At 74.3% G+C, this 57,671-nt stretch carries 39 protein-coding genes and 1 pseudogene (1 of these 40 running past the window's edge); 32 read left to right on the top strand and 8 right to left on the bottom strand.

Features of this window, described 5'->3' with window-relative positions; all coding sequences use genetic code 11:
* The 7 genes from ACIRFH_RS31740 to ACIRFH_RS31710 form a co-directional block, all read left to right on the top strand.
* Positions 1–98, top strand: the end of a protein-coding gene (locus ACIRFH_RS31740; RefSeq protein WP_403528431.1) for a BTAD domain-containing putative transcriptional regulator. The gene continues 733 nt to the left of window position 1, outside the view; the window shows 98 of its 831 coding nt (coding positions 734–831); its start codon lies beyond the left edge, outside the window; it ends in the stop codon at positions 96–98.
* Between the two features lie 40 nt (positions 99–138).
* Complete coding sequence (locus tag ACIRFH_RS31735; RefSeq protein ID WP_403528428.1) at positions 139–783, top strand: ScbR family autoregulator-binding transcription factor; 645 nt, start codon at positions 139–141, stop codon at positions 781–783.
* A gap of 217 nt (positions 784–1,000) precedes the next feature.
* Complete coding sequence (locus ACIRFH_RS31730) at positions 1,001–1,780, top strand: phosphopantetheine-binding protein (RefSeq protein ID WP_403528425.1); 780 nt, start codon at positions 1,001–1,003, stop codon at positions 1,778–1,780.
* A gap of 19 nt (positions 1,781–1,799) precedes the next feature.
* Entirely contained in the window at positions 1,800–3,683 is a 1,884-nt protein-coding gene (locus ACIRFH_RS31725) for a polyketide synthase (RefSeq protein ID WP_403528422.1), read from the top strand.
* Positions 3,680–4,510, top strand: a complete 831-nt coding sequence (locus ACIRFH_RS31720; RefSeq protein ID WP_403528419.1) for a 4'-phosphopantetheinyl transferase family protein — start codon at positions 3,680–3,682, stop codon at positions 4,508–4,510. Before ACIRFH_RS31725 ends, ACIRFH_RS31720 begins: the two co-directional genes overlap by 4 nt.
* Positions 4,511–4,643: 133 nt before the next feature.
* Positions 4,644–5,207 (top strand): flavin reductase family protein, encoded by a 564-nt coding sequence (locus ACIRFH_RS31715; RefSeq protein ID WP_403528416.1) that lies wholly within the window; start codon positions 4,644–4,646, stop codon positions 5,205–5,207.
* A 10-nt stretch (positions 5,208–5,217) separates the two neighbouring features.
* On the top strand, positions 5,218–7,566 hold the full coding sequence (locus ACIRFH_RS31710) for an AAA family ATPase (RefSeq protein WP_403528413.1): 2,349 nt from the start codon (positions 5,218–5,220) through the stop codon (positions 7,564–7,566).
* Positions 7,567–7,669: 103 nt separating this feature from the next.
* Here the strand turns inward: ACIRFH_RS31710 and ACIRFH_RS31705 are convergent, their stop codons facing one another.
* The gene (locus ACIRFH_RS31705; RefSeq protein WP_403528409.1) at positions 7,670–9,421 is read right to left on the bottom strand and encodes a 3-hydroxyacyl-CoA dehydrogenase family protein; all 1,752 of its coding nucleotides are present in this window, start codon (positions 9,419–9,421) and stop codon (positions 7,670–7,672) included.
* Positions 9,418–10,767, bottom strand: coding sequence for a crotonyl-CoA carboxylase/reductase (gene ccrA / locus ACIRFH_RS31700; protein WP_403528406.1), 1,350 nt, complete (start codon positions 10,765–10,767; stop codon positions 9,418–9,420). The genes ACIRFH_RS31705 and ccrA overlap by 4 nt, the downstream gene beginning before the upstream one ends.
* Positions 10,768–10,965: 198 nt before the next feature.
* Between ccrA and ACIRFH_RS31695 the strand changes: the two genes are divergently transcribed.
* The 3 genes and pseudogenes from ACIRFH_RS31695 to ACIRFH_RS31685 all read left to right on the top strand — a co-directional run.
* Positions 10,966–11,736: a thioesterase II family protein gene (locus ACIRFH_RS31695; RefSeq protein WP_403528403.1), complete on the top strand. Its 771-nt coding sequence runs from the start codon at positions 10,966–10,968 to the stop codon at positions 11,734–11,736.
* Entirely contained in the window at positions 11,733–12,764 is a 1,032-nt protein-coding gene (locus ACIRFH_RS31690) for a 3-oxoacyl-ACP synthase III family protein (RefSeq protein ID WP_403528400.1), read from the top strand. The genes ACIRFH_RS31695 and ACIRFH_RS31690 overlap by 4 nt, the downstream gene beginning before the upstream one ends.
* A 457-nt stretch (positions 12,765–13,221) precedes the next feature.
* A pseudogene (locus ACIRFH_RS31685) lies at positions 13,222–13,847 on the top strand (IS630 family transposase); the annotation flags it as partial.
* An 11-nt stretch (positions 13,848–13,858) separates the two neighbouring features.
* Here ACIRFH_RS31685 and ACIRFH_RS31680 read toward each other — a convergent pair.
* Entirely contained in the window at positions 13,859–14,911 is a 1,053-nt protein-coding gene (locus tag ACIRFH_RS31680; RefSeq protein WP_403528397.1) for a BTAD domain-containing putative transcriptional regulator, read from the bottom strand.
* On the bottom strand, positions 14,908–15,636 hold the full coding sequence (locus tag ACIRFH_RS31675; RefSeq protein WP_403528394.1) for a thioesterase II family protein: 729 nt from the start codon (positions 15,634–15,636) through the stop codon (positions 14,908–14,910). Before ACIRFH_RS31675 ends, ACIRFH_RS31680 begins: the two co-directional genes overlap by 4 nt.
* A 368-nt stretch (positions 15,637–16,004) precedes the next feature.
* Here ACIRFH_RS31675 and ACIRFH_RS31670 point away from each other — a divergent pair, with 368 nt between their 5' ends.
* The 7 genes from ACIRFH_RS31670 to ACIRFH_RS31640 all read left to right on the top strand — a co-directional run bounded on the left by ACIRFH_RS31670 (position 16,005) and on the right by ACIRFH_RS31640 (position 23,156).
* Positions 16,005–16,826, top strand: a complete 822-nt coding sequence (locus ACIRFH_RS31670) for a BTAD domain-containing putative transcriptional regulator (RefSeq protein ID WP_403528391.1) — start codon at positions 16,005–16,007, stop codon at positions 16,824–16,826.
* A 108-nt stretch (positions 16,827–16,934) separates the two neighbouring features.
* On the top strand, positions 16,935–17,744 hold the full coding sequence (locus tag ACIRFH_RS31665; protein ID WP_403528388.1) for a thioesterase II family protein: 810 nt from the start codon (positions 16,935–16,937) through the stop codon (positions 17,742–17,744).
* 131 nt (positions 17,745–17,875) lie between these two features.
* Positions 17,876–19,141: a beta-ketoacyl-[acyl-carrier-protein] synthase family protein gene (locus ACIRFH_RS31660; protein ID WP_403528385.1), complete on the top strand. Its 1,266-nt coding sequence runs from the start codon at positions 17,876–17,878 to the stop codon at positions 19,139–19,141.
* 215 nt (positions 19,142–19,356) lie between these two features.
* Positions 19,357–20,565, top strand: a complete 1,209-nt coding sequence (locus ACIRFH_RS31655; protein ID WP_403528440.1) for a beta-ketoacyl synthase N-terminal-like domain-containing protein — start codon at positions 19,357–19,359, stop codon at positions 20,563–20,565.
* A 125-nt stretch (positions 20,566–20,690) separates the two neighbouring features.
* Positions 20,691–20,954: an acyl carrier protein gene (locus ACIRFH_RS31650; protein WP_403528382.1), complete on the top strand. Its 264-nt coding sequence runs from the start codon at positions 20,691–20,693 to the stop codon at positions 20,952–20,954.
* 40 nt (positions 20,955–20,994) lie between these two features.
* Positions 20,995–22,245 carry an FAD-dependent monooxygenase gene (locus ACIRFH_RS31645; protein WP_403528379.1) on the top strand — a complete coding sequence of 417 codons (1,251 nt, stop codon included), beginning with the start codon at positions 20,995–20,997 and terminating at the stop codon, positions 22,243–22,245.
* Positions 22,242–23,156: an MBL fold metallo-hydrolase gene (locus ACIRFH_RS31640; protein ID WP_403528376.1), complete on the top strand. Its 915-nt coding sequence runs from the start codon at positions 22,242–22,244 to the stop codon at positions 23,154–23,156. Before ACIRFH_RS31645 ends, ACIRFH_RS31640 begins: the two co-directional genes overlap by 4 nt.
* A 44-nt stretch (positions 23,157–23,200) precedes the next feature.
* Here the strand turns inward: ACIRFH_RS31640 and ACIRFH_RS31635 are convergent, their stop codons facing one another.
* The 4 genes from ACIRFH_RS31635 to ACIRFH_RS31620 all read right to left on the bottom strand — a co-directional run bounded on the left by ACIRFH_RS31635 (position 23,201) and on the right by ACIRFH_RS31620 (position 28,831).
* A complete protein-coding gene (locus ACIRFH_RS31635; RefSeq protein WP_403528373.1) occupies positions 23,201–24,157 on the bottom strand; it encodes an aromatase/cyclase in 957 nt (318 codons plus the stop codon).
* 239 nt (positions 24,158–24,396) lie between these two features.
* A complete protein-coding gene (gene fabG / locus ACIRFH_RS31630) occupies positions 24,397–25,179 on the bottom strand; it encodes a 3-oxoacyl-ACP reductase FabG (RefSeq protein WP_403528370.1) in 783 nt (260 codons plus the stop codon).
* Between the two features lie 2 nt (positions 25,180–25,181).
* On the bottom strand, positions 25,182–26,921 hold the full coding sequence (locus ACIRFH_RS31625) for an FAD-dependent oxidoreductase (RefSeq protein ID WP_403528437.1): 1,740 nt from the start codon (positions 26,919–26,921) through the stop codon (positions 25,182–25,184).
* Complete coding sequence (locus ACIRFH_RS31620) at positions 26,921–28,831, bottom strand: AMP-binding protein (RefSeq protein ID WP_403528367.1); 1,911 nt, start codon at positions 28,829–28,831, stop codon at positions 26,921–26,923. Before ACIRFH_RS31620 ends, ACIRFH_RS31625 begins: the two co-directional genes overlap by 1 nt.
* A gap of 156 nt (positions 28,832–28,987) precedes the next feature.
* Here ACIRFH_RS31620 and ACIRFH_RS31615 point away from each other — a divergent pair, with 156 nt between their 5' ends.
* The 15 genes from ACIRFH_RS31615 to ACIRFH_RS31545 all read left to right on the top strand — a co-directional run.
* On the top strand, positions 28,988–29,449 hold the full coding sequence (locus ACIRFH_RS31615; protein WP_403528364.1) for a nuclear transport factor 2 family protein: 462 nt from the start codon (positions 28,988–28,990) through the stop codon (positions 29,447–29,449).
* A 14-nt stretch (positions 29,450–29,463) separates the two neighbouring features.
* Positions 29,464–29,949, top strand: a complete 486-nt coding sequence (locus ACIRFH_RS31610; protein ID WP_403528361.1) for a nuclear transport factor 2 family protein — start codon at positions 29,464–29,466, stop codon at positions 29,947–29,949.
* A gap of 173 nt (positions 29,950–30,122) precedes the next feature.
* On the top strand, positions 30,123–32,594 hold the full coding sequence (locus ACIRFH_RS31605) for an FkbM family methyltransferase (RefSeq protein WP_403528358.1): 2,472 nt from the start codon (positions 30,123–30,125) through the stop codon (positions 32,592–32,594).
* A gap of 25 nt (positions 32,595–32,619) precedes the next feature.
* On the top strand, positions 32,620–33,471 hold the full coding sequence (locus ACIRFH_RS31600; RefSeq protein ID WP_403528355.1) for a 3-hydroxyacyl-CoA dehydrogenase family protein: 852 nt from the start codon (positions 32,620–32,622) through the stop codon (positions 33,469–33,471).
* 54 nt (positions 33,472–33,525) lie between these two features.
* Positions 33,526–33,798, top strand: a complete 273-nt coding sequence (locus ACIRFH_RS31595; protein ID WP_403528352.1) for a phosphopantetheine-binding protein — start codon at positions 33,526–33,528, stop codon at positions 33,796–33,798.
* Positions 33,799–33,821: 23 nt separating this feature from the next.
* Entirely contained in the window at positions 33,822–34,973 is a 1,152-nt protein-coding gene (locus ACIRFH_RS31590) for an acyl-CoA dehydrogenase family protein (RefSeq protein ID WP_403528349.1), read from the top strand.
* Positions 34,970–36,016: an HAD-IIIC family phosphatase gene (locus ACIRFH_RS31585; RefSeq protein WP_403528346.1), complete on the top strand. Its 1,047-nt coding sequence runs from the start codon at positions 34,970–34,972 to the stop codon at positions 36,014–36,016. Before ACIRFH_RS31590 ends, ACIRFH_RS31585 begins: the two co-directional genes overlap by 4 nt.
* 58 nt (positions 36,017–36,074) lie before the next feature.
* Positions 36,075–47,723 (top strand): amino acid adenylation domain-containing protein, encoded by an 11,649-nt coding sequence (locus ACIRFH_RS31580; RefSeq protein ID WP_403528344.1) that lies wholly within the window; start codon positions 36,075–36,077, stop codon positions 47,721–47,723.
* The gene (locus tag ACIRFH_RS31575; protein WP_403528341.1) at positions 47,716–48,591 is read left to right on the top strand and encodes an alpha/beta fold hydrolase; all 876 of its coding nucleotides are present in this window, start codon (positions 47,716–47,718) and stop codon (positions 48,589–48,591) included. The genes ACIRFH_RS31580 and ACIRFH_RS31575 overlap by 8 nt, the downstream gene beginning before the upstream one ends.
* Positions 48,588–49,889: a cytochrome P450 gene (locus tag ACIRFH_RS31570; protein WP_403528338.1), complete on the top strand. Its 1,302-nt coding sequence runs from the start codon at positions 48,588–48,590 to the stop codon at positions 49,887–49,889. The genes ACIRFH_RS31575 and ACIRFH_RS31570 overlap by 4 nt, the downstream gene beginning before the upstream one ends.
* A 2-nt stretch (positions 49,890–49,891) precedes the next feature.
* Positions 49,892–50,410 carry a DUF3291 domain-containing protein gene (locus ACIRFH_RS31565; protein WP_403528335.1) on the top strand — a complete coding sequence of 173 codons (519 nt, stop codon included), beginning with the start codon at positions 49,892–49,894 and terminating at the stop codon, positions 50,408–50,410.
* Positions 50,411–50,566: 156 nt separating this feature from the next.
* Positions 50,567–51,082: a DinB family protein gene (locus ACIRFH_RS31560; RefSeq protein ID WP_403528332.1), complete on the top strand. Its 516-nt coding sequence runs from the start codon at positions 50,567–50,569 to the stop codon at positions 51,080–51,082.
* 94 nt (positions 51,083–51,176) lie between these two features.
* Positions 51,177–52,355, top strand: a complete 1,179-nt coding sequence (locus tag ACIRFH_RS31555; RefSeq protein ID WP_403528329.1) for a macrolide family glycosyltransferase — start codon at positions 51,177–51,179, stop codon at positions 52,353–52,355.
* 240 nt (positions 52,356–52,595) lie between these two features.
* Entirely contained in the window at positions 52,596–54,299 is a 1,704-nt protein-coding gene (locus ACIRFH_RS31550; protein ID WP_403528326.1) for a glycoside hydrolase family 1 protein, read from the top strand.
* Positions 54,300–54,495: 196 nt separating this feature from the next.
* The coding region (locus tag ACIRFH_RS31545) for a beta-ketoacyl synthase N-terminal-like domain-containing protein (protein ID WP_403528323.1) at positions 54,496–57,671 on the top strand (3,176 nt) is incomplete at its 3' end.

The raw sequence follows: 57,671 nt of genomic DNA, 5'->3' as shown, positions 1-57,671 counted from the left end.
GGCTGCGCCGGATGCAGCGGTCGATCCTCATGTCGGGGCCGGAGCCCGTGCTCGGCCAGCCGGCGGCCGGGGGAGAACGGCTCAGCCGGGTGGGCTGAGGGACCACGCACGTGAGCCTGTGGGTGAGGAGGAGCCGAGATGCAGGCCAGGTCGGAGAGGACACGGCGCAGGCTGGTCCGCGCGGGGGCGGAGACGTTCGACCGCAACGGCTACGCCGGCGCCACACTCGGGCAGATCGCCCGGACGGCGGGCCTGACCAAGGGGGCGCTCTACTTCCACTTCGCCTCCAAGGACGGGCTGGCCGACGCCGTACAGGAACAAGGGCAGTCCGTGCTGCGCGACTTCGTCGTGCGGCAGGGGGAGGCGGGGGTGCCGCCGGTGCAGGGGCTGATCGACCTGTCGCACTGGCTGGCGTGGACGCTGTACGAGGATCCGGTGATCCGGGCGAGTTTCCGTATCACCGAGGAGTGCGCCGGTCGGCAGCATCCGGTGGCCGACTTCCACCAGGCCTGGATCACGGAGGTGGTGCGGCTCGTGGACCAGGCCCGGGCGGCCGGTGAGCTGCGTGAGCAGCTGGACGCCGACGGGCCGAAAGCCCTGCTGTCCGCGGCCGTGTGCGGACTCGAGGTGCTCGCCGAGTCCGGCATGCGGTACCCGGAACTGAGGCGCCGGGTCGGGGCCTCGTGGGAGTTCCTGCTGCACTCCCTGGTGCCGGCCGGGCATGCCGGGCGCTACGACGTCCACGCCGCCGGGCTGCTCGCGCGGCCGGCCGAGGCCGCCTGAGCCCGGCGCCCTGTCCGCTCTCGTCCTCTGTCCACCTCTCGTCCCGTCCCGTGGGTCGGCCCTCACTCGCTCGAACGGAGTAGGAGGCGGCAGGTGATCCCTCGCACGGGCCAGTCGCGGTGCGCGGCTTCATCCCGGTCGGCGATGGTCCCGGACCGTACGCACCTTCGATACTTCCGTCGTCGGCCTGCCGGGACGGATCACTTGGAGTCAACCCATGCCGCATGACAGTCAGACAGTTCCGGCCACGGCGTCCGCCTCGCCCGACGACCTGCTCACCGAACTCGTGGTCATGCTCGCCGCGGTCCTGCGCCTGAAGCCCGAGAAGATCGACCCGAGCCATACGTTCCGGTCGCTGGGGCTCGACTCGCTGCTGACCGTCGAGTTCGTCGCCACCGTCAACGCCCGTTACGGCACGGCCGTCAAGGCCGACGCGTTGCTGGACCAGCCGACGCCGCTGGCGTTCGCCCGGCATGTCGCCCGGGAGCGGGGAACGCCGGGGGCCGCCCCGGCAACGGCGCCGGTCCGGTGCGGGCCTGCCGCCGCCTCCTCCACGCCGCGCGTCGACAGGCCCGCACCGGTCGCTCCGGCCGTGCGGCTGCCGCAGCCCGCGTCCGGGGCCGCCGCGCCCGGCGGGGGAGCGGTGCTGGACGTGCTGCGGGAGGAGCTCGCCCGGATCCTGTGCTGCGACCCCTGGGACATCAACACCCGTACCGCCTTCAACCTGCTGGGCGTGGACTCGATCCTGGGCGCGGAGTTCGTCGCGACCATCAACCGCATCTACGGGCTGCACGAACGCGCCGTCACGCTGTACGACCACCCCGACCTCACGGCGATGGCCGCGTACATCGCCTCCGCCGCGCCCGCCCCGGCGCCTGCGGCCGCGGCAGCGGTGTCCGCGGGCGACGGCATGGACCTCGACGCGCTGCTCGACGCGGTGCACGACGGGCGGCTGTCCATCGACGACGCGGTGGCGCTGCTGCCGCGCCGCGACTGAACAGGCCGGGTGCTGTGCGATGAACGAACGCGAGATACTCACGCGCTTCAAGGCCGGGACGCTCGACCGTCAGCAGGCGGCACGACTGCTGACCGGGGCGGTCGACGTGGCCGTGCCGGCGGCCGTGGCGGAACCGGAGACACCGCGGGTCCCACCCGTGGCGGACCGGCCGGCCGGGGCCGCCGGGGCCGTTGCGTCCGGTCGGACCGGGGCCGGGGACGCCGTCGTGAGGACGGCTCCGGCGACCGGTGGGGACCCGAAGGCGGCGGTCGACGATCGGTACGCCGTCGTCGGTATCGCCGGGCGCTATCCGTCGGCGAGCGATGTGGACGCCTACTGGGAGAATCTGCGGGAGGGCCGTGACACGTCCGCGCCCGCGCCCGTCGCCCGGCCCGGCGACAACCCGCTGGCTGAGGGGCAACGCGGGTACTTCGTGGACGGGGCGGCCGACTTCGACCCCGAGTTCTTCGGTGTCACCGCGGCCCGGGGCACGGCGACGGATCCTCAGGAGCGGCTGTTCCTGGAGGTGGTCTGGGAGGCCCTGGAGGACGCGGGCTGCACCGGGTCCCGGCTGGACGCGCTGACGACCGCCGAAGGCGCGCCGCGTGCGGTCGGGGTGTTCGCCGGGGTCGGCTCCTTCGACTACGCGCTGCTTGCGGCGGCCGCCTGGGCGAACGACGCGCGCGAGATGCCGGCGGGCGGCCACGGAGGGCCGTCCGGGACGGCGGCCGGGCTGCTCGGGCTGACCGGGCCCGCGCAGGCCGTCGACACCGCCGAGTGTTCCGCCCTGACCGCCGTCCATCTCGCGGTCGGGGCACTGCGCCGGGGCGAGTGCGCGGCGGCCGTCGCCGGCGGCGTCGAACTGCTGCTGCATCCCTCGCGCGCCCGGGACGGGGCGGGGGAGGGTGTGGGAGCCGTCGTGCTCAAGCCGTTGGCCCGGGCGCTCGCCGACGGCGACCGGATCCATGCCGTACTGCGGGACACCTTCAGCGGGTTCGGCCCGCGGCGACCGGGTCCGGTCGCGGCCGGCCGGGGCGGGACGGGCCAGGGGTGCGAGGTCGAGGAGACCAGGGAGAGCACCGCGGCGCGGACCGGGCACGCCGGGGCGGCCACCGGGATCGCGGCGCTGACCGCCGCCGTACTGCAGGTGCGGCACGGCGTGCTCGTCCCCCGGGACGGCGCGGGGGCGGGCGCACCCTGGCCGCGGGCGACGGACGCGCGCGGGCGCGAGCTGCCTCGCACCGCCGGCGTCGAGGTGTCGGCGGACGGCGGGCATGTGGCCGGTGTCGTGGTGGAGGAACACCTGGCCGCCCCGGGCGGGCCGCCGCGCCGGCGGGCGACGGGGGAGGACGGCGCACGGCGTCCGGAACTGGTGCTGCTGTCGGCGCCGACGCCCGCGCATCTGGCCGCCACCGCCGGACGACTGGCGGACTGGCTGGACGGGCGGGACGGGCACGATGAGGACGGCGCCGGCCGGCTGGCCGGGGTGGCCCGTGCCCTGCGCGGAGGGCGGGCCGCCCTGCCCTGCCGGATCGCGGTGCTCGTCCGCGACGTACCGCATCTCGTCGCCGTGCTGAGGCGAGTCACGGACGGCGGGGACGCGGACGCCGGTGGTGTGCTGCGGTGGGCCGACCTGCGGGGAGGGGCGGCGGATCCGCTGGGGCTGAACGAGGTGCCGGAGACCCGTGACTACCTTGCCGCACTGTGGCGGGAAGGGCGTCTGGAACAGCTGAGCAGACTGTGGCTGCAGGGGGTCGACGTCGACTGGGGCGCACTGGAGACCGCGGTGCCGGGGGAGGCGACGCAGGTGGTTCCGCCGCCGTCGGTGCTCCTGCGCAGGCCCCTGTGGCTGGGGGCCGGCCGCGAGGCCGGTGCGGCCCGGCGGTCGGAGTCCGCCACATGACCGAGCAGGCCCCGGCGGCCGGCCGCCTGAACACCCGCGAGCACCCCGAGCCGGTGAAGCTGTGGTTCTGTCCCAACGACGAACTCGCCCCCGGCATCGCGGCGATCCTGACCAGACACTGGCTGGACGAGCACGAGCAGGAGATCGCCGGAAGGTTTCTCTTCGAGCGCGACCGGCGTCAGTACCTCGTCGCGCACGCGCTCGTGCGACGGGTGCTCGCGCTGGAGAGCGGGATCCCGGAGGCGGAAGCCGTGATCTGGCGGTCCTCGCGCGGGCGGCCCTTCCTGCAGAAACCGGCCGAGGGACTGCCGCGCGGCGGCCGGGAACTGGACTTCAACCTCTCGCACGCCCACGGCCACAATCTGCTCGGCGTGGTGCGCCGGCACCGCATCGGCGTGGACGTGGAACGGCTGGACCGGGGGGACCAGGGCTTCGGCGCCGTCGTGGAGACGTTCACCGAGTCCGAGCAGGCCTGGGTGGCGCAGGCGGCGCCCGGCCGGCCCCGCGACCGGCGGGTGCTGCGGCTGTGGACACTGAAGGAGGCGTACTCCAAGGCGCGCGGGCTCGGGCTCGGGCTGCCCTTCGACGCGTTCTCCTTCACCCTGGCCGAGGACCGGGGCGTGCTCGCCTTCCAGCCGCCGGAGCAGGACAGCGGACGGGGCTGGCGCTTCGTGGAACTCGAGCCGGTGCCCGATGTGCTGGCCGCGGTGGCCGTACTGGCCGACGACGACGCCTCGCCCGAGCTGCACCTGCACCACGGCTTCCCGTGGGAGCGGGCGGCGCACCGGCTGCTGACGCTGCCCGAGCCGGTTGCGCTGTCGGGCTGAGGGGGCGTGATGCAGGGGGGCGGCCCAGGGGGGAGGTCCGGGGCGCGGCGCGCATTCTGGGGTTCTCGGTGCGCCGTGGGCGGGCCGAGGATGGGGCGGACCGCCCGTGTGCCGGCCCCGAAGGAGTGCTTTCGTGTCCCTGACCTCCGTGTCCGCCCCCCGCGCGGCCGCCGCCCAGCAGGTCGTCGACGCCTGTCAGTTCAGGGACGCGATGGCGCGGCTCGCCGCCCCGGTCACCGTCGTCACCACCGTCGGCACCGACGGCCGCCGCCGCGGATTCACCGCCAGCTCGGTCACCTCCGTCTCCGCCGAACCGCCGCTGCTGCTGGTCGGCGTCACCCGGGGGACGAGCTGCCATCAGCCGCTGCTGGCGGCGGGGGAGTTCGTCGTCAACGTGCTCGGCGGTCACCACGGCGAACTGGCCCGGCGGTTCGCGGCCCCCGGCGTCGACCGGTTCGCGGGCGGCGAGTTCGAGGAGTGGCCCGGCAGCGGGCTGCCGTATCTGCCGGACGCGGCGGTGGCGCTGCGCTGCACCACGGCCGGTGTCGTGACCGCCGGGGACCACGACCTGCTGCTCGGCACCCCGGCCGAGACACGGGGGCGCGGTTCGAGCGGGGCTCTGGTCTGGTACCAGCGGGCCTTCCACGCTCCTGTGCAGACTTTCCAGGACGGAAAGGCGGCCGTGCACGCAGCCTGACGACGGGGGGATGCTGGTGGACCTGACACGGCGGGACGGTGAACTCCGGCTGCTGGACGAACTGCTGGCGGAGGTCCGGCGGACCCGGGGCGCCGTCGCGCTGGTGACGGGCAGCCCCGGCACCGGCAAGAGCGCCCTCCTGCGGGCCTTCGCCGCACGGGCCGCCACGGCCGGTGCGGCGGTGCTGTACGCGTGTGCCTCCCCGGCGGAGGCGGAGCTGCCGCTCGGCGTGGTGAGCCAGCTCCTCAGCGGCGCCGGGAACCACGGCATCCCCACGGCCGCGCACCGGGCGGGGCAGGGCGCGGGCGTGCGGCCGGGCGACGCGCAGCCGCAGGTGCTGTACGACGCTCTGCGCGCCCTGCGGCCGGGCCGGCCGGCGGTTGTCGTCGTGGACGACGTGCACCACACGGACGAGGCGTCCGCGCGGAGCCTGCTCTATCTGTGCGGCCGGCTGGCCGCCACCGACGTGCTGCTGGTGCTGGGCGGGCAGCCGCGCCCGTCGTTGTCCCTGCCGCTCGCGGAACTGCTGGAGCACGCGCGCTGTGTGCGCGTGCCGCTGCAGCCGCTGCCCGAGGACGGCGTCGCCGAGTTCCTCGGTGCGCCCGCCCAGGGCGCGATGGACGCGGCGACCGCCGAACGGCTCGCCCCCCACTGGCACCGCTTCACCGGCGGCAACCCGCGCCTGCTGCGCGGCCTGCTCGACGACCACCGCGACTGCGAGCCGGTACGGCCCGCCCGGCCGGTCGCCGGAACCGCCTTCCGGGCCGCCGTCCGCGGATGCCTGCGCGGCGCGGGGACGGCGGTGACGCGGACGGCCCGCGCCCTGGCCGTGCTCGCCGAGGACGCCACGCTGACCCGGCTCGCCCGGTTCCTCGCCGTGCCCGAACGGACCGTGTCCTCGCGCATGGAGCGCCTCGACGCCATGGGGCTGCTGGACGGCGGACGGCTGCGCCACCGGGGTGTGCGCGCCGCCGTCCTCGAAGCGCTGACCGCCGAGGAGAGCGCAGGGCTGCACTCGCGCGCGGCCCGTGTGCTCTACGACGACGGCGCCGAACCGCCCGTGGTCGCCGTGCACCTGGTCGCCGCCGGGGCGGGCGAGGCCGGTGAACCCGTGGACGGCCGGGCCACCGGGAGACCCGCCTGGGCGGCCCCCCTGCTCGAGGAGGCGGCGCGGCACGCGCTGCGGGCGGGCGGAGCGCACCGGGCCGCGCAGTTCCTGCGTGCCACGCACCGTGCCCGCGGCGGCGGACCGCTCGCGGGCGACATGCTGGCCGCGCTCGCCCGTGCCGAGTGGGAGAACGATCCGGCGTCCGTGATCCGCCATCTGCCCGCGCTGGAACGCGAGCTGGAGGGCGAAGGGAGCGACCCGCCAGGTGACCCGCTGACCGGCCCGAAGCGCAAGGCGGAGGCGGCCGGGCTGCTGCTGTGGCACGGCCGGCACGAACAGGCCGCACGGGCCGTGGCCGGGCTCGGGGAGAGCACGGCCGTGCGGGAGGTGCGGGCCGCGCTCGGCTATGTGCGGCCGATGCCGGACGGATCTCCCGCGGTGCCCGATGTGGACACCGTCGAGCTGGTGCTGGACTCGATCGTGCACGGGCACGCGCCGCCACCCGCGGTCGCGGCCGTTCTGGTGGCGCTGCTGCACACCGGTGAGACGGAACGGGCCGCGCAGTGGTGCGCGCTGACGGCCGGGGCGGAACGGATGCGCGGCACGCCCGCCCGGCGGGCCGTGGCGTTCGCCGCGGCGGCCGTCGTCCATACGCGCACGGGGCTCCACGAGAGGGGCGGCGCGTACGCCGGCCGGGCGCTGGCGCTGCTGTCGCCGAGCGCCTGGGGACTCGCCCTGGGAATGCCGCTGTCGGCCGGGGTGCGGTCGGCGACCGAGCGGGGCGCGCACGAGGAGGCGGCGCGGCTGCTGCGGGTGCCGGTGCCGGAGGCGATGTTCCGCACCCGGGCCGGGGCGCACTATCTGCTGGCACGCGGCCGGCATCACCTGGCGGTGGGCCGGGCGCGGGCCGCGCTCGCCGACTTCCACGCCTGCCGCGACCTGCTGGCGGACTGGGGCGCACCGCCCGGGGACGCGCTCGACTGGCGGCGGCCCGCGGCGCAGGCACTGCGCGGCCTGGGCGGGGTGCCGGACGCGGATCCGACCGCGGTGCTCACCCGCGCGGAGCGGCGTGTCGCCGTGCTGGCCGCGGACGGCTGCACCAACCGGGCCATCGCGGCGCGGCTGTACGTCACGCCGAGCACGGTCGAGCAGCACCTCACCAACGTGTACCGGAAGCTGCGGGTGAAATCGCGGGGCGACCTGGCGGAGCTGGTGGGGCCGCGGGCGCGGGCCGCGGTGGGCGTGTCCTGACGGTCACGGCGTGATGATCACCGCCCTTCCGCGGTGGGACGGTTCTTCGTGCACCGCGCCCGGCCGTGGGGGGAAGGAGGGGGATGACGGCCGGGCGCGGGCGTCAGCGGGCGGGGAGGGAGGCTGTGCGCAGGCCCCAACGGTTCTTGCGGCCCAGCAGGCCGGCGGTCACGAGCTCGGCGAGGGCGGGCGAGGGCAGATGGTCCGGGGTGGGGAAACGCTCGTACAGGCGGTTCTGGATGGCGAGGGAGACGTCCAGGCCGATGGTGTCCAGCAGGGCGAAGGGCCCCATGGGGTAGCCGAATCCGTGCTGCACGGCGGTGTCGGTGTGCTCGACGACGCGGTCGTCGGCGCCGGGACGGTCCAGCAGGGCGAGGGCCGCGCCGAGGTAGGGGAAGAGCAGGCTGTTGACGATGAAGCCGGTGCGGTCGGGGCATTCCACGGCGGTTTTGCGAAGCCCGCGGCAGAAGGCGCGGGCCGTGGCGAGGACGGCGGGGGCCGTGTCCGGGGCGTGGGCGATCTCCACCAGCCGCATCACGGGAGCCGGGTTGAAGAAGTGCAGGCCCACGACGTCGGCGGGGCGGCCCGAGGCCTCGGCGCAGGCGGCGACGGACAGGCTGGAGGTGGTGGTCGCCAGCACGGTGCCGGGGGCGCACACCTCGCCCAGCGCGGTGAACATCTCCCGCTTGACGTCGGGGTCCTCGGCGACGGCCTCGATCACGAGGTCGCAGTCGGCGAGCGCGGCGAGCCGCGCGGTGCCCTGCAGCGCGGCCAGTGCCTCGGTGCGGACGGCCGGTGTCACCTTGCCGCGGCGCACGGCGCGGGTGAGGGAGCCGGCGACGGCCTCCAGGGCGTCCCGCGCCTTGTCGGTGCTGCGGGCGACGAGAACGGTGGGGTGACCGGCGACGGCGGTGACCTCGGCGATGCCGCGGGCCATGGCGCCGGAGCCGAGCACGCCGACGCGGTGCACGGGGCGGGCGGTGATCTCGTCCGGGGCGCCGGTGGGCTCCGGCAGGAGCGTCCCGGTCTCGTCCCAGGAGTGGAAGCCGCGGCCGGTCTTGCGGCCCAGGCGGCCCTCGCCGATCATCCGGTCGAGCACCGGGGCCGGTGCGAAGGAACTGTCGCCGGTGCGCTGCCACAGGTCGGTCAGGGCGGCGTGGGCGGTGTCCAGACCGATGCGGTCGAGGGTCTCGAGGGGGCCCGCGGGCAGTCCGCAGCCCAGGCGCATCGCGGTGTCGATGGCGTGGCCGGGGACGTAGCCCTCGTCGAGCAGGGCGGCCGCGCGGTTGAACAGCCCGAGGACCAGGGCGGTGGCGTCGGCGGCGGGCCGGGTGCCGACCTCCACGGCGGTGAGTCCGGCGGCGTCGAGGAGCCGGTCCAGGGCGGTGGCGGTCTCGGCGGAGGTCAGGGCCGTGCGGACGGGCTCGGCGGGGGAGCCGGCCGTCGGCGGGGTGAACAGGCGCAGACCGGCGAGGTCGGCGGGGCGCCCGGAGGCGATGGCGAGCCGGGTGAGGGGAACCGCGGCCGTGGTGGTGATCACAGGGGTGCCGGGCGGGCAGACACCGGTGATGCGGCGCAGGACCCCGGTCTTGACGGCCCGGTCCTCGGGCACGGCCTCGACGACCAGGGCCGCCCCGTGCAGCAGGGCGTGGTCATCGGTCAGGACCGGCTCGGGGGCGTCGGTGGCGCCGGCCGCCTTGAGGCGCCGGCCGACGCGGGCGAGGACCTCGGGGTCGGTGTCGACGCCGACGACGCGGTGACCGGCCGCGTGCAGCAGAACCAGCAGGGCCTCGCCGACGGAGCCGAGGCCGACGATGCCGAACGCGGGGGCGGGGAGTGGGCTCTGCGCGGTCATGGGGTCTGGTCCTGCCCTTCGCGGAAGCGGTTGATGGCCTTCAGGTGGCGGGCGCGCAGTTCGGGGTCGGTGACGCCGAGTCCCTCCTCGGGGGCGAGGCACAGCACGCCGACCTTGCCCTGGTGGAGGTTGCGGTGCACGTCGTAGGCGGCCTGGCCGGTCTCCTCCAGGGAGTAGACCTTCGACAGCGTGGGGTGGATCCGGCCCTTGACGATCAGCCGGTTGGCCTCCCAGGCCTCGCGGTAGTTGGCGAAGTGCGAGCCGATGATGCGCTTCAGCGACATCCACAGGTAGCGGTTGTCGTACTCGTGCCGGTAGCCGGAGGTGGAGGCGCAGGTGACGATGGTGCCGCCCTTGCGGGCGACGTAGACGGACGCGCCGAAGGTCTCGCGGCCCGGGTGTTCGAAGACGATGTCGACGTCCTCGCCGCCGGTCAGCTCGCGGATGCGCTTGCCGAAGCGCTTCCACTCCTTCGGGTCCTGGGTGTTCTCGTCCTTCCAGAAGCGGTAGCCCTCGGCGTCGCGGTCGATGACCGCCTCGGCGCCCATCGAGCGGCAGATGTCCGCCTTCTGGCCGCTGGAGACCACGCAGATGGGGTTGGCGCCGCCGGCGAGGGCCAGCTGGGTGGCGTAGGAGCCGAGGCCGCCGCTCGCTCCCCAGATCAGGACGTTGTCGCCCTGCTTCATCTGGGCGCCGTTGCGGGAGACCAGCTGGCGGTAGGCGGTGGAGTTGACCAGGCCCGGCGCGGCGGCCTCCTCCCAGGTCAGGTGGGCCGGCTTGGGCATCAGCTGGTTGGCCTTGACCAACGCGAACTCGGCGAGGCCGCCGAAGTTGGTCTCGAAGCCCCAGATGCGCTGCTCGGGGTCGAGCATGGTGTCGCCGTGGCCGTCGGCGGACTCCAGTTCCACCGACAGGCAGTGGGCGACCACCCGGTCACCGGGCTTCCACCGGTTCACGCCGGGGCCGGTGCGCAGGACGACACCGGACAGGTCCGAGCCGATGACGTGGTACGGCTGGTCGTGGCGGGCGGTGTCCTCGGACAGGCGGGCGTAGCGCTCCAGGAAGCCGAAGGTCGCCAGCGGTTCGAAGATGGCGGACCACACGGTGTTGTAGTTCACCGAGGAGGCCATCACCGCGATCAGCGCCTCGCCCGCGGCCGGTTCGGGGACCGGCACCTGCTGGACGTGCAGGGACTTGCGGGGGTCCTTGTCGCGCGAGTCCATGCCCTCGAACATGGCGACGTCCTCACGACGTACCACGGCGCCCCGGTAGGACTCGGGCAGGCGCAGCGCGGCGACGTCGCCCGGCGACGCCTCACCGACCACAGCACTGATGATCTCGTCCACGTGTTCCCGGTCCTCTCGGCTGCAACGGCACGTCGGACACCAGCGTGGACGCGCGGCGCCGGGCGGGGTACCCCGGGCCACCCCCTGTGTTCGCCCTGACCCAGGGGGCGCGGGTTCAGGGGGAGGACAGGGGAAGCGGAGGGTGCCGGCGCCGCACATCCTGGGGTGACGCACGCCCGGAACCGGCTAGGAGAACTCATGACCGCACATCGCGGCGACAGCCCGTGGTTCAGGAACTTCCGCCCCGCTCCCGAGGCGCCCGTACGTCTGGTGTGCCTGCCGCACGCGGGCGGCTCGGCGAGTTTCTACTTCCCCGTCGCCTGCGCCCTGTCCCCTCGTGTCGAGGTGCTGGCAGTGCAGTACCCGGGCCGCCAGGACCGGCGTCAGGAGCCGGCGGCCACCGATCTGGAGGTCCTCGCGGAGCGGATCGTGGAGGCCCTCGGGCCGTGGACGGACAAGCCGTACGCCCTCTTCGGGCACAGCATGGGCGCCATCGTCGGGTTCGAGGCGGCGCGCCGGCTCGAGGCGGCCGGCCGCGGGCCGGCGCGGTTGTTCGTCTCCGGGCGCCGGGCACCGTCGCTGGACGGCGCCGGGGACTGGCAGCCCCGCACCGACGAGGAGGTCGTCGCGGAGATACGGCGGCTCAACGGCACCGGCGACGCGCTGCTCGAGGACGAGGAGACGCTGCGCATGATCCTTCCCGCGCTGCGCGCCGACTACGGTGCCGTGCGCCGCTACCGCTACCGGCCGGGGCCCGCGCTCGACTGCCCGGTCACCGCGTTCACCGGCGACCGCGACCCGAAGGCGGAGGCCGGCGAGGTGCAGGCGTGGCACACGCACACCACGTCCGGCTTCGAGCTGAACGTGCTGCCCGGCGGGCACTTCTTCCTCGTCGACCAGCAGGAGCCGGTGCTGCGCACGATCGAGGAGCAACTGGAGCGGGCGATGTCGCCGGCGGTCGCGTCGTGACCGTGTACGCGCCGGCCGTGCCCGGGGTCGGGATCCTGGGCACCGGTTCGTATCTGCCCGAGCGGGTCGTCACCAACGACACGGTCGGGGAACGCGCCGGGGTGAGCGCGGAGTGGATCGAGCGCAAGACCGGCATCGTGGAGCGGCGGTACGCCGCCGACCACGAGGCGGCGTCCGATCTGGCCGCGGAGGCGGCGGCGCCGGCGCTGGCCGATGCCGGGGTGCGGGCCGAGGACCTCGCGTGGATCGTCGTGGCGACGTCCACGCCGGACCATCCCCAGCCGGCGACCGCCGCGTTCGTGCAGCACCGGCTGGGCGCGTACGGGGCCGCGGCCTTCGACGTCAACGCCGTGTGCGCGGGCTTCGTGGCCGCGCTGCACACCGCCGCCCGGCTGCTGGCGGGCGGCGGGGGCGGCGGGCGGCACTGCGCGCTGGTCGTCGGCACCGAGGTGTACTCGCGGATCATCGACCCGGCCGACCGCAGGACCGCGCCGCTGTTCGGCGACGGGGCCGGCGCGGTGGTGATCGGGCCGGTGGGTGAGGGACGGGGCCTGATCGGGACGGCGATGCGCACCGACGGGCATCTGAACGGGCTGATCGGGGTGCACGCGGGCGGCAGCAGACAGCCGGCGACGGAGAAGACCGTGGCGCGCGGCGACCACTGGTTCCGCATGCGGGGCCGGGACGTACGGGAGTTCGTCGAGCGGGAGCTGCCGCTCGCGGTCGCGGGGACGCTGGAGCGGTTCTCGGTGGCACCCGGGGAGGTCGACCACTTCGTGCCGCACCAGGCCAACGGGGAGATGCTGCGCTCGGTCGCCGGGCGGCTCGGGCTGACCTCGGCGCGGATGCACCTGCCGGTGGACCGGCACGGCAACACCGGCGCCGCCTCCGTCCCGCTCGCCCTGGACCGCGCCCGCCGGGGGCCCGGCTCGCCGGGCGGGGAGTTGCGCGACGGGGAACTGGTGCTGCTCGCCGGGTTCGGCGGGGGGATGACGCTGGGCACGACGTTGTTGCGCTGGGGGCGCTGAGCCGTCCGTCGCGGCCGCGTGCCCCTCGTCGGGGTGCGGCATCCGCTGTTCAAGTCGCTGGCGTCAGGGCTCACGGCCTCGGAGGAGGCGTGACCGCCAGCCTCACAGCCACTCATCGATCGCGGCGATCAGCACGGCGGCCTCGTGTCGGACGGCGAGCTTGTCGTACCGTGTCGCCACGGCCCGGTGCCGCTTGAGGCGGTTGATTCCGCACTCGACCGCGTGGCGCTCGCGGTAATCGGCAGGGTCGGAATGCGGCGGCCGACCACCGCGGGGGCCGAGCTTCTGGCGGTTGCGCGCCTGGTCGGCCTGGTCCGATACGGGGTACGCGGACTTTCTCCAGCACCGATGAGAACTGCGGCGAGTCCCCGCGCTGCCCTGCTGCGATCACGATCGACACGGGCTTCCGGCCCTGCTCGACGGCCAGCCGCAGCTTGGTGGTGAACCCGCCGCGCGAGTGTCCCAGTCCACGGTCTCGCGGATCTGGCGGGCGTTCGCCCGGGCACCGCACCGCTCGCAGACGTCTCTGATCTCCACGGGCCCGCTGTTCATCGACAAGGTCCGTGACGTCGTCGGCCTCTGCCCGGATCCGCCGGAGAAGGCCCTGGTGCCGTGTGAGGACGAGAAGTCGCAGATCCAGGCCCTGGACCGGTCCCAGCCCGTGGTGCCGATGATGCCCGGGCTTCCCGAGCGCCGCAGTCACGACTACGTCCGGGCCGGCACCACCACCCTGTTCGCGGCCCCGGAGGTCGCCACCGGCAGAGTGACCAGCTCTCTGCACCGCGGGCGCCGGGCCGTGGAGTTCAAGAAGTTCCCGGCCAAGCCGGACAAGGAAGTGCCCGCCGAGCTCGAGGTGCATCTCATCTTGGACAACTACGTCACCCACAAGACGCCCACCGTCAAGAAGTGGCTGCCGGCGCATCCGTGTTTCCACCTGCGCTCCACGCCGACGAGTTCGTCCAGGCCCTCGAACGCGACATCCGGGCCTGGCTCGCCGACGGGAACGAGCACCCGAGGCCCTTCGTCTGGACGAAGACCGCCGACGGGATCCTCGGCAAAGTCGCCGCCTGCTGCCGGCGAATCTCAGCCCCCGGTCACCGGGCCGTCTCCGGCAGGTGGGCGACCAGGGTGTCGAAGCGTCGGACCAGGGCCTCCTGGCAGCGGTTGAGCTCGTCGATGCGCTGCTGGAGGCGGGCGATCTCGCCGCCCAGTTCGAGGGCGTCGGTGAGGGTCGCGGCGTGGTGGCCGCCGGGGGCCGGGCGGGCCGGGGCGGACAGGTCGGGGGCGTGGTTGAGGATCGCCTCCATACGGGCGCGCAGGGCGGGGCCCGGTTCGATGTTCAGTGCCTCCACCAGGCGGCGGCGGGCGCGTTCGTAGACACCGAGGGCCTCCGCCTGGCGCCCGCTGCGGTAGAGGGCGACCATCAGCAGGTCGTAGAAGCGTTCGCGCAGCGGGTGGTCGGCGGTGAGCTTCTCCAGTTCGCCGGTGATCTCCCCGTGGCGGGCGCAGCGCAGGCTCGCCTCGTACAGGGACTCCAGGACGGTGAGCCGGTTCTCCTCCAGCCGGTCCGCCTCGCTGGTGCAGATCGGGCCGTAGCGGCTGTCGGCGAGGGCGGGGCCGCGCCACAGGGACAGGGCGTGGCGCAGCAGCCGGGCGGCGTGCGAGGGGTCGGCGGCGACCGCGGCACGGCCCTGGGAGGACAGGCGGTTGAAGCGCTGGACGTCGGTGGTGGCGTCGCCGAGGCTCAGCAGGTAGCCGGTGGGCAGGGTGCTGATCCACTCGTGGCCGGGCAGGGGCCGGCCGGGCTCGGACAGCAGGCGGCGCAGCCGGGCGACGTGGGCCTGGAGGGCGTTGGCGGCGTTCGCGGGCGGCCGGTCGCCCCACAGTTCCTCGGTGAGCTGGTCGACGGAGAGCAGCCGGTCGGCGTGCAGGACGAGCGCGGACAGCAAGGCGCGCTGCTTGGAGCCCGGGGGAACGACGGCGGTGCCCGTGGCGGCGTCGTGGAACTCCACGGGACCCAGCAGCCGGAACTCGGTCCCGCCGCTGGTCCCTTCACCACCGGGGGCGGGAGCGGTGCCGGTGGTGGGCGCCGGGCGGTCGGCCGTCCCGGTCGCCGAGGCCGTCGGGGTGGTGCCCGGGTCGGTCATCGGGGCACCGCGGGATCGGACAGGGCGAGTGCGGCGCGGATGTCGGCCGCGATGTGCGCGGTCAGCTGGGCGGGGTCGGGCTGGAAGTAGAAGTGACCCCCGTCGAAGAGGCGCAGGCCGAGGTGGCGGGTGCTGTGCCCGGCCCATCCGGTCAGACGGTCCGGGGGCGCGACCGGGTCGTGGGTGCCGCCGTACACGGACAGCGGTACGGGCATCGGCACGGGGTCGGGCAGCGGACGCCAGGTCTCCACCAGGCGGAGGTCGTCGCGGATGGCGGGGGAGAACAGCTCCCACAGCTCGGGGTTGTCCAGGACCTCGGCGGGAGTGCCGCCCATGAGGGCGAGTTCGCGGCGGAGTCCTTCGTCGGAGAGCAGGTGGCGGCGGGTGCCGTCGCCCCCGGGACGGGGGACGCTGCGGGCCGACAGGCCGAGCCACACCGGAGGGCGGCCCTCGGCGAGCAGGGCGCGGGTCAGCTCATAGGCGATCAGGCCGCCCATGCTGTGCCCGAACAGGGCGACGGGGCCCGTGAGTTCGGCGTCCAGCTCGGTGCGGAACCAGGAGACCAGGCGCAGGGCGTCGCCGATGGCGGGACGGTCGCTCTCCAGGCCGCGGCCGGGGGCGTCGAGGAGACGCACGTCCCAGTCGGCGGGGAAGCGGCCCGGCCAGTCGCGGTACGCCAGGTGGGAACCACCGGCGTGGTGGAACACGAACAGGCGCAGTTCCATTCGGGGCTCCCTGCTGCCGCCGGCGGCGGCGTCGGCGGTCCGGTCGGGTCGTCATGGGCGGGTCGTGCGGTGCGCGTATGCGGAAGCTCGGGATCCGGCCGCGGTGCGGAGGGCGGGGCCGGGGCCCGGCCACAGGGACGATAACCGGCGCCGCGGGGCGGCGGCGGGGGCGCGAGTGCCGTTCCAGCGGTCGTACAAGCGTTCTTGAGCAGGGCGGACGCAGGTGGGAAGGCCGTGTGTGGAGAGTCGCTCGAACGCGCCTGGAGATCCCGGGGGGTGCGGCGGGAACGGGGCTAGCGTGCTGGACGGCCGACGGCTTTGCGCCAACGAGGGGCCTCGACCACTCGACCGGCACGGGGAGGAAAACCATGGAGATACAGGTTCTGGGTCCGTTGAGCGCCGACGTCAACGGGATCTCGATCGTTCCGACCGCGGGCAAGCCGAGGCAGATCCTCGCTCTGCTCGCCTTCTATCCGGGCCGGGTCATGCCGGTGCCCACGCTCATGGAGGAGATCTGGGGCACCGAGATGCCGCAGAGCGCCATGACGACCATGCAGACGTACATCCTCCAGCTGCGCCGCCGCCTCGGCACCGCGATGGGGCCCGGCGCCCCCGGCACGGCCAAGGAGGTGCTGGCCACCCGGCACGGCGGCTACCTGCTGCAGATCCCGCAGGAAAGCGTCGACGTGCACCGCTACGAGCAGCTGGTGACGGCCGGCCAGGCCGCCTTCGAGAGCGGCGACGACGAGCGGGCCGCGGACCTGTTCCGCGACGCGCTCGCCATGTGGCAGGGGTCCGCGCTGGTGGACGTACGGGTCGGGCCGATCCTGGAGATCGAGGTGATGCGGCTCGAGGAGAGCCGGCTGGTCACCATCGAGCGCCGGATCGACGCCGACCTGCGGCTCGGCCGGCACGCCGAGCTCCTCGCGGAGCTGACCGACCTGGTCGCCCGTCACCCCCAGCACGAGGGGCTGCACTCGCAGGCCATGGTGGCGCTGTACCGCTCCGGCCGGCAGGCCACCGCGCTGGACGTCTACCGCCGGCTGCGCGGCCGGCTGATCGAGGAGCTGGGCGTGGAGCCGTCCCCGCAACTGCAGCGGCTGCACCAGGCGATGCTCACCGTCGACCCGGCGCTCGACCAGGTCTGCGGGCCGCGCCGCTCCTCCACCTTCGACCTCTACGCCGTCTGAGCCCGAGCGCCGCTCGAGGCGCCCGCCCGACGCTGGGGCGGGCGCGCGGGACGCGCACGGCCGCAGCAGCGATGGGGGCCGCGGGAGCCGTACGAGAAGGGATCAGCCATGCCCGACGCACAGCCGGTGCCGTTGCACTGCTTCGCGCACGCCGGGGCCGGAGTCTCGGCGTTCCACGGCTGGCCGGCCCGGCTGGGCCCCGGGGTGAGGCCCGTGCCGCACCTGCTGCCCGGACGCGAACGCCGGCGCCGCGACCCCCGCGTGACCACGCGCGAGGCACTGCTGGCCGACCTGTCCGACGGCTTCCGCGCGCCGAGCGGACCGTACGTGCTCTACGGGCACAGCCTCGGTGCCATGATCGCCTACACCCTCGCCCGCGCCCTGCACGAGGCCGGGCTGCCGACGCCCGCGCTGCTCGCGGTGGGCGCGTGTCCGCCGCCGGACGCCGCCTCGGAGATCTCCGACGCCTGCCGGGAATCCCCCGGCCGGCTGCTGGACCTGCTCGACTCCATGGGCGCGGTGCCCGAGGGCGCGCGCCCCGGCGGTCTGTGGCACCGCGCGGTGCTGCCGGTGCTGCGCGACGACCTGACGCTCGCCGACAACCTGCGGCGCGCCGCCCGCACGCCCGTGGCGGGCGGCCCGTTCACCGTGCCGCTGCTGGCCGTCGCGGGCGACGGCGACCCGCTGGCGCCGCCCGGCGCGATGGCGGGCTGGGACCGCTGGACCGCGGGGCCGGTGGTGCGGCGCACCGTCGCCGGTGACCACTTCTTCGTACGGGGGCACGCGCTGCCCCGGCTGCTCGGACGGGCCTGCCGGGTCGTCGGCCGGACCGCCGGTGCGGACGGCGTCGGCCCGGTGGCCGCGGACGCCGTACCGGCCGTGACCGCGGCGCCGCTCGCCGCCGCCGCGCACGGCTAGGCGGTGTCCCGCGCGGCGCCGGGCCGCGGTGGCGCCGTTGCCCCCGTCACGCCCGGGAACGGACCCGGCGGTGACCGAACCAGGCCGCGGTGGCGGCCGACCACAGGAGGAGCAGCCATGAGGGACAGCCGATGAGACGAGTAGCCGTCACCGGGATCGGGGTGGTCGCGCCCGGCGGAGTGGGCACCGGGGCGTTCTGGTCGCTGCTGACCGAGGGCCGTACCGCCACTCGCCGGATCACGCTCTTCGACGCCTCGACGTTCCGTTCGCAGATCGCCGCCGAGGCCGACTTCGACCCGGCCCGGCACGGGTTCGCGCCCGAGGAGGCGCGGCGGCTGGACCGGGCCGCGCAGTTCGGGCTGACCGCGGCGCGGGAGGCGGTGCGCGACAGCGGCCTGGACATCGGCGCGGTCGCGCACCGCACCGGCGTCACCCTGGGCAGCGCGGTCGGTTGCAGCAGCGGCCTGGACGAGACGTACGCGCACGTCAGCGAGTACGGCGCGGACTGGCAACTGGACCACACCCGGGCCGAGGCGCGGCTCGGCGACTACCTCGTGCCGAGCTCGATGGCCGCCGAGGTGGCCCGGGACTGCGGTGCGCAGGGCCCGGTGGCCGTCGTCTCCACCGGCTGCACCTCCGGCCTGGACGCGCTCGGCCACGCCGTCGAACTCATCCGGGAGGGCAGTGCCGACGTGATGGTCGCCGGCGCGTCCGAGGCGCCGATCACCCCGATCACGCTCGCCTCGTTCGACGCGATCCGCGCCACCAGTGCCCGCAACGACGAGCCGGAAACGGCCTCGCGCCCCTTCGACCGCACCCGCAACGGGTTCGTGCTCGGCGAGGGGAGCGCAGTCCTCGTCCTGGAGGAGTACGGACACGCGCTGCGGCGCGGCGCGCACGTCTACGCCGAGATCGCCGGGTTCGCCAGCCGCTCCAACGCCTACCACATGACCGGGCTGCGGCTGGACGGCGAGGAGATGGCGGAGGCGATCCGGATCGCGCTGCTGGAGGCGCGGCTGAACCCCGAGGCGGTCGACTACGTCAACGCGCACGGCTCGGGCACCAAGCAGAACGACAAGCACGAGACGGCCGCGTTCAAGCGGAGCCTGGGCGAGCACGCGCACCGGGTCCCGGTCAGCTCCATCAAGTCGATGATCGGGCACTCGCTGGGGGCGATCGGCTCGCTGGAGATCGCCGCCTGCGCGCTGGCCATCGAACACGACGTCGTACCGCCCACGGCCAACCTGCACGACCCGGACCCGGCCTGCGACCTCGACTACACGCCGCTGGTCGCGCGCGAACAGCGCACCGACACCGTGCTCAGCGTCGGCAGCGGCTTCGGCGGCTTCCAGAGCGCGATGGTGCTCACCGCGCCGCGGGCGGAGGCGGCGGCATGAGGGCCGTCGCGCCGCGCACGGCCGGCGGGGAGACGGCCGGGGCGCACGGCCTTCGGGCCGCGGGACCGGCCGGGACACGGGACACGGACCCGCTCGCGCCCGGTGGTGCGCGGGGCCGGGCCGGTGCGGTGACGGACGGCCGCAGCGAGGGGGAGGAGTTCGACGTGATCGGTACGCGGACGGTGCCGCAGCAGGGGCTGATCGGCATCCGGCACATGGAGGCCGCCGTCACCGGCATCGGTGTCGTGGCGCCGGGCGGGGTGGGCACCGAGGCGTGGTGGGCGGCGATGCTCGACGGCCGCAGCGCCATCGGGCCGGTCACCCGCTTCGACGCCTCCGGCTTCCCGGTGCGGCTGGCCGGCGAGGTGCCCGGGTTCGCCGACGAGGAGCACGTGCCCGGGCGGCTGCTGCCGCAGACCGACCGGGTGACGCGGCTCGCGCTCGCCGCCGCCGGGGAGGCGCTCGGCGCGTCCGGGCTGGACCCCGCCCGCCTGCCCGACTACGCCGTCGGCGTGGTCACCGCCAACGCGGCCGGCGGGTTCGAGTTCGGCCAGCGGGAACTCCAGGCCCTGTGGAGCCGGGGCAGCCGGCACGTGGGCGCCTACCAGTCGTTCGCGTGGTTCTACGCCGCCAACTCCGGCCAGATCTCCATCCGGCACGGGCTGCGCGGCCCGAGCGGAGTCGTCGTCTCCGAGCAGGCCGGCGGTCTCGACGCCGTCGCCCAGGCCCGGCGCCAGCTGCGCAGAGGCGTGCACGCGGTGGTCACCGGCGGCGCCGACTCCACGCTGTGCCCGTGGGGCTGGACCGCGCATCTGGCCGCCGGGGGCATGAGCACCGAGGAGGACCCGGAGCGGGCCTACCTGCCCTTCGACGCCGACGCCCGCGGCCACGTGGTCGGCGAGGGCGGCGCGCTGCTGGTGCTGGAGGACGGCGACGCCGCCCGCGCCCGGGGGGCCGCGGTGCTGGGCACCGTCGCCGGATGCGCCGCCACCTTCGACCCCGCGCCCGGCACCGGCGCCCCCCGGCTGCGGGCGGCGGCCGAACTCGCCCTGGCCGACGCCCGGACCACCCCCGCCGACGTGGACGTCGTGTTCGCCGACGCGGCCGGCGAACGGGCCGCCGACCGGGCCGAGGCCGAGGCACTGGCCGCGCTGTTCGGGCCGTACGGCGTGCCGGTCACCGCACCCAAGTCGATGACCGGGCGGCTGCTGTCGGGCGGCTCGGCCGTGGACCTCGCGGCAGCGCTGCTCGCCCTGCGCGACCAGGTGATCCCGCCGACCCTCGGCACGGTCCGCGCCGCCGACGACTGCCCGCTGGACCTGGTCACCGGCGCGGCCCGCCCCGCCCGGCTGCGCACCGCGCTGGTCCTGGCCCGCGGCCGCGGCGGCTTCAACGCGGCGACGGTCGTACGGGCCGCGCGCTGACGGCAGTACGAGCACGGCGGCGCGCCGGCGGCCGCGGGAGCCGCGCACCGACGCGACCGGTCCCGCACCGCCGGGGCCGTCCGCCCACCACCCACCCCGCCAACCCGTAGGAGAAGAGGCACACCGTGGACCGGCTGGAACTTGACCGACTCACCGAACTGCTGCGCGAGTGCGCGGGGGAGGGCGAGGGCGTCGACGTGGACGGCGACGTCCTGGACACCCCCTTCCTCGACCTGGGCTACGACTCGCTGGCGCTGCTCCAGGTCACCGGCGTCATCGAGCGGGACCACGACCTGATGCTCGACGAGGAGGCACTGGACGAGGCGGAGACGCCGCGGCAGTACCTGGACCTCGTCAACGGGGCGCTGGCCGCGCGCACCGCGGCCTGACGGGCGGACCACGGCCATGGCCTCGCTGAACGTGCTCCCGATGAAACGCGCCGACGTGCGCGCCGACGTCTGTGTGGTCGGAGCGGGCCCCGCCGGGCTCGCGCTCACCCTGATGCTGCTGCGCTCCGGAGTCGATGTCGCCCTGGTGGAGCGGTCCACCGGACTGCGCCGCGACTTCCACGGGGAGATCCTCCAGCCCGGCGGCCAGCGCGTCCTCGACGAGCTGGGCGTCCTGGACGCCGCCCGGGCCCGTGGCGCCCGGGAACTCGACGGGTTCCAGGTGCTCCAGGACGAGCGGCTGCTCCTCGACATCGACTACCGGCGCCTGCCGCCCCCCTACGACTGCCTGCTCGCGCTGCCCCAGCGGCACCTGCTGGAGGAACTCCTCGACGCCTGCCGCGCCCTGCCCGGTCTCACCCTGCTGGAGGGGCACCGCGCGAAGGCCCTGGTGCACAAGGACGGGCGGGTCACCGGGGTGGTGGCGCAACGGCACGGCGGGACCGCCGTCACGGTGCGGGCCCAGGTCGTGGTCGGCGCCGACGGCCGCTACTCGCAGGTCCGGACGGCGGCCGGCATCGACGCCGGCCGCCGGGAGGCGTTCGATCAGGACGTCGCCTGGTTCACACTGCCCGCGCCCGGCCGCGCGATCGGTGCGGTACGGGTGCACCGCACCGAGGGCGGGGCCGTGCTCGTGCACGACACCCACCCCGACCTGCTGCGCGTCGGCTGGACCCTGCCGCACCGCACGTGGAACCGGGTCGCGGCGCGCGGCATCGGCGAGGTCCGCGGTGAACTCGCCGCCGCACTGCCCCGGTACGCCGACCTGATCCACGAGCACCTCGTCTCGCCGAAGGACCTCCGTCTGCTCGACGTGTTCGCCGCGCAGGCCGGTGAGTGGGTGCGCCACGGACTGATGCTGGTCGGGGACAGCGCCCACACCCATGGGCCGATCGGCGCCCAGGGCATCAACCTCGCGCTCCAGGACGCGGCGGCGGCGCACCCCGTGCTGCTGGACGCCGTGCGCGCGGGTGACGCGAGCCGGGAACGGCTGCTGCCGTACGAGCGGCGGCGCCGGCCGGTGGCGGCGGCCGCGCACCGGATGCAGCGGGTGCAGGCCAAGGCGCTGCTCGGGCGCGGCGGCCCGGTCGCCACGCGGGCACGGGCGCTGGCGGCCTCGTGGGTGACCCGCTCCCCGGCCGGCGCCCGCATCACAGGCCGCATCGCCTACGGCGGTGACGCGGTCCGGGTGCGCGACGACCTGTTCGCCGTGCCGCTCGGAGACAGGGCGTGACCGCCTCGGCCGGTGCGCCCGGCCGGCTGACCGAGATCGCCGACGGTGTCCGTGTCTTCGTGCAGCCCGACGGCGGGTGGTGCCTGAACAACGCCGGGCTCGTCGGTGACGGTGACGACGCCCTGCTGATCGACACCGCGGCGACCCGGGCGCGGGCGGAGCGGCTGCGCGAGGAGGCGCTGCGTGTCGTGCCGCGGCCGCCGCGGCTGCTGGTCAGCACCCACTTCCACGGCGACCACACCTTCGGCAACTGTGTCTTCCCCGAGGCGGTGGTCGTCGCCCACGAGCGGGCCCGCGAGGACGTCACCGCGGCCGGGCTGCACCTGACCGGGCTGTGGCCCGACGTGTGCTGGGGCGACCTCGACGTGGTCGCGCCGCAGCTGACGTACCGCGACCGGCTGACCGTGCACGCCGGCGCGGTGCGCGCCGAGCTGCTGCACCCGGGGCCCGCGCACACCACCGGCGACACCGTGGTGTGGCTGCCCGAGCAGCGGGTGCTGTTCGCGGGCGACCTGGTGATGAGCGGGGTCACGCCGTTCTGTCCGATGGGTTCGCTCGCCGGGTCCGTCGAGGCGCTGCGCATGCTGCGCGAACTGCGGCCGCGCACGGTCGTGCCCGGTCACGGGCCGGTCGGCGGCCCCGGACTCCTCGACGAGAACGAGGGCTACCTCCTGCGCCTCCAGCAGATCGCCGCCGCCGGCCTGGCCGCCGGGCTGGACCCGCTCGAGACGGCCCGCGAGTACGGACCCGGTCCGTACGGCGGCCTCCTGGACGCGGAACGGCTGGTGCCGAACCTGCACCGCGCCTACCAGGAGGCCCTCGGCGGGGAGCGGGGGGCGCCGCTCGACATCCCGGCGCTGTTCGCGGAGATGGCGCGGTACCACGGGAGGCTGCCGGTCTGCCGGGCGTGACAGCGCCACCGCGCCCGGCACGGGGCCGGACGCCGGCCACGGGCTCAGCCCGCGTGCAGTGCCGACTCCGCGTGGCGGCGGGCGAGTTCCAGGGTGGCCGTGGAGTTGCGGCCGAGGGCCTCGCGGACGTAGCGGCGGGCCTGGGCGAGGTCGGCGCCGGGGCCCAGGACACGTTCGACGGCGTCCTCGCGCAGGACCACGCTGTGCTGCGCCACCGCCGTCACGCCGGTCTCGTCCGACACCACCGACCACTCACCGGTGTGCGCCTCCATCAGCGCCGGGGTGACGGTCTGCTTGTAGACGATGCGGCCCGCGTGCGGGAAGCACACGCGCACCGACTCGGTGGTGTGCGACGCCCCGTCCGCGGTCAGCGTGTCCATCCTCATCACCTGCACGCCGGGCGTGTCCTCCGTCAGGTCCAGCCGCGACACGTGCGGGATCAGCCGGGGCCAGTCGCCGACGCGGTACAGGAATTCGTAGACCGCCTCCTCGGACGCGTCGATGTGCACCGTGTCCTCGAAGGAGAGGACCAGTTCGTCGAAGCGCATCCAGCGCTCCGCGAGACCTTTCAGGCTGGCCAGCTCCGCACGGGAGTTGGTGTCGACGGCCTGCTCCACCCAGGCCACGTCCTCGGCCCGGTCGCCGTACACCGTGAAGTCGTGCAGCAGCGTCAGCCGGGTGGTGCCGCCCGGCAGCTCCTCGATCTGCCAGATGCCCAGCATCGACTCCACCGGGGCCTGCGGATGGGACTGGCGGAACTCGATCCGCCGGGTCTGCGGGTCCTGCAGGCGCTGGGAGATCCACGAGCGGACCTCGCCGCCGGCCGTGGCCCACATCCGCAGCCGTTCGTTCGTGCCGTCGAACTCCAGCCGCTCCACGTGCACGTTCGGCGGGAAGAACAGCGGCCAGCGCACCGCGTCCGAGATCAGTCCGTACACCACGCCGGCCGGGGCGGCCACCTCGGTCGAGTGCGACGTACGGCGCACGCGCTCACCCGTCACCACAAACACCTCTGCTTCCCTGTGCCCGGTCCGCGGCGGACCGGGGTCGTGTCAAGAAGTTCCGGACCTAGTGCCGCGGCAGGCGATGTTCGCCCCGTCGCGACGCCCGGCACGCTCCCCGGAGGGGGTGCCCCCACTCGCCGCACCGGCCGGAAGCCCGCGTACGTCCAGTACGAGGGCACGCCGGGAGCACGCACCGGACGCCGCTCCCTGCCGGGCGAACGTCGCCTGCCGCGGCACTAGAAGTTGCCGAGTCCGCCGCAGACGTTGAGCGCCTGCGCGGTGATCGAGGCGGCCGGTCCGGAGGCCAGGTAGCCGACGAGCGCGGCCACCTCCTCGGGCGTCGAGTACCGGCCCAGCGGGATCTTGGCCTCGAACTGCTCCTGCACCTGGTCCTCGGTGGTGTTCCAGGCGGCGGCGTACCCCTGCCGCACGCGTGCGGCCATCGGCGTCTCCACATAGCCCGGGCAGACCGCGTTCACGGTCACGCCGGTGGGTGCCAGCTCCCGGCCCAGCGCCTTGGTGAAGCCGACCACGCCGTGCTTGGAGGCGCTGTAGGGGGCGCCGAGCAGGACGCCCTGCTTGCCCGCCGTGGAGGCGATGTTGACGATCCGCCCGGAGGCGGCGTCGCGCAGCCCGCCGTTCCTGAGCACTTCACGGGTCACCAGGAACACACTGTTGAGGTTGGTGTCGATGACGTCGTACCAGAGCTCGTCCGTGAGGTCGGCGGTGACGCCGCCGCCGCTGCGCCCGGCGTTGTTCACCAGCACCGACACCGGCCCGTACGTCTCCACCGCGGCCCGCACCAGTGCGGCGACCGACTCGGCCGAGCGTACGTCGGCGGCCCGGCCGTCGGCCTCGAGGCCCTCGGCGCGCAGGTCCTTCACGGTCTGCCGGACGTCGTGCTCGGTGCGCGCGCACAGGAACACCCGGTGCCCGGCGCGGCCCAGGGTGCGGGCCACCTCCAGTCCGATGCCGCTGGTGCCGCCCGTGACGAGGGCGACGGGGTGGTTGGCGGTCACGTTCACAGCTCCTTCGGCCGGGGCACGGGGGCGGGCAGTACGAGGTCGGGTTCGCGCCGGGCCGCTCCGGCCAGCCGCGTCGTCGGGCCGAGCGGGGCCAGCGCCCGTTCCAGGGCGGCCCGGGTGAGGATGCCGCCGCGGGCGGCGACATAGCCGTCGGGGCGCACCAGCAGCCAGCAGCCGGCCGCCAGGTCGAGCGCGCGGCGCAGCGAGGCGCCGGGGTCGGCGAGCGGGGCGGGGCCGTCGGCGGGGGTGCCGCCGACGGTCCGCACGGACAGCCACTCGCCGTACTGCACGGCCGCCGTCACGGCGACGCCGACGGGCACGTCACCGGGTCCGGTGCCTCCCGCGGCGAGCAGCAGCGTCCAGCGCGGGTCGCGCAGTTCGTCGTGCAGGGCGCGGCAGCCGGGGGCGTGCGGGTCGTGCACGCGGGCGGCCGTCACCCGCTCCCCGGGGCGGGGGCGCGGGCCGGGCAGGGTGCCCGCCACCGCGACCGGCCCGAGGGAGGAGACGTAGTGGTAGGAGTCGAGGGTGGTCAGCGGGGAACCGGGGTAGCCGATGCGCAGCCCGGACATGCCGCCGAGCACCTTGCGCTGGATCGCCCTGCGCAGCGGGCGCAGGGTGCGCACGACGGAGAAGACGACCGGCAGCGCGGCGGAGGCGAGCAGGTTCTTCAGCTGGACCAGGAAGGTGGCCGTGCGGGTGGAGCCCAGCAGCTCCCGTCCGATCGGCACCCGCTCGCGGCTGTAGCTGTCCAGCAGGGCGCGTCCCGCGTGGCCCTGCTCGACCTGGGCGAGCTTCCAGGCGAGGTTGTACGCCTCCTGCACGCCGGTGTTCATGCCCTGCCCGGAGGCGGGGCTGTGCACGTGGGCGGCGTCCCCGGCGACGAAGACCCGGCCCCGCTGCATGCGTTCGACCATGCGCTGCTGGAAGGTGAACACGCTGGTCCACTCCGGCTCGCCGACCCGCACGTCGCGGCCGAGACCCGCCGACAGCTTGGCCGACAGCCGCCCGGCGGCCGCACCGGCCGTGGTGTCCGCGGCGTCCGCGGCGGGCGCGGTGTCCAGCAGCCGCCAGTGGCCCTCGCGGGCGTAGGGCACCATCATCAGCGCCTGTCCGCCGGTGTGCGCCCAGTAGATGGTGTCGGGCGGCAGGTCGGTGTCGACGGGCGCGTCGGCGAGCATCCAGCGTTCGCTGGACTCGCCGATCAGCTTCAGGCCGAGCCGCTTGCGCACGGTGCTGTGCCCGCCGTCGCAGCCGACCAGCCAGGACGTCTCCACGACCTCCGTGCGGCCGTCGCGCTCCAGCCGCAGCAGCACCCGCTCCTCGTCCTGCTCGAACGAGGTCAGCCGGGTGCCCCACTCGATCTGCACGCCGAGCCGGGCCACCGCGAGCCGCAGCACGGCCTCGGTGTCCTTCTGCCCGGCGATCAGCGTGTACGGGTAGGACGTCGGCATCGACGAGTAGTCCGCCTCCAGCCGCACCAGGCGGCGCCCGCCGGCGTACATGGTGAAGGCGCGGTTCTTCCGGCCCCGCGGCAGCAGCTCGTCGACGATGCCCATCTGCGCGAACGTCTCCAGCGTGCGCGGGTGCACGGCCACGGCCCGGCTGGTGGGGGCCGGTCCGTCGGCGGCGTCCACCAGGCGCACGCGGACGCCGCGGCGGGCGAGTTCGTGGGCGGCGGTCAGACCGACGGGGCCCGCGCCCACGACGACGGCCTGGGGCCTGCCGGCGCGGGGCATCACGCGCTCGCCCCGACGGTCTCGTACAGGCCCGGCTCGGGCGTGGCCAGCGGGCCGAGGCCCTTGACGATGGACTGGAACTCCTCGCTGCGCACGGCCTTCCGGTGGGCGGCGGCGTCCTGCCACACGGCCAGCTCCAGGAACACGTTCGGCTGTCCGGCGTGGCGCAGGGTCTGGTGGCTGACGTAGCCGGGCTGGGCCGACATGTAGGAGGTCAGCTTGTCCTTCACGGCGAGGAAGGCGTCGACGTCGCCGTGCACGGTCAGCTTGTTGACGAAGGTCACCATGGTCTGCTCCTGATGATGCGGGTGGGGTGCGGGGGCTGATGCGGAACCGCCTGTCGCGAGCCGGTGCCGGATCAGGCGGCGGGCCGGCTTTCCGGTGGGCGTACGCGGTACGGCGTCGAGGGCCTCGGTGATGCGGATGCGCTCGAAGCGGGCGAGGTGCTCGTTCGCGCGTGCGGCGATCGAGTCCAGGGTCTGCGCCACCGTGCCGGATCCCTCCGGGGCCGGATCCGGGGCGAGGACGACGCCCGCCCACACCACGCCGCCGTGCTCGCCGTCGGGCAGGCCCGCGACCACGCAGTCGGCGACGCGCGGGTCCTGGGCGAGAACGCGCTCGATCCGGCCGGGGGAGACGATCTCGTTGTCGTACTTGAAGACGTCGTCGACCCGGTCGACCAGCCACAGCACGCCGTCGGCGTTGACGTAGCCGAGGTCTCCGGTGGAGAACCAGCCGTCCTGGTCGAGCCGGGCGCCGGGCCGTTCGCCGAGGTACCCGGCCATCAGCTGGGGCCCCTTGACCTGCACCTCGCCCGTGCACCACACGTCGACGGGGCGGCGGGTGTCGAGATCGACCAGCCGGCAGTCGGTACCCGGTACCGGGGTGCCGACCGCGCCGGGGCGGTGGCGGCCGGGCCGCTGGAAGTGGGTGAGCGGGGACAGCTCGGCCATGCCGTAGCCCTGGACGACGGGTACGCCGAGGGCGTCGCTCAGGGTGCGGGCCGCCTCGGGCAGCAGCGCCGATCCGCCGGACAGGACGGCGGTGAGCCGTGCCCCGCCGCGGGCGTCGTGCGGCAGGCGGAGCAGGCGTTCGTCGGCGGCGAGGCGGTGCAGCCGGGCCGGCAGCCCGTAGTAGTGGGTGACCCCGCAGCCCGCCGCCACCGCCAGCGACAGCACCGGGTCGGGGTCCTGGCACAGCACCTGGCAGGCGCCCGCGTCCAGCGCGGAGTTGAGGTGCATCACGTGGTACAGCGGCAGGTGGTTCAGCGTCACGGACCCGGGGCCGAGGCCGTGGGCGAGCGCGGTCTGCCGGGCGTTGGCGACCAGGTTGCGGTGGGTGAGCAGCACGCCCTTGGGCCGGCCGGTGGTGCCGGTGGTGAACTGCACGCAGGCCACCGCGTCCAGGTCGGCGCCGCTGTCCTCGGCGACCGGCTCACCGGCCTCCAGCACGGCCTCCAGCGGCAGGCACCCGGCCGGCACCACGCCGTCGGGGGCGTCGGTCACCACCAGGGTGCGCAGCTCGGGCAGGTCGCCGCGCAGCTTGGCCAGCAGCCCCGCGGTGGCGGCGGGGGCCAGCACCAGCCGGGCCTCGGCCTCGGTGACGACGTGCCGCAGCGCGTCCTCGCCGAGCAGCGGGTTGATCAGGACGACGGTCGCACCGGCCCGGGCCACGCCGTGGTAGGCGGCGGCGAACACGGGGTCGAGGACGCAGGCGACACCGACGCGCGCTCCCGGCCTGCGGCCCGTCTCACGCCGTACGAACGCGGCGATCCGGTCGGCCCGGGCGTCCAGTTCGCGGAACGTCCACGCGGTGTCCGCGGTGCGCACGGCGATGCCCTCGGGGTCGCGGGCGGCCGCCGAGCGCAGCAGACCGTCCACCGTCAGGGCGGGGTGGGTGAAGTTCGGCACGGCTCGTGGTCCTTTGGCTCTCGGCGGGCGGCGCGGGCACCGCTGGGCGTTCCCGGACGCTTCCCACGCTCTGCCGGATCGCTTGAGGAAGGTTCGAAGAGCGCTCGATCGGGAGCGCGGACAGTGTCGGCATCCGACGGAACGGAGACCGGCCCCATGACCACCGAGACCCTCATCCGCCCCGAACGCTCGCCGCGGGAAGCGGAGTTCGGCGATCTGTACGCGCAGGTGCAGCAGTTCTACTCGCACCAGATGCAGCTGTTCGACGCGCACGACGCCGACCGCTGGGCGGCGACCTTCACCGAGGACTCCGTCTTCGACGTGCCCACCCTGGACACCCCGGTGCGCGGCCGGGCGGAGCTGGCCGCGAACGTGCGGCGCAATCAGGTCCAGCAGGAGCGCAGCGGCGATCGGCTGCGGCACTGGATCGGCATGCTCGACATCCAGCCGGGCCGCAACGACGAGCTGCACACCCGCTGCTACGCGCTGGTCTACATCACACCGCGCGGCGGCACGTCCAAGGTGCTGCGGGTGTGCGTGATGGAGGACGTGCTGGTGCGGGTGCGCGGCAAGTGGCGTACCCGCCACCGGGTCGTCACCCGGGACGACCTGGACTGAGACGGGGAGAGACGATGACGATCCACGCCACCGAGGCCCGCACCACCACCGCGCTGGACACGCCCCCCGTGGCCGGCCTGGCAGCCCTGCGGTACGCGCGGGTGCAGCAGTTCTACGCGCACCAGACCGCCCTGCTGGACGAGCTGCGCGTGCAGGAGTTCGCGGCGACGTTCACCGAGGACGGCGTGCTCGTGCCCGCGCCGCCCGCGCGTCCGGCCCGCGGCCGTGCCGCCATCGCCACGGCGCTCGGTGCCGCGCACGAGCGGCGTTTCGGCACCGAGCCGGTGCGCCGCCGCCACTGGCAGGACGCGTTGCGCGTGGCCGAGCTGCCCGACGGCTCCCTGGGCGCGAACTACTGCACGCTGGTGACGGTGGTCCGCCCCTGGCATCCGGTTCCGTCCCTCGGCCCCAGCGCGGCCGTGGCGGACGTCCTGGTCCTCGACGACGGTGAACTGCGCGTCCGCGAACGCCGGATCACTCCGGACCACCTGTCCTTCTGAACCTCCGCACGGATCCCCGCGCGCCCAGGGCGCCGCCGGTGTCCACCACAGCTCCGGCCCCGCTCTAGGCGGCGCCCCGACAGTTGGCTGACGACGGACACCTCGAAAGGGGCACGGGGCAGCAGCTGTGGGCGCTCGGCCCTTTCCGGACGGCCGACACCTCAAGGAGAGGCATGAGCCCCAAGATCACCACCGCTGGGACGAACGACGAGGCGGCGCTGCGGCCGTCCGAACCGGTGCTTTGGCACCTCGCGCTGCTCAGCGGCTCCAACGGCACGACTCTCGACGCCGGCCTGGCCGGACTCAAGGCCCGCTACGCCCGCACGCCCGCCGTGGAGGACGTGCCCGTGCGCATCCGCACGGTGGGCAGCGCCGAGGGCGGTCACCGCGGTGCTGTGCTCACCGGCGAGGGCGTCGCCACGGAGATCGGCGCGCAGGAGGCCACCGGCGCCAAGCCGGTCGCCTTCATGTTCCCCGGCCTCGGCGACCACTACGTGGACATGGGCCGCGACCTGTACCGCGACTTCCCCGTCTTCCGCGAGGCCGTCGACTCCTGCGCCGAGGCGCTCACCGGTGAACTCGGCCTGGACATTCGCGAGGTCGTCTTCCCCGAGGCCGACGCCGACGCCGACGCCGCCCCCGCCGCCGGGCCCGCCCTCGACCTGCGCCGCATGCTGGGCCGCGACACGGGCCCGCAGAGCGAGAACGAGCGCCGCCTGAACGCCACCCGCCTGGCCCAGCCGGCGCTGTTCGTCATCGAGTACGCCTTGGCCCGGCTGTGGGAGTCGTGGGGCGCCCGCCCCTCGCTGATGATCGGCTACAGCCTCGGCGAGTACGTCGCCGCGACTCTCGCCGGTGTGCTCAGCCTGCCGGACGCGCTGACGCTGGTGGCCCGCCGGGCCGCGCTGATCGACGAGCTGCCCGAGGGCGCCATGCTCGCCGTGATGCTGCCCGAGCAGGAGGTCACCCCGCTGCTCGGCGAGAACGTGTCGCTGTCCGCCGTCAACGGCCCGGAGTTCTGTGTCGCGGCCGGTCCGGTCGCCGCCGTGGAGGCCCTGGAGGGCACCCTGCGCGAGCGCGGTGTGGTGTGCCGCCGGGTGCAGAGCACGCACGCCTTCCACTCCTCGATGATGGAGCCCATCGCCGGGCAGGTGACCGAGCTGGCGCGGACCCTCACCCTCAACCCGCCGCGCATCCCCTACATCTCCAACGTCACCGGTGAGCCGATCACCGACGAGCAGGCCACCGACCCCGGGTACTGGGCCCGCCACCTGGTCAGCCCGGTGCGGTTCGCCGCCGGTCTGCGGCACCTGTCCGCGGCCCCGCTGCTGCTGGAGGCCGGTCCCGGCCAGAGCCTGAGCAGCATGGCCACCGTGGTGCGCGGCAGCGACGCCGGCACGGTCGTGGCGTCCATGCGCCACCCGCTGGAGAGCCAGTCCGACTCCGCCGTCGCGCTGAAGGCGCTGGGCCGGCTGTGGCTGGCGGGCGCGGACATCGACTGGGCCGGGTTCCCGGCCGACGAGCTGGACATCGTCGCCGACGCCGCCGCGACCGTCGCCCGCGAGGCCGACTCGGCCGCCGCGCCGAGCAGCGTGGAGCGTGAGCTGGCCGCTCTGTGGGCGAAGGTGCTGAAGAACGAGCAGCTCCCGCACGACGTCAGCTTCTTCGAGGTCGGCGGCAACTCGCTGCTCGCCACCCGGCTCGCGCTGCGCATCAAGCGCGTGTTCGGCGTGGAGCTGACCCTGCGCCAGATCTACGAGTGGTCCACCATCGCCCGGATGGCCGTCGCCGTGGAGACGCTGCGCGCGGGCGGCGAGCTGGACGCGCAGGGCTCCTCGCACACCGGCACCTCGCTGGCCCGGTTCCGGCTGCCGAACGGACTGACGGTGTGGCACCAGAACGAGGCCGAGACCCGGCACTTCTACGAGGACATCTTCGACCACCGCACCTACGCCAAGAACGGCATCACCCTGCAGGACGGCGCCACCGTCGTCGACGTCGGCGGCAACATCGGCCTGTTCACCCTGTTCTCGCACTACGAGGCGAAGGACGTGCGGGTCTTCGCCTTCGAGCCGGCACCGCCGATGTTCGAGCTGCTCAGCCGGAACGTCGCCGAGCACGGGGTGAACGCCACCCTGTTCAACATCGGTGTCTCCGACAGGGAGTCGCAGGCGACGTTCACCTTCTACCCGCGCAGCTCCGGGATGTCCTCCTTCCACCCGGACGAGGCGGAGGAGAAGCACAACCTGCGCACGATCATCGCCAACCAGCAGAAGACGGACGCGGACGCGGAGGTGGCCGAGCTGGTCGCCGACGAGGAGCTGCTCGACGTCCGCTTCGAGGCCATCGAGTACACCGCCACGCTGCGCCCGCTCTCCGCGGTGATCCGCGAGCAGGGCATCGAGCGCATCGACCTCATCAAGATCGACGTGCAGAAGAGCGAGCGCCAGGTCATCGACGGCATCGCCGACGAGGACTGGGCGAAGATCCGGCAGATGGTGCTGGAGGTGCACGACGCGGACGGCGAGGTCGCCCGCCTCGTGGACCTGCTCGAGGGCCACGGCTTCACGGTCACCGCCGAGCAGGACGAGATGTACGTCGGCACGGACATCCACAACATCTACGCCGTCCGCGGCACACGCTGACGGAACGTTAACGGAGTCGTAGGACATGGAATTCACGACCGTAGGAGTCGTCGGCGCGGGCGTCATGGGCGTCGGCGTCGCGCAGAACCTCGCCCAGACCGGCCACCGGGTGGTCCTCGTCGACGTCTCCGACGACGTCCTGGACAACGCGCGCCGTGAGCTGCGCACCAGCCTGCGCGCGTACGCCCTGTTCAACAAGGGCGCGGGTGTGGACACGGCGGAGGTCTTCGACCGCATCGAGTTCACCACCGACTACGAGCTGCTGGCCAAGGCCGACTTCGTCGTCGAGAACGTCACCGAGGACTGGGCGATCAAGAAGGAGGTGTACGAGCGGATCGACCGCATCGTGCGCCCCGAGGCGGTGTTCGCCGTGAACACCTCCGCGATCTCCATCACGCGGGTCGGCTCGGTCACCTCCCGCCCCGAGCGGGTCGTGGGCATGCACTTCATGAACCCGGTGCCGATGAAGCCGATGGTCGAGGTGATCCGCGGCTACCACACCACGCCCGAGACCATCGACACCGCCCGCCGCTTCCTGGCGGAGATGGGCAAGGAGTGCATCGTCGTCGAGGACGTGCCGGGCTTCGTGTCCAACCGGGTGCTGATGCTCACCATCAACGAGGCCGCGTTCCTCGTGCAGGACGGGGTGGCTCCGGCGGCCGACGTCGACCGGATCTTCAAGACCTGCTTCGACCACCGCATGGGCCCGCTGGAGACCGCCGACCTGATCGGCCTGGACACGATCCTGAAGTCGGTCGAGGTGCTGTACGAGAGCTTCAACGACGACAAGTACCGGCCGGCCCCGCTGCTGAAGAAGATGGTCGCCGCCGGCCTGCTGGGGCGGAAGAGCGGAGAGGGCTTCCACAAGTACCGCTGACGCCCGCCTCCTTCCCCCACCACCGCCACGACGACAGGACGGATGACGACGACCATGAGCACCGACAACAGGAACGACGGGGACAACCGGGTCAGGATCGCCGAGTACCTCTCGCGCTTCTTCCCGGTCCAGGACCTGGGGGACGACGACGACATCTTCGAGCTCGGCTTCGTCAGCTCGATGTTCGCGATGCAGCTGGTGTCCTTCGTGGAGCACGAGTTCGGCATCACGGTCGAGAACGAGGACCTGGAGCTGGAGTACTTCCGCTCCATCAGCGCGCTCGACGCGTTCGTCACCCGCAAGCTGTCCGCCCCCGTCCCGCAGTAGACGAGAGCGGACGGCCGACGACGATGACCGGAGCGCTCACCGAGCGGCAGGAGCTGGCCCGCAAGGAGTTCGGGGCCTTCGCCGACCGCCACATCGCACCCCACGCCGACGCCTGGCACCGCGCCCAGCGCACCCCGCCGGAGGTGATCCGGCTGCTCGCCGACGAGGGCCTGCTCGGCATCCACGTGCCGCGGGAGTTCGGCGGGGGCGGCTGCGACGCGGTCACCCTGGGGCTGCTCGCCGGCGAGCTGGGCCGGGCCTGCTCCTCGGTGCGCAGCCTGCTCACCGTGCACTCGATGGTGGCGCACGCCGTCGCCCGCTGGGGCAGCCGCGAGCTGAAGCAGAGCTGGCTGCCCCGGCTGGCCCGCGGTGAGCGCGTCGCGGCGCTCGCCGTGTCCGAGCCGGGCGTCGGCAGCGACGCGGCCGGCGTCACCACCCGCATCGAGCGGGACGGCGACGGCTTCGTGGTGACCGGCCACAAGAAGTGGATCACCTACGGGGAGAGCGCCGACGTCTTCCTCCTGGTGGGCCGGTCCACCGAGGGCCCCACCGCCCTGCTGGTGGAACGAGACACCCCGGGTCTTTCCACCGAGCTCATCGAGGACATGATCGGCATCCGTGCCTCGATGACCGCCCACGTCCGCCTCGACGGCTGCCGGGTCCCCGGCGGCAACCTGCTCGCCCGGCCGGGCCTCGGCGTCTCCCACGTGGTGGGCGCGGCCCTGGACCTCGGCCGCTACACCGTCGGCTGGGGCTGCGTCGGCATCCTCGACGCGGCGCTGGAGGCGAGCGTCGACTACGCCGGGCGGCGCGAGCAGTTCGGGTCCCTCATCAAGGAGCACCAGCTGGTGCGCCGGCTGATCAGCGACATGTACACGAATGCCCGCGCGGCCCGGCTGATGTGCCTGGAGGCCGGGCGGCTGCGCGACGAGCGCGACCCCGGCGCGCTGGCCGCCACGTCCACCGCGAAGTACTTCGCGGCCACCGCCGCCGGGCGGGCCGCCGCCGACGCCGTACAGCTCCACGGAGCCAACGGCTGCAGTTCCGACCACCCCGTCCAGCGCCTGCTCGGCGACTCCCGCGTGATGGAGATCATCGAGGGCAGCGCGCAGCTCCACCAAGTGGGCCTTGCCGAGTACGCGTTCCAGGAACGCGCGCCGAGGAGTGAGCGATGACCGCCACCGTCAATGCCGTCAGGACCGTCAAGTGCGTGGTCTGGGACCTGGACAACACCGTGTGGGACGGCGTGCTGCTGGAGGACGGCGACGTCACCCTGCGGCCCGAGGTCGTCGAGGTGATCCGCACCCTCGACGAGCGCGGCATCCTGCACTCCGTCGCCAGCCGCAACGACCACGACGCGGCCATGGCGAAGCTCGAGGAGTTCGGCATCGCCGAGTACTTCCTGTACCCGCAGATCAACTGGGGCAACAAGTCGGAGTCGGTGAAGGCGGTCGCCGAGGCGATCAACATCGGCATCGACACCCTGGCGTTCGTCGACGACCAGCCCTTCGAGCGGGACGAGGTGAACTTCGCGCACGCCGACGTGCTGTGCGTCGACGCCGTCGACGTCGCCGACATCCCGGACCTGCCGCAGATGCAGCCGCGGTTCGTCACCGCCGACTCGCGCGAGCGCCGTCACCTGTACCGGGCCGACGCCGAGCGCAAGCGGGCGCAGGACGACCACCACGGCACCGACGAGGAGTTCCTCGCCTCCCTGGGCATGCGCTTCACCATCGCGCCCGCCCAGGAGCGCGACCTGCAGCGCGCGGAGGAGCTCACCGTGCGCACCAACCAGCTCAACGCCACCGGCTACACCTACTCCTACGAGGAGCTGGACGCCTTCCGCCGCTCGCCCGGCCACGACCTGCTGGTCGCGGGCCTGGAGGACCGGTACGGCACCTACGGGAAGATCGGCCTGGCCCTCGTGGAGCGCGGCGGCGACGTGTGGACGGTGAAGCTGCTGCTGATGTCGTGCCGCGTCATGTCGCGCGGGGTCGGCTCCGTGCTGCTCGGCCACCTCATCCGCAGCGCCCACGAGGCCGGGGTGGCCCTGCGCGCGGAGTTCGTGCCCACGAACCGCAACCGGACCATGTACGTCACCTACAAGTTCTCCGGGTTCCGCGAGGTGGAGCAGTCCGGCGGCCTGAGCGTGCTGGAGCACGACGGCGCCCGGCTGCCGGAGTTCCCGCCCTACATGGACGTCACCGTCGAACGCTGACGTCCCCGCACCACCCCCTTCGGCGAGACAACACGAGACGGCGAGACGGATGGCGGAGATGAACGCCCAGGCGAACGAGGACCGGCTGCGGCGGGCCATGGCCGCAGTCCTGCAGCTCCAGCAGCGCAATGCCGAACTGGAGGAGCGGCTGCGCGAACCGGCCGCGATCGTCGGCATGGCCTGCCGGCTGCCCGGCGGGGTCGGCACACCGCACGAGTACTGGCAGCTGCTGGCCGAGGGCCGCGACGCCATCGGGCCGCTGCCGGCCCGCTGGGAGGGACTCGACCTGTACGACCCCGACCCGCAGGCCGCCGGGAAGAGCTACGCCGACCAGGGCGGGTTCCTGGACGATCTGGAGCAGTTCGACGCCGACCTGTTCGGGATCTCACCGCGCGAAGCGGTGTCGATGGACCCGCAGCAGCGGCTGGTGCTGGAGGCGTCCTGGGAGGCGCTGGAGCGCTCCGGGATCCGCCCGGACGCCCTCACCGGCAGCCGCACCGGCGTCTACCTGGGCTGCATGCGCTCCGACTACGACACCGGCAACGCGCCCCTCGACGTCCTCGACGGCTACCAGGGCACCGGTATCTCCGGCAGTGTCGTCTCCGGCCGTGTCTCGTACGCGCTCGGCCTGCAGGGCCCGGCGCTGACCATCGACACCGCCTGTTCCTCCTCGCTGGTCGCCATCCACTCCGCCGTCGCCGCGCTGCGCACCGGGGAGTGCGACCTGGCGCTGGCGGGCGGCGTGACGGTGATGAGCTCGCCCGCCATGTTCGTGGAGTCCAGCAGGCTCGGCGCGATGGCGCCCGACGGGCGCTGCAAGAGCTTCTCGGCCGCCGCCGACGGCGCCATCTGGTCCGAGGGCGTCGGCATCCTCGTGCTGAAGCGGCTGTCGGACGCGCAGCGCGACGGGGACCGGATCCTCGCCGTGGTGCGCGGGTCGGCCGTCAACCAGGACGGGCGCAGCCAGGGTCTGACCGCGCCCAACGGGCCCGCCCAGCAGCGGGTGGTGCGGGACGCGCTGGCCGCCGCGCGGCTGAACCCGGCGGACATCGACGCCGTCGACGCGCACGGCACCGGCACCCCGCTCGGCGACCCCATCGAGGCGGGCGCGCTGGCCGAGGTGTTCGGCCCGGAACGCGACCCGGACCGGCCGCTGTGGCTGGGCTCGTCGAAGTCGAACATCGGGCACACCCAGGCCGCGGCGGGTGTGGCCGGGGTGATGAAGATGGTGCTGGCGCTGCAGCAGGAGAGTCTGCCGAAGACCCTGCACGCCGACGAGCCCAGCCCGCACGTCCCGTGGGAGGGCAGCGGGCTGGCACTGCTGCGGGAGCCGGTGCCCTGGCCGCGCGGCGAACGCGTGCGCCGGGCCGGGGTGTCGTCGTTCGGCATCAGCGGCACCAACGCCCATGTCGTCCTGGAGGAGGCCCCCGCCCCGCGGCCCGCCGAGACCGCCGAGACCGCCGAGACCGCCGAGACCGCCGGGCCCGCCGAGACCGCCGGGGCCGGCGCCCTGCCGCTGCTGCTGTCGGGCCACGACCCGCAGGCGCTGCGCGCCCAGGCGACCCGCTGGGCGGGCTGGCTGGAGGAGCACGGCACGGACACCGCCTGGCAGGACGTCGTGCGCACCGCCGCGCTGCATCGCGCGCAGCTGCCGGCCCGGGCGTGCGTGTACGCCGACGGCCCGGCCGCGGCCGCCGAGGCGCTGCGCGCGCTGGGGGACGGCGCCGTGCACCCCGCGGTCGTCACCGGTGAGGCCCGTGAGCGGGGCAAGCCCGTCTTCGTCTTCCCCGGGCAGGGCTCGCAGTGGGTGGGCATGGGCCGTGAACTCCTCGCCGAGAGCGCGGTGTTCCGGGCCGCCGCGCAGGAGTGCGACGCCGCCCTGCGGCCGTGGACCGGCTGGTCGGTCCTCGACGTGCTGCGCGGCGAGGCCGACGCCGAGCTGAACCTGGAGCGCATCGATGTGCTCCAGCCCGCCCTGTTCACGGTGATGATCGGCCTGGTGGCGGTGTGGCGGTCGCTGGGCGTCGAGCCCGCCGCGGTCGTCGGCTCCAGCCAGGGCGAGGTGCCCGCCGCGGTCGTGGCGGGCGCGCTGTCGCTGGCCGACGGCGCCCGGCTGACCGCGCTGCGCTCCCAGGGACAGCTGCGCGAGTGCAGCGGCCGGGGCGCGATGGCGCTGGTGGAGCTGCCGGTCTCCGAGGTGGAGCGGCTGATCGCCCCCTACGGCGCCGCGCTGTCGATCGCCGTGGTCAACACCGAGGCGTCCGCCGTCGTCTCCGGCGACGTGGACGCCGTCGAGTCGCTGCTGGCCTCGCTCGCGGACACGGACGTCTTCAGCCGCCGTATCGCCTCCGACACCGCCGGGCACAGCGCGCACATCGACCCGATGCTGCCCTGGCTCGCCGAGGAGCTCGCCGGGCTGCGGCCCGCCGGCTGGAGCGTGCCGTTCTACTCGACCGTCACCGGCGCCGTCCTGGAGGGCACCTCGCTGGACGGCGCCTACTGGTGCCGCAACGCCCGCGAGACGGTCCGTATGGACCGGGCGCTGCGCGCGCTGGTCGCCGACGGGTTCGACGTGTTCGTGGAGATCTCCCCGCACCCCGTGCTCGGCATGGCGCTGACCAGCGCGACCGCCGAGGCGGAGGGCGCGGTCGTCGGCAGCCTGCGCCGCGGGCACGGCGGGCTGGACCAGGTGCTGCGCTCGCTGGGTGCCCTGCACGCGCAAGGGTGCGCGGTGGGCTGGCCGGCGGTCCTCGGCACACTGCCGCGCTCCGGCGCCGCGGAGCTGCCCACCTACGCCTTCCAGCACCGCCCGTACTGGACCGACGTCGTCGGCCACCACCTCGCCGCCCCCGGCACCCGCCGCACGGCCGCCCCCGCCGCCACGGCCGACGGGGACGCGGGCTCCGGCGCCCCCGGCCCGTCCGCGCTGCGCGCGCGGCTCGCCGCGCTCGACGAGGACGCCCGCGCCGAGGCGCTGTGCGAGACGGTGAGCCGGGAGGCGGCCGCGGTGCTCGGCGCGCCGGAACCGGTGCCGGCCGGCAAACGGCTGCCCGAGCTGGGCCTGGACTCGATCATGGCGCTCCAGCTGCGCAACCGGCTCGTCGAACTCCTCGACGCCGAGCTGCCCACCAACCTCGCCTTCAAGCACCCCACCCCCCGCGACATCGCCGCCCACCTGCTGGGCCTGGACCTGGACCTGGACGCCGCGCCCGCCCGGCCGGTGCTGGAGCGCGCCGACCGCACCGGGGTGTATCCGGCCACCGAGGGGCAGAAGCGGCTGTGGTTCCTGGAACTGATGGACCCGGACAGCGCCCGCTACAACACCCCGCTCGTGCTGCACACCGCCCGCCCGCTCGACCCGCGGCTCCTCGCGGACGCCCTGCGCGGGGTGATGGCCCGGCACGAGGCGCTGCGCACGGGCCTGGAGTCCCGTGACGGCGAGCTGGTGCAGGTCGTGCACGACGACCCCGTGCTGCCGTTCACGCACGAGGACCTCACCGGCGCCACGCCCGAGGAGATCGACGAGCGGCTCGCGCGCGAGGAGACCACGCCCTTCGACCTGGGCGGCCCGAGCCTGCTGCGCTGCACCCTGCTGGAGGTGCCCGAGGGCGGGCTGCTGTGCCTGACGCTGCACCACGCCGTCACCGACGGCTGGTCGCTGACCCTGCTCACCAGGGAGCTGCACGACGCCTACCGGGCGGCGGCCGAGGGCCGCGAGGCCGCAGAGAACGCGGTGGGAGCCGACGGTTTCCAGCTCGGCGACTACGCGCTGTGGGAGCGACGCGCCGTCGAGGACGGCCGCTTCGCCCCCGCGGTGGAGAGCCTCGCCGCCGCGCTGGACGGTGTGGGCCGGCTGGACCTGCCGCCCGCGGACGGCGGGCCGGGCGGCTCGGTGCCCCTCGCGGTGCCCGCCGACGTGCACGCCGGGGTGGAGGAGATCGCGGCGCGGGCGTCGGTGACCCCGTACACGGTGTACGCGACCGCGTTCGCGGTGCTGCTGGCGCGGACCACGGGCACGCGGGACTTCGCGGTCGGCACGGTGTGGGCGAACCGTCAGCTCGCCGGGACGCAGCAGCTCGCCGGGTTCCTCGTCAACACGCTGCCGCTGCGCTTCCAGCTGGACGGCGACCCGCTGTTCACGGACGTGCTGGCGGCGACCGCGCCCAGGGTGCTGGAGCTGCTGGAGCGACAGGACGTACCGCTGACGGAGCTGGTGCGGGTCTCGGGCGGTGCGCGTACCGGCGAGGAGAACCCGCTGTTCCGCGCCGTCTTCAACTACCGGGCCTCCGCGCTGCCGGAGCTCGGCGAGGGCGCGCACGCCTGGACCCCCACCGAGGACGGTGCCGTCGGCGGCGGCCCGCGCGGGGTTGCCAAGGCCGATGTCGGCCTCACCCTCGCGCCGGGCGCCGGAGGCGGTCTGCGCGGCGAACTGGAGTTCCTGCCGGGGGTGCTGGACGAGGAGTCGGCGCTGCGGCTGGCCGCGGGCCTGCGGGCGCTGCTGGCGGACGTGGTGACGGACGCCGCGCGGCCGGTGGGCGAGCTGACGGTGATCGACGACGCCGGGCTGGCGTGGCTGCGCGAGCGTGGCGGTACGGCTTCGGGGACGGTGTCGGCGCCCTCGGCCCTGGAACGGATCGTGGCCCGGGCACGGACGGCTCCGGACGCGGTGGCGCTGGTCACGGACGACGGTGAGCTGACCTATCGTGCGCTGCTGGCGCGGGCGTGGGCGATGGCCGGGCACCTGCGGTCGGCGGGTGCGGGCCGCGAGAGTCTGGTCGGTGTCCATCTGCCCCGGTCGGCCGACCTGGTGGTGGCGGTGCTGGCGACCTGGCTGGCCGGCGGCGCGTACGTACCGCTCGACCCGGAGTACCCCAAGGCCCGCCTGGAGCACGTGATCGGCGACAGCCGGCTCGGCGTGGTGGTCTCCACCCGCGACGGCGCCGGGGAGATCGCCGACGACCGGGTCCAGGTGCTGCTGGCGGACGCCCTGCCGGACCTCCCGCCGGACGCGGAGATCCCGGAGCCGCAGTCGCTGCCGGAACTGTCGGACCTGGCGTACGTGATCTACACGTCGGGGTCGACGGGACTGCCGAAGGGCGTGCAGCTGGAGCACGCGCAGTTCGCGAACTTCTGCTCGGCGATGGACGAGCGGATCGGCGGCGGCGCGGGCGACACCTGGCTGGCGGTGACGAGCCTGTCGTTCGACATCTCCACCCTGGAACTGCTGTGGACGCTGACCCGCGGCTACCGCGTGGTCGTCGCCCAGGGCGGCCCGGCCGCCTGGACGGACTACCTGCCCTACGCCCCCACCCACCTGCAGTGCACACCGTCGCTGGCCCGGATGCTGCTCGCCGACACCGACGGACGCGCCCTGGTGCAGGGCCTGGACCGGATGCTCGTCGGCGGCGAGGCCCTCGACCGCGGCCTGGCCCGCAGGCTGCTGCGGCTGTGCCCGCACGTGATGAACATGTACGGGCCGACCGAGACCACCGTGTGGTCGGCGGCCTGGGACGTCCGGCCCGGCGAGGTCGCCCTCGGCGAACCCCTGGTCAACAACGTGCTGTACGTACTGGACGCGGACCGGCGGCGGGTGCCGCGCGGCACCCGGGGCGAGCTGTGGATCGGCGGCCTGCAGGTGGCCCGCGGCTATCTGCACCGGCCCGAGCTGAACGCCGAGCGGTTCGTCGACGACCCGTTCACCCCGGGCGGGCGCATGTACCGCACCGGTGACGTGGTGCGCTACCGGGCCGACGGCAGCCTGGAGTTCTGCGGGCGGGTGGACGCGCAGGTCAAGCTGCGCGGTCACCGGATCGAGCTGGGGGAGATCGAGGCGGTCGCCGCCGAGCACCCGGCCGTCACCGAGGCCGCCGCGGTGGTGCGCGAGGACATACCCGGCGACCCCCGGCTGTGCCTGTACTACACGACCGGCCGCACCGTGGCCGAGGACGACGTGCGGGCGCTGCTGGCCGGCCGGCTGCCCGTCTACATGGTCCCGGCCCGGCTGGTCCGCATGGACGAGCTGCCGCACACCCCGAACAAGAAGGTCGACCGGAACGCCCTGCTCGCGCTCCAGGCGCCGCAGACGCGGGCGCCGTCCACCGCGGCGGCGGACGGCGACAGCGTGGAGGGGCTGGTCACCGGGGCGTGGGCGGAGGTCCTGGACACCGCGCACATCGACCCGGACAAGGGCATCTTCGAGCTCGGCGCCACCTCCATGACGGCCCTGCAGGCCCACAAGATCATCTGTGCGGGCCTGGGACGGGAGTTCCCGCTGTCGGCGCTGTTCCGCTACCCGACCGTGCGCCGGCTCGCCGCGTACCTGCGCGACGGCTCGGCGCCGACGCTGCTCAGGCAGCGGGCGGCGGCCCGGCGCGAGCGCGACGGCGAGGACGCGGTCGCGGTCGTCGGCATGGCCTGCAAGCTGCCCGGTGCCCCCGACCTGGACACCTTCTGGACCAACCTGCGCGGCGGGGTGGAGTCCATCACCCGCTTCACCGACGACGAACTGCGCGAGGCGGGCGCCACCGAGGAGGAACTCGCCGACCCGAACTACGTGCGCGCCCGCGGCCTGATCGACGGACCCGACCTGTTCGACGCCGCGTTCTTCGACTACTCGCCCGCCGAGGCGCTGGTGATGGACCCGCAGCACCGGCTGTTCCTGGAGTGCGCCTGGCAGGCACTGGAGCACTCCGGCATCGTCCCGCGCACCTTCGACGGCAAGGTGGCCGTCTTCGGCGGCACCGGCTACGGCGGCTACCCGCAGGAGCCCGCCGAGGACCTGTCGTCGTTCTACCGCTCGATGATCGGCGGCAAGAGCGACTACCTGGCCACCCGCGTCGCCCACAAGCTGGACCTGCGCGGCCCCGCGCTGACCGTGCAGACCGCCTGCTCCACCGGTCTGGTGGCCGCCCACCTGGCCCGCGAGAGCCTGCTGCGCGGCGAGTCCGACGTCGCCCTGGTCGGCGCCTCCTCGCTGACCATCCCGCTCAGACAGGGCTTCGTGCACCAGGAGGGCCTGGTCGTCTCGCCCGACGGCAAGTGCCGTGCCTTCGACGAGAAGGGCGCCGGGACCGTCTTCGGCAGCGGCGCCGGTGTGCTGGTGCTGCGCCGGCTGGCCGACGCCGTCGAGGCCGGGGACACCGTGTACGCCGTCCTGCGCGGCAGCGCCGTCAACAACGACGGCGCCGACAAGGCCGGCTTCACCGCCCCCAGCGTCCAGGGCCAGGCCTACGTCATCGCCGAGGCACAGGCGGCGGCCGGGGTCGATGCCGCCTCCATCGGCTTCGTCGAGGCGCACGGCACCGCCACCGCGCTGGGCGACCCGATCGAGGTGCAGGCGCTGCAGCAGGTGTTCGGCGCCGTCGAGCGCGAGGAGCCGTGCGCGATCGGCTCGGTGAAGACGAACATCGGGCACGCCGACGCCACCGCGGGCGTGGCCGGCCTGATCAAGGCGGCGCTCATGGTGCACCACGGGGAGCTGGTGCCGAGTCTGAACTTCGAGCACCCCAACCCCGAGATGGGGATGGACCCCAACCTGTTCCACGTGAACACCGAGACCCGGCCCTGGCAGCAGGAGCAGGGCCCGCGGCGGGCGGGCGTGTCCTCGTTCGGCATCGGCGGCACCAACGCCCACCTGGTGCTGGAACAGGCCCCCGCGAGCGACACGGCGCCCCCCGCACCGGCTCCGGCCGCCCTGCCGGTGGTGCTGTCGGCGCGCGACGAGAGGGCGCTCGCCGAACAGGCCGGGCGCTGGGCCGACTGGCTGCGCCGCAACCCCGGCACCGCGCTCGGCGACGTGGCCCGTACGGCCGCCACCCGCCGGACGCACTTCACCCACCGGGCCGCGGTCACCGCGTCGGACGTGCCGGAGCTGGTGCAGGCGCTGACCGCGCTGGCCGAGGACCGCTCGCACGCCGCGCTGACCCGGGCCACGGCACGGCCGCGGGGCGGACCGGTGTTCGTCTTCCCCGGCCAGGGCGCCCAGTGGGACGGCATGGCGCGCGACCTGCTCGACCGGTCGGCGGCGTTCGCCGAGACGGTCGGCGCGTGCGACGCGGCCCTCGCCGGGCTCACCGGCTGGTCGGTGACCGACGTGCTGCTGGACCGGGCCGCGCCGGAGCTGACCATGGACCGGCTGGACGTCAACCAGCCGGTGATGTTCACCCTGTACGTCGCCCTCGCCGCGGCCTGGCGCGAACTGGGCGTGGAGCCGGCCGCGGTGGTCGGCCACTCGCAGGGCGAGGTCGCGGCGGCGGTGGTGGCCGGAGCGCTCACCCTCGCCGAGGGCGCCCGGATCGTCGCGGTGCGCAGCCGCGCCCTGCAGGGCGTGGCCGGCGTGGGCGCGATGGCGGTGGTGGAGCTGCCGCTGGAGCAGGTGCGCGAGCGGATCGCCCGGTTCGGCGGGACGGTGTCGGTCGCGGCCGTCAACACCCCGTCGTCGGTGGCGGTCTCGGGCGAGGCCGAGGCGATCGAGGACCTGCTGTTCGAACTGGACGACGACGACGTGGTGTGCGGGAAGCTGGAGGCGCCGGTCGCCTCGCACAGTCACCACATGGACGCCCTGCTGCCCGCCCTGGAGGCGGAACTGGCCGCACTCGCCCCCCGGCCGGGCGACATCCCGTTCTGCTCGACCGTGACCGGCGGCCTGCTGGACGGCAGCGCGCTGGACGCCGGCTACTGGTCGCGCAACCTGCGCGAGCCGGTCCGCCTCGACCTCGCCCAGCAGGCCCTGCTCGAGACGGGACTGGAGAGCTTCGTCGAGGTCAGCCCGCACCCGGTGCTGGCGATGCCGCTGACCGAGGGCAGCGAGCGGGCCGTCGTGGCGGGCACGCTGCGCCGCGGCCACGGCGGGCACACGGAGTTCCTGCGCACCCTGGGCGTGCTGCACGCCCACGGCCACGCGGTGGACTGGACGCGGGTGCTGCCCGAGGCCCGGGTCGCGGCACTGCCGACGTACGCCTTCCAGCGCCGTAGCTACTGGCTCGAGGACACCCGCCCCGCCCGGGACGCGGCGGTCGACCGTTCGTTCTGGGACGCCGTCGGCGACCAGGAGGCCGCGACGATCGCCGAACTGCTGGACGCCCCCGAGCGGCTGCGGGGCAGCATCGAGGAGCTGCTGCCGCTGCTGAACTCCTGGTGGCGGCGCCAGGGAGCCGACTCGCGGATCGCCGGGTGGCTGTACGAGGACACCTGGCGGCCGGTGCCCGCGGGTGAGCCGCGCGCGGTCCCCGGCAGCATCGCCCTGGTCACCGTCGAGGGCGAGGAGCAGGCTGCCGACGCGCTCGAGGAGGCGCTGAGCGCCGCGGGCGCCCGGGTGCACCGGATGCCCGGCACGACGGACCGGGAGGCAGCCGCGGCGGCGCTCGCCGCGCTGCCCGAGCCGCCGGACGCGGTCCTCACCCTGGCCTCCCTGGACGTCACCGCCGGACCGGGCGGCACCACCCGTGGCTTCCTCGCCGCGCTCGCCCTGCTCCAGGCCCTCGGCGACACCTCGCTCGCCGTTCCCCTCTGGGCGCTGACCCGTGGCGCGGTCGCCGCCGACGGCACCGTCCCCGACCCGGCCGCCGCGCTGGTCGGCGGCCTCGGCCGGGTGGCGGCCCTGGAGGACCCGCTGCGCTGGGGCGGCACCCTCGACCTCGCGCCCGAGCCGTACGACGGCTGGGCCGCCCAGGTCGTCGCCGCGCTGGTGAGCGGCGACCACGAGGACCAGTGCGCGCTGCGCCCGGCCGGCCGGTTCGTGCGGCGTCTGGAGCGGACCGCGCCCCGCGCGGCGGGCGGCGACTGGACCACCCGCGGCACCGCGCTGATCACCGGCGGGCAGGGCGCGCTCGGTCTGCACCTGGCCCGCCGGCTCGCCGATCGCGGCGCCGAGCGCATCGTGCTGGCCTCCCGGCGTGCCGCCGCCACCGACGGCACCGAGGCCCTCGCGGCCGAACTCGCCGAGCGGGGCGTCGAACTGGCCCTCGAGGCGTGCGACGTCACCGACCGCGGGCAGGTCGCCGCGCTGGTCGCCCGCAGCGCCGCCGACACCGCCCGCCCGCTGTCCGTCGTCGCCCACCTCGCGGGCGTCTCCCGCCTCGCGGCCGTGGGCGACCTCACCGCCGAGGCGGCGGCCGACGAGATCGCCGCGAAGGTGCTCGGCGCCCGGTATCTGCACGAGGCGCTCACCGGCGTCGACCTGGACGCCTTCCTGCTGTACGGCAGCGGCGCCAGCCTGTGGGGCGGCGCGGGCCAGGCCGCCTACGGCGCCGCGAACACGGCGCTGGACGCCCTCGCCCGGCAGCGCCGCGCCCAGGGCCTGCCCGCCACCGTGCTGCACTGGGGCGGCTGGGCCGGCGGCGGCATGGTCTCCGAGGAGGCCGAGCAGGCCGCCCGCGCGCGCGGCCTGCGCTCCATGCCGCCCGTCCGTGCGCTGGACGCCCTCGACCTGGCGCTGCGCTCCGGCAGCGTGGCGCTCGGTGTCGCCGACATCGACTGGACGGTGTTCGCCCCCGCCTATCGCGCCGCCCGGCCGCGCCCGCTGCTCGACGGCATCGACGAGGCCCGGCCCGCCCCGGAGCAGGGCCTCGCCGAGGACCCCGGGGCCGGACGCGAGCTGCGCCTGCGGCTGGCCGCGCAGGACGCCGAGGAGCGCCTGCGCACGGTCACCGGCCTGGTCCGCGACGAGGTCGTGCCCGTCCTCGGCGTCGCGGCCGGCGACCTGCCCGACGAGCAGCCGCTGCAGCAGATCGGCCTGGACTCCCTGATGGCCGTCACCCTGCGCAACCAGCTCATCCGGGTGACCGGGCTGCCGGTCACCACGGAGCTGATCCTCCGGCACGCCAGCTGCGCGGGCATCGCCGCCCGTCTGCTCGAGGACCTGCGGCCCGAGGACGCCGCGCCGGCCGGGGAGCGCCGGCCGGCCGCGGCCGGGTCGTGGCTGCGGGTGCTCAAGCCCGCCGAGCGGCCCCGCGCCCGGGTGCTGTGCGTGGCCGGGATGGGCGGCACCACCGGCGGCTACGTGCCGCTGGTGCGCCAGCTGCCCGACGACGTCGAGCTGATCGGCGTCCAGCTGCCCGGCCGCGAGGCCCGGGCGGACGAGCCGGCGGTGACCGACATGATGGCCGTCGCCGACCAGGTCGTCGCCGCCCTCGGCGAGCTGCTCGACGTGCCGGTCGTGCTCTACGGCCACAGCCAGGGCTCGTGGCTGTGCTGGGAGGTCGCGCACCGGCTCGCGCACCGCCCGGGCGTGCCGCCGCTGGCGCTGGTCGCCGCGTGCGCGCTGCCACCGCTCGCCGAGCCGACCGCGGGGCTCGCCCGGCTCGCCGAACTCACCGCCGACGGGGACTTCGGCCAGGTCGCGCTCGACGAACTCGCCGGGATCTTCCGGGGACTGCTGCCGGACCAGATCCTCGACAGCGAGGAACTCCTCGCCGAGTACGTCGACCGGCTGCGCGCCGACACCGTCCTCGCCGAGAGTCACCGCAGCGTGCTGCGCGGCGTCTCCCGCGCCCCGCTCGGGGTGCCGGTCCTCGCCGTGGAGGGCAGCGACGACCCGGTGCTGCCCGCGGGAGCCATGCAGGTGTGGCAAGAACTGACCGACGGCCCCTTCACCCGTACCGCCATCGACGGCACCCACGCCGCGCCGATCGTCAACACCGAGGCGATGGCGGACCAGCTCATGAACGTGATCAGGCACATCGCAACCTTGGAGGAGCCCCATGCCTGAGACAGTCCGCCCCGACGGGGCGCGGATCCACTACGAGGTGCACGGCGACGGCTTCCCCGTGCTGCTCCTGGCGGACGGAGCCGCAGGCAGCGACAGCGCCTCCTGGGAGGAGAACTTCTACCACCCGGTCGCCGAACTCGCCGGGCGCTTCCGGGTGGTCGGCGTGGACCTGCGGCACACCGGCCGCTCGGCGGCCGTGCCGTTCGAGCCCTTCTCCTACGAGCAGCACGCCGCCGACCTGGTGGCCGTCCTGGACGACGCGGGCGTGGCCGAGGCGCACGTGGTCGCCGCCGGTTCCGGTACGGCGGTGGCGTGGCGGCTCGCCCACGACGCCCCCGCCCGGGTGCGGTCCGTGGTCGCGGAGCGGCCCGTCGGGCTCGACGCCTCCAACACCCTCGGCGACTTCCTCGGCACCTATGACGAGCCGATGCGGTACGCCCGCGCCGAGGGCATCGCCGGTGTCCTCGCCGCCGCCGAACGCGACGGCAGCTTCACCCGCAACCCGCAGGCGGGCCCGTACGCGGCACGGCTGGCCGCCGACGCGGAGTTCCGGCAGGAGATCGCGGCGCTGCGCCGCGAGCGCTACATCGTCTCCCTGGTCCGCCACCGCGACGGCATGTGGCCGGCCGGTTCGCCGTACTTCTCCGTGCCCGAGCAGTGGCCGGCCGGCCTCGGCCGCCCGCTGCTGGTCCTCGCCGGGGACGGCCCGCTGAGTCCGGAGGGCGTGGCCAAGCGGCTCGCCGACGAGGTGCCCGGCGCCCGGTTGCTGGACCCGGGCCACGCCGACGCCGACCGCCGTGCGGACACCGTGGCCACGATCGTCTCCTTCCTGAACGAGCACACGCCCGCCCCTGCTGAGGACCGATGACCATGCTCACCCTCGACTCTCTCGACATCACCGACGAGGCCGCCTACGCGGCGGCCGGCGGCTACCCGTACGCGGAGTTCGACCTGCTGCGGCGCGAGGCGCCGGTGTTCTGGTACCGGCGGCCCGGATTCGAGCCGTTCTGGGTGCTGACCCGGCACGAGGACATCGCCTGGGTGTCCCGCAACCCGAAGATCTTCTCCAGCGCACAGCGAGTCACCCTCGACACCGCCGAGGCCGTCGACATGTTCGAGATCCAGCTCGAACAGCGCGCCCGGATGTTCGGGCACGGCCCCGACCTGCCGCCGGCCCTGTCGTACATGGACCCGCCCCGCCACCGCCATCTGCGCCAGGTGATGGCCCCCTGCTTCACCCCGAAGGCCATCGCCGAGCTGGAGGAGCGCTTCCACGAGCTGGCCCGCGGGTACGTCGCCGAGTTCACCGCCCGGCTCGACGAGCACGGCGAGGCCGACGTGGCCCGCCACCTGTCCGCCCGGCTGCCGGTGGCGGCGATCTGCGAGCTGGTCGGCGCCCCGCTGAAGGACTGGGACGACATCTTCGAGTGGACGGAGGGCACGACGGGTGCCGCCGACCCGGAGAACCAGCGCGAGGGCGAGGACGCGGAGGCCACCTTCGCCCGCAACATGACCGCCCTCAACGGTTATGTGGCGCAGCTGGTGCAGGAGCGCATGGGGCAGATCGACGGCACCGGCACGGACGTGCTCAGCCGGCTGGCCCGCGCCCGCATCGACGGCGAGCCGCTGGCCTTCCACGAGATCCTCTACACGATCTTCAACCTGCTGGTCGCGGGCATCGGCACCACCCGCAACGCCACCACCGGCGGTGTCCAGGCACTCCTGGAACACCCCGAGCAGCTGCGGCTGCTGAGCGAGGACCCCTCGCTGGTGGACGGCGCGGTGGAGGAGATCCTGCGCTGGACGTCGATCGCGGTGAACTTCGTGCGCACCGCCCGTGAGGACACCGAGATCGGCGGGCAGCGCATCCGCAAGGGCGAGACGGTCGCCATGTGGTACCCGGCGGGCAACCGCGACGCGTCGGTCTTCGACGACCCCCACCGCTTCGACATCACGCGGGACGCGCGCGCCCAGGTGGCCTTCGGCGGGCACGGCGAGCACGTGTGCCTGGGCTCGCACCTGGCCCGGCTCGAACTGCGGGCCGTGCTGCGGGCGGTCGTCCCCGTGCTCGCGGAGCTGGAGGCCGTGCGCCGGCCCGAGTTCGGGGTTCTGCACCTCCAGGCGGCCGAGATCAAGCGGCTCGTCGTACGACGCAAGGAGCACTGACCATGACAGACAGCCAGCGGCCGATTCCCACCACGCTGCAGGAATTCGCCGACGGAGACGAGTCCGACCTGAACGTGGTGGCCCCGTGGACGGGCCCCGCGGTGGACCCGGAGACGGGACTGCTGCGCGAACCGCTGCGCGGCCGGCACCTGATAGCGACCTCGGTCGGCTGGCCCAAGCCGGGACATGAGCCGGTGGCCATCCAGCTGAACGAGGCGATCCTCGAGGAACTGTATGTGCGGCCCGGTCTGCTGGCCGTTTCCCTGGCCATTTCCGAGAACAATTTCAACAGCACGCGCAGCCTCAGCATCTGGGAGGACGAGGCGGCGCTGCGCGGCTTCATGAAATCGGAGCCGCACATGGTGGCGGCGCGCCGGGTGAAAGAGCTCATGTTCGACTGGGAGGGCGCTCACTGGATTTCCGAGGAGACCACCGTACTTCCCACGTTCGAGGAGTCGCGGGCCCGGCTCGCGGCCGTACGGGATCCCGGACCGAGCGCATTCGCGTCACCCGGCGAGTGAGCCGGTCCAGGAACCGCTCGAGAACGGCTTGAGAGCCGCTGGAGAATCGCTGGGGAATCCCTCCGGAACCACTCGACACCGGTTCCAGAGGGATTCGAGAATTCCTTGGCAACATCCCTGAAGAACGCTTGAAACGAACCGAGAGGAGTCCGGTACATGACCGCGACCATCGAGGCCGCCCCGCCGCAGGCCCTCACCGACCACTTCCTGCACAGCTTCGACCTCGCCCACGGCATGGTCCTGCAGCTCGCCGAGGACTTCGACGACGCCACCGCCCGTCTCGCCCCGGCCCCGCACAAGCCGCTGGTGTGGTTCCTCGGGCACCTGACCTGCTCCACGGACTACTTCTCCACCCTGCACCAGGGCACCGAGTCGCTGGTCACGGAGGAGTTCTCGCGCCGCTACGCCGGCAACGACAACCAGGACTGGTCCATCGGCCCGTCGCTGGAGGAGATGATCGACCTCTACAAGGCCGTGCACGCCCGTATGCGCGAGTTCGTGGCGGGCCTCGCCCCCGCCGACCTGGACAGGGAGTCCCCGCTGGAGCCCTTCGGCGACGACCGGCTGAAGAACCTCGGGAAGGCGCTCGCCATCATCCAGATGCACGACGCCTACCACTGCGGCCAGATCGGCTGCCTGCGGGTGGCGCTCGGAAAGCACGTTCCCTTCTAGGCCGCCGCACTCCGGGGCGCGTCGCCCCGGGGCGCTGCTACGGTGAAGCAGGAATTCGCCCGCAGCGTCCGACGCGCCTCGGAGGAGAAAACTCATGTCGTCTCACATCGCCTTTTTCAACTTTCCGGCGATCGGCCATGTGAATCCCACGCTGGGGGTCGTGGAAGAACTGGTGAAGCGCGGTCACCGGGTTACCTGCACGGTGACCGAGCATTTCGTTCCGGCAGTGACCGGAGTGGGTGCCGAACCGGTCGTCTACGAATCGGTTTTCGGTGATTTCTACCGGAGTCCGTACACGGCCGAGGCGAACGCCGGCGAGGGACTGCGCTGTCTGAACGAGGCGACGTCCCTGGTGGAGCAGGTGGGCGCGTTCTACGAGAAGAACAAGCCGGATGTCATCGCGCACGACTTCATGGCCTGGGGAGCCCGCTTCCACGCCGCGAAGAACGACATCCCGGTGGTCCGGCTGTTCCCGTCGTACGCGTGGAACGAGCACTTCTCGGTCCAGGAGAAGTTCCCGCTCGCCGAGTACTCCGACCCGCAGGTCATGGACATGATCGGGAAGCTGACGGCGCTGCTGCCGGAGTTCGGCCTGCCCGCCGACCCGATGGCGTTCTTCCAGGGCATCGAGAAGCTCGGCATCGTCTTCATGCCCCGTCAGTTCCACTACGAGGGGGAGACCTTCGACGAGCGCTTCGTCTTCGCCGGGCCGTGCCTGGGCGACCGCTCGTTCCAGGGCAGCTGGCAGCCCTCCGGTGAGCGGCCGGTGCTGCTGGTCTCCCTCGGCACGGCGGCCACCGGCTGGCCGGAGTTCTTCTCCGCGGCCGTCGAGGCGTTCCGCGACCTCGAGTGGGACGTCGTCATGGCCGTCGGCGACCACGTCGACCCGGCGGCGCTCGGCGAACTGCCCGCGCACATCCAGGTGCACCGGCACGTGCCGCAGCTCGACGTGCTGCGGCACGCCCGGGCGTTCGTCACCCACGGCGGCATGAACTCCACCATGGAGGCGCTCTACCACGGCGTGCCCATGGTGGTGATCCCGCAGATGAACGAACAGAAGGCCAACGGCATGCGGGTCGACGAGCTGGGCCTCGGCCGTCACCTCGCCAAGGACGACACCACCGCGCAGAGCCTGCGCGCGGCCGTCGAGCAGGTCGCGGGCGACGCGGCCGTCACCGAGCGGGTGCGCTCCCTGAGCGCGTCCATGCAGGCGATCGACGGACCCGCCGTCGCCGCCGACGCCATCGAGACCTTCCTCGCCGCCTCGCGCTGAGCCGGCGGCCCACGGCTCGCACCGAGCCCACGGCTCGCACCGACAGGGGCCCGTGCCCCGGACACCGCTCCGGGACACGGGCCCCCGCGCGTGTCCGCGAACCCCCTCGAGGAAGGCGGGCCGAGGCAGGTTCAAGCGGATGTCGAGCGGCGGCGCCCAGGGTGACAGCGTGCGGGGGACTGCCCTCATGCCTCATGCGGAGCAACCCGTGTCTCATCCGTCTCTCACCTGGAAGGCACCGTGAAGCGACTTCTCAAGATCGCGGGCGTGGTCCTGGCCCTGGGGCTGCTCACCCCCGTCGCCGTGGCCGGCGCGGGCACCGACACCGCGGCGGCCGACACCACGGCGGCCGACACCACGGCGGCCGACACCGCCGGCCACCACCGCGGCAGCACATTCGCCCGGATCGGCTCACTGACCGCCCCTTCGGGCAAGGGCAGCTTCCGTCTCGGCGTGTCCAGCTCCGCCACGCAGATCGAGGACCTGAACCCCGACACCGACTGGTACAAGTGGACCCAGCCCGCCCCGGACGGCATGGGCCGCAGCCCGTTCGTCGGCGACGGCGTCAAGGGCTACAGCAAGGCGCTCGAGGACGTCGGCCTGCTCGAAGACCTCAACGTCGACTCCTACCGGTTCGGCATCGAATGGGCCCGCGTGGAGCCCCGGCGCGGCCAGATCGACGAGGCCGCGCTCGACCACTACAGCGACCAGATCGACGCGCTCCTCGCCCGCGGCATACGCCCGATGATCGTCGTCCACCACTACACCAACCCCGTCTGGGTGGACGACCCCGGGGACCCCGGCTGCGCGGCCGGCCCCTCCGACACCAACCTGTGCGGCCTGGACCACCCGCAGGGCGGCCCGCTGGTCGTCAAGGAGATGGCCGAGCACGCCAAGCTGCTCGCCGAGCGCTTCGGCGACCGCGTCGACGAGTGGGCCACGGTCAACGAGCCCATGGTCTACATGCTGTTCTCGCACGCCTTCGGCGCCGGCCCGCCCGGCAAGGCGGACCTGCCCACCAACTTCTCCACCAAGTTCGTGCCCGCCTTCCGCCAGTACGTCAACGCCCACGCCGCCATGTACAAGGCGATCAAGCAGTACGACCGCGTCGACGCCGACGGCGACGGGCGCGCCTCCGCGGTGGGCCTGACCGCCAGCGTCAAGCAGTACGTCGCCGTCCGTGACGGAAAGATCAGCACCGAGCCGCGGGACATCGCCGCCCGCGACCGCTTCCGCTACTTCTTCGAGCTGAACTTCCTCAACTCGCTGAAGAACGGCAGCTTCGACGCCGACTTCGACGGCACCGCCGACGAGGCCCACCCCGAGTGGAAGGGCACGATGGACTGGCTGGGCATCCAGCTGTACGACCGCACGGGCGTCTCCGAACCCGACGGCGCGGCCCCCTCGCTGCCGGTGATCGACGTCAACGTGTGCGGCAACGCCCCCTGCCTGCCGCTGCTCGACCCGTCGTACTTCGTGCCCGTCATGGGCTACGAGTCCGACCCCGACGGCCTGTACCCGGTCCTGAAGGACTTCGCCGCCCGCTTCCCGGGCGTCCCGCTCGTGGTCAGCGAGTCCGGCATCGCCACCGAGTCCGGCAAGCGCCGCGCCGAGTTCACCGTCCGCGCGCTCCAGCAGATCGAGCGGGTGCGCGCCGAGGGCGTCGACGTCCGCGGCTACTACCACTGGAGCCTGCTGGACAACTTCGAGTGGCTGATGGGCTACACCGCCCGCTTCGGCCTGTACCGGGTGGACCGCACCACCATGGAGCGCATCCCGACGGAGGCCGCGACCGTCTACTCCGAGATCGCCCGCACCCGCTCCCTGACGCCCGCCATCCGCGCGGCCTACGGCGGCAACGGCCCGCTGAGCCCGGAGCCGGGCGGCGACAGCGCCCCGGCACCGGCGGCCGTCGCGCCCCCGGCCGGCGTCCGCAGGGACTGACCCGCCGGCTCCCGCCGCCACCGCGCCCGGGTGCCGCACCGGCACCGGGCGCGGGCGCGGCGGACGCAGTACGGCTCCACCCGGTATCCAGAGCGGCCGCCGACGGTGGGACGGGCACCGTGCACCCCCACACGCGCCCGGCACCGGTCCGCTTCAACGCGCTGGAACACGCTTCGAGAGCTTCGAGGATGAGCAGATGAGCTATGCCCAGGTGAACAGCGGCACCGGCCAGGACGCGACCTCCGCCGAGGACATCACGGCCTTCCTGCGGACGTCGGTCGCGGCCCTGCTGGACGTGACGCCCGAATCCGTCGACACCGGCCGGCCGCTGCGCGACCTCGGGCTGGACTCGATGCGGATCGTGTCCCTCGTCGCCGCCCTCTCGCAGCACCTCGGCCGGCCCGTGCCCGGCTGGGTGGTGTGGCAGTACCCGACGATCGCCGCCGTCGCCGCCCATCTGACCGGCGCCGCCACCGCCCCGAAGGCCCCGGCGGCCCGGGTGCGCGCCGACGACGGCGAACCGATCGCCGTGGTCGGCCTCGGCTGCCGGCTGCCCGGCGGCGTCGACACGCCCGAGCATCTGTGGCAGGCCCTGTGCGAGGGCCTGGACGCGGTCCGCGAGGTGCCCGCCGACCGCTGGAACGCCCAGGAGTGGCTGGACCCCGACCCCCGCGCCCCCGGCAGGATGAGCACCCGCTGGGGCGGCTTCCTCGACGACGTCTCCCGCTTCGACGCCGAACTGTTCCGCATCTCCCCGGCCGAGGCCCGGCACATGGACCCCCAGCAGCGCATGGCGCTCGAGGTCGCCTGGGCCGCCCTGGAGGACGCCCGGATCGTGCCCGGCTCCCTGTCCGGCAGCCGCACCGGCGTGTTCCTCGGCGCGATGGCGCAGGAGTACCACCTGGCCACCGGCGCCGACCCGGACGCCATCGGCACCCACTCCGCCGTCGGCTGGGACAACTCGATCATCCCCGCCCGCATCGCCTACACCCTCGGCCTCCAGGGCCCGGTGATGGCCGTCGCCACCGCGTGCAGCTCCTCCCTCACCGCCACCCACCTCGCGGTCCAGAGCCTGCGCCGCGGCGAGAGCGACCTCGCCCTCGCCGGCGGCGTCAACGTGATGCTGCACCCGCACACCACCGTCGCCATGACGAAGTTCGGCGGCATGAACCCCGACGGCCAGTGCCGCGCCTTCGACGCCGGCGCCGCCGGATACGTCCGCGGCGAGGGCTGCGGCGTCGTCGTCCTGCGCCGCCTGTCCGACGCGCTCGCCGCCGGGGACCGCGTCTACGCCGTCATCCGCGGCACCGCCGTCAACAACGACGGCGCCTCCAACGGGCTGACCGCCCCCAACCCGCAGGCCCAGGCCGACGTCCTGCGCGCCGCCTGGCAGGACGCCGGAGTGGAACCGCGGGACGTCTCCTACGTCGAGGCGCACGGCACCGGCACCCTGCTCGGCGACCCCGTGGAGGCGGAGGCCCTCGGCACCGTCTTCGCCGAAGGCCGCACCGAAGAGCTGCGCCTGGGCTCCGCCAAGACCAACTTCGGCCACCTGGAGCCAGCCGCCGGTGTCGTCGGCCTGCTCAAGACCGCCCTCGCCCTGCACCACGGCGAGCTCCCCGCGAGCCTGCACTTCGACGAGCCCAACCCGCACATCGACTTCGAGCGCAACCGCCTGAGCGTGGTCGCCGAGCACCAGCCCTGGCCCGCGGCCCCCCGCCGCTACGCCGGAGTCAGCGGCTTCGGCTTCGGCGGCACCAACGCCCACGTCGCCCTGGAGGAGGCCCCCTACCGGCGGCGTACGCTCCTGCCCGTCGCCGCCGACGACGAGCAGGCGCTGCACGACACCGTCACCGCCCTCGCCGGCACCGCCACGGCCGCCGCGCCCGGCACCCCGGCCCGGGAGCAGGGCGCCCACCGCGCCGTCGCCGCCGTCACCGGCACCACGGCCGACCTCCTCGCGGGTCCGGTCCGCACCGGCGAACGCCCCCCGCTCGCCTTCCTCTTCTCCGGCCACGGCTCGCAGTGGCTCGGCATGGGCCGCGACCTGCTCGCCGAACCCGCCTTCCGCACCGCCCTGGACGCCTGCGACCACGCCGTACGCCAGTACACCGGCTGGTCCGTCACCGAGGAACTGCTCGCCGACGACGCCCGCTCCCGGCTCGACCGCACCGACGTCGTCCAGCCCGTGCTGTTCTCCGTGCAGATCGCCCTGGCCCGCACCCTGACCGCCTGGGGCCTGGAGCCCGACACCGTGCTCGGACAGAGCGTCGGAGAGGTCGCCGCGGCCGTCGTCGCCGGCGCCCTCGACCTGGACGAGGGCGCCCGCCTGATCACCACCTGGTCCGCGCTGATCACCGAACGCGCCTCCGGCCTCGGTGCCCTGACCGTCTGCGACCTCGACGTCGACGAGGCCGCCGGGCTGGCCCGCGACACCGTCCCCGGCATCAGTGTCGCCGGACACCTCGCCCCCGGCCAGGTCTGCCTGTCCGGGCCCCTGGACGCCGTCACCGCACTCGAACGCCTCCTCGCCGAGCGCGACGTGCGCACCCTGCGCGTCAACATCGACTACGCCTCGCACAGCGACACCCTGCGCGACCTGGCCCCCGAACTCCTGCGGCGCCTCGGCACGGTGCGCGCCCGCACCACGTCCGTCCCCTTCTTCTCCACGGTGCTCGCCGACCACGTCGACGGCACCGCACTGGACGCCGCCTACTGGGCGCGCAACATGTGCGAGCCGATGCTGCTGGCGGAGTCGGTGACCGCGCTCGCCCTCGCCCGGCCCGCCGCCACCCGCGGGCTGCGCGTCGTCGAGATCGCCCCGCACCCCGTCGCCCGGCACTCCGTCGAGCGGACCCTCACCGACCTCGGTGACACCCGCTCCGCGGCCCTCGCCACCTGCCGCCGTGACCGCAGTGCCCGCCGCGACCTGGAGGAGCTCGCCGCGCGGCTGTGGTGCGAGGGGCACGACATCGACTGGGGAGCCGTGCACGGCCGCCAGGAGCGGACCGCCCGTCGCGCGCCCCTGACCCTGACCGTGTCCGGCAAGACCGAACAGGCCCGCGCCGCGAACGCCGCGCTGCTCGCCGACCGCCTCGACGGCGCCACCGAGGGCGACCTCCTCGATGTCGCCGCCACCGCCGCTCGTCACCGTACGCATTTCGAGTATCGGGCCGGTGTCACCGCCGGGTCCGTCGCCGAGGCCGTTGTGGCGTTGCGGGCGTTGGCCGGGGGTCGGGCCCATCCGGATGTCGTGGAGGGGACCGCCGTCTCCGGGGGTCTGGCGGTGTTGTTCACGGGGCAGGGCAGTCAGCGGTTGGGGATGGGGCGTGCGTTGTACGGGGCGTTCCCGGTGTTCCGGGAGGCGTTCGA

This window comes from Streptomyces sp. NPDC093586 (assembly GCF_044764905.1).
Taxonomy (GTDB): Bacteria; Actinomycetota; Actinomycetes; order Streptomycetales; family Streptomycetaceae; genus Streptomyces.
The sequence above is the reverse complement of the archived record's forward strand: the minus strand, read 5'-3'. Positions and strand labels throughout refer to the sequence as shown.

Coding starts and splice junctions, on each gene's coding strand:
- ACIRFH_RS31590 (WP_403528349.1), top strand. CDS start 33,822: ATGACCGGAGCGCTCACCGAGCGGCAGGAGCTGGCCCGCAAGGAGTTC.
- ACIRFH_RS31720 (WP_403528419.1), top strand. CDS start 3,680: ATGACCGAGCAGGCCCCGGCGGCCGGCCGCCTGAACACCCGCGAGCAC.
- ACIRFH_RS31660 (WP_403528385.1), top strand. CDS start 17,876: ATGAGACGAGTAGCCGTCACCGGGATCGGGGTGGTCGCGCCCGGCGGA.
- ACIRFH_RS31680 (WP_403528397.1), bottom strand. CDS start 14,911: ATGACCGACCCGGGCACCACCCCGACGGCCTCGGCGACCGGGACGGCC.
- ACIRFH_RS31565 (WP_403528335.1), top strand. CDS start 49,892: ATGACAGACAGCCAGCGGCCGATTCCCACCACGCTGCAGGAATTCGCC.
- ACIRFH_RS31705 (WP_403528409.1), bottom strand. CDS start 9,421: ATGACCGCGCAGAGCCCACTCCCCGCCCCCGCGTTCGGCATCGTCGGC.
- ACIRFH_RS31615 (WP_403528364.1), top strand. CDS start 28,988: ATGACCACCGAGACCCTCATCCGCCCCGAACGCTCGCCGCGGGAAGCG.
- ACIRFH_RS31725 (WP_403528422.1), top strand. CDS start 1,800: ATGAACGAACGCGAGATACTCACGCGCTTCAAGGCCGGGACGCTCGAC.
- ACIRFH_RS31555 (WP_403528329.1), top strand. CDS start 51,177: ATGTCGTCTCACATCGCCTTTTTCAACTTTCCGGCGATCGGCCATGTG.
- ACIRFH_RS31585 (WP_403528346.1), top strand. CDS start 34,970: ATGACCGCCACCGTCAATGCCGTCAGGACCGTCAAGTGCGTGGTCTGG.
- ACIRFH_RS31695 (WP_403528403.1), top strand. CDS start 10,966: ATGACCGCACATCGCGGCGACAGCCCGTGGTTCAGGAACTTCCGCCCC.
- ACIRFH_RS31595 (WP_403528352.1), top strand. CDS start 33,526: ATGAGCACCGACAACAGGAACGACGGGGACAACCGGGTCAGGATCGCC.
- ACIRFH_RS31735 (WP_403528428.1), top strand. CDS start 139: ATGCAGGCCAGGTCGGAGAGGACACGGCGCAGGCTGGTCCGCGCGGGG.
- ACIRFH_RS31645 (WP_403528379.1), top strand. CDS start 20,995: ATGAAACGCGCCGACGTGCGCGCCGACGTCTGTGTGGTCGGAGCGGGC.
- ACIRFH_RS31730 (WP_403528425.1), top strand. CDS start 1,001: ATGCCGCATGACAGTCAGACAGTTCCGGCCACGGCGTCCGCCTCGCCC.
- ACIRFH_RS31665 (WP_403528388.1), top strand. CDS start 16,935: ATGCCCGACGCACAGCCGGTGCCGTTGCACTGCTTCGCGCACGCCGGG.
- ACIRFH_RS31570 (WP_403528338.1), top strand. CDS start 48,588: ATGACCATGCTCACCCTCGACTCTCTCGACATCACCGACGAGGCCGCC.
- ACIRFH_RS31655 (WP_403528440.1), top strand. CDS start 19,357: ATGGAGGCCGCCGTCACCGGCATCGGTGTCGTGGCGCCGGGCGGGGTG.
- ACIRFH_RS31670 (WP_403528391.1), top strand. CDS start 16,005: ATGGAGATACAGGTTCTGGGTCCGTTGAGCGCCGACGTCAACGGGATC.
- ACIRFH_RS31575 (WP_403528341.1), top strand. CDS start 47,716: ATGCCTGAGACAGTCCGCCCCGACGGGGCGCGGATCCACTACGAGGTG.
- ACIRFH_RS31605 (WP_403528358.1), top strand. CDS start 30,123: ATGAGCCCCAAGATCACCACCGCTGGGACGAACGACGAGGCGGCGCTG.
- ACIRFH_RS31580 (WP_403528344.1), top strand. CDS start 36,075: ATGAACGCCCAGGCGAACGAGGACCGGCTGCGGCGGGCCATGGCCGCA.
- ACIRFH_RS31625 (WP_403528437.1), bottom strand. CDS start 26,921: ATGCCCCGCGCCGGCAGGCCCCAGGCCGTCGTCGTGGGCGCGGGCCCC.
- ACIRFH_RS31560 (WP_403528332.1), top strand. CDS start 50,567: ATGACCGCGACCATCGAGGCCGCCCCGCCGCAGGCCCTCACCGACCAC.
- ACIRFH_RS31710 (WP_403528413.1), top strand. CDS start 5,218: ATGCTGGTGGACCTGACACGGCGGGACGGTGAACTCCGGCTGCTGGAC.
- ACIRFH_RS31610 (WP_403528361.1), top strand. CDS start 29,464: ATGACGATCCACGCCACCGAGGCCCGCACCACCACCGCGCTGGACACG.
- ACIRFH_RS31600 (WP_403528355.1), top strand. CDS start 32,620: ATGGAATTCACGACCGTAGGAGTCGTCGGCGCGGGCGTCATGGGCGTC.
- ACIRFH_RS31675 (WP_403528394.1), bottom strand. CDS start 15,636: ATGGAACTGCGCCTGTTCGTGTTCCACCACGCCGGTGGTTCCCACCTG.